Consider the following 57,671-nt stretch of genomic DNA (forward strand, 5'->3'; position numbering starts at 1 on the left):
CCAAAACGGTGTATAACCAGCCAGCCAATATGTTTGTCGCCGGGTTTATTGGTTCGCCATCGATGAACTTTATTCGCGGTACGCTGGATAACGGCTGTTTTGTCACGGAAACGCTGAAATTACCGATCCCACCACAAAGACTCTCGGCGGTGGCTAGCGAGAGGTATCAGCATAAACCGGTAATATTAGGTATTCGCCCGGAAGATATTCTCCCAGCCGTGGAGGAACAGGGAATTGAAGCTCTTATTAGCGTGGCTGAATTAACCGGCGCAGAGTTTATGCTTTATTCTACCGTTGGTGGCCATGAATTTACCATGAGAGCCAACGCCGATGCGGATTATCGGGCCGGGCAGAAGATCGGTATTCAGTTTGATATGCAGAAAAGTCATTTCTTTGATCACGACACTGAACTGGCAATAAATTAATTAAATTCATATCTATTAACATGCCGGGTTTTCTCGGCATGTTTTGCTTAGCCGTTACTTTTAACAAGGATTACCCTATGAAAAAAATACTGCAAGGTTCATGCTTAATTCTGGCTGCCGGAGCAATAGGCGCACAAGCTTCTGAGGATAGTAACTGGCACTATAATATTGGCGCCATGTATGAAATAGAAAACGTAGAAGGTCAGGCTGATGATAAGGATGGGCTTTATGAACCCTCTATTTACTTTAATGCATCCAAAGGCGATTGGACTATCGCTTTGGCGATGTATCAAGAAGGGGCTGCCGACTATAGCAACTTTACCCGTGGCACCTACTTTAACCGTCCTGAGTTGGAAATCCGCTATCAGGCTATCGGTAATGATGATGTCACGCTAGGTTTTACCGGTGGTGTGCGTAATTATGGTTTCCATTTTAAAAATGATAATGGATCTAATGCCGGCACCGCCGATACTCAACGTTATAAATTCCAGCCGGACTGGAAAATAAAAATTAATGAAGACTGGAGTTTTGGCGGCTGGCTGGCGTATTATCGCTTTATCAACGATCTGGACAAAACGGGTTATTCAGATAGCCGGGTAGAAACGGAAACGGGCGTGACCTGGAAGATTGATGACACCTTCTCGTTGAGAACCAACTATTATCTGGAGCGGGGCTTCAACAGCGACAGCGATAAAAATAACGGTGAATTCTCCACCCAGGAGATGCGGATCTATTTGCCGATTTCGCTGGGGAACACCACGCTGACGCCATACACCCGCCTGGGCCTGGATCGCTGGACCAACTGGGATTGGTCAGAAGATGTTGATCGCGAGGATCACAGCTATAACCGTCTTGGGATGCTGTATGCCTATGATTTCAATAACGGTCTGTCGATGACGTTGGAATACGCCTATGAGTGGCAAAACCATCATGATGCTGCTGACGATAAATTCCACTATGCTGGTATTGGCGTGAATTACAGTTTCTGAGTTTGACCTGGAAACCAGGAGAATGGCTGTCGGGGGAGGGATTTTATCCATCCCCCAGATAAGGTTTAGTTGATGGAGCCAGTGAGTGCCAGGGTGGTCGCGACGATAGTGCGTGAGGGCACCGGCTTCCCGGCGATTTTATCGAATAACAGTGCGCTACCTGCGGTGCCAAGCTCTTGCGTCGGGACTTCAATACCACCGGGAGGCGGCGAGAGTAAGAAACTAAGCATATCGTTGCTATAGCCCACGACTGAAAGCTGCTGTGGAATAGCGATGCCTTTTTCATGGGCAATGCGATACAGGCTCATTAATTTCAGGCTATCTGTGGCAAATATCGCGGTGGGCAATTTTTTACCGCTGAGTAATTTCTCTGCGGCTTTGAGTGCCGATTCATTGGTATATCCACCGTCAACGATCCACGCTTTGGGAATGGCAATGTCGTGGCCGTTCAGGCAGTCTTTAAAACCGGCCAAACGATCAACAGAGACATGATAATCCAACGGGGCATGTAAGCAGGCGATATGGCGATGGCCGTTATTGATCAGCGTGTTTGTCAGCGCGATGCTGTCTTGATAATTATCGGTGTCCACGGAAAAAACGTGCTGAAAATCACCTTCAACCTTGCCAATGACCACCACCGGGATGGCATAGCTATCCAACTCTTTGAAGAAGGACTCATCCGTGGGTGAGCTGAGCATGATAATGCCCTTGATCATCTTTTGTTTTATTTTATTAATACATTTTTGCAGATCTTCCTGGCTGTTTTTGGATGTCTGCAAAATAACGTCAAACCCTTCATGTTCCGCTCTGGCGGTGATGGCATGCAACACTTCAGAGAAAAAGGGGTTACCCGCGGTGGTTTTAGTTGAGCGGGTAGAGATCACCATAATCGCGTCAAAGCCGGAGGAGGTGAGGGCGCGAGCTAATTTATTCGGCTGGAAATTTAATTCTGCGATCGCTTTCAAAACCCGTTCGCGTGCTTCGGGAGAGATATTGGTCTGATTATTCAACACGCGTGAGACGGTAGATTTTGAAACATTAGCCACTCTGGCTATATCATAAATCGTGGGTGACATGGCAGAACCTGTCCTGGGCCAAAATTATGAGGTTATACTACTTGAATTGGCCTCGGGCTGTCTAGGTAATCACGCCTCCTCAGTGGGACTGTCGAATATACCAATAACGCTAAAAAACTATTTCAGACATTAGTCCAGATGTTAGTCCGACCTGTTGCTGAGCAGGTGCTGGGATAGGTGGCGGTCATCGGGGTCAGCTCAACTGAACCGGTGTTGTCACCTGGCGGCTAGATGCCCTGCACGTTGGTGACCTGGAGTTTATCGACCTCAATGCAACCTTTGGCGTTGGTCTATTTTGCCTGGTACGGCTCTGATGCGAATTAAAAAGTCAGCTTTTGGCTTTTGTCGACCATTGCCAGATAAAAGCGACGAGCAGCATGCTTGCGCAACCCGTCAGCAACAAACAGGAAAGAAATGCGGGCTGACCGGTTGAGTGCAGATAAATTTCATTAATGCCTGCCGAGATCATAAAAATAGCGTAAAGCAACCCAAGTATAAAAATCATCATCATCGTCACGCGCGGTGAATACCGTCAGTTTATGGCTGTTGTTTCATCCTCCCCGCAACGATTGATGAGGTTACGGGGAGGATGATTCTAGGTGGATCTTTTTCGTTCATTAGTCATCCCAGCGGGTGCTCAAGTAGGCTGCGACCAGCCCCATTGTGCTGATGAAAAACAAAAAGCCCATAAAAACCATCATATTTCCCATAATACTATCCTCGGTTAGCTGTAATCGATAATGACCTCGGTGATTAAAATACGTTGAAAACGTAGTCCATAGTGTTGACGCACCTCCGTGGTGACGGGTCTCTGCACCAGCAGAAACCCGCCAATTGCGTTATATACCCAGCACTGCCTGAGCAATTTTGAAATAAATAATCAACCCGGTTCCGTCAATAAAGGTGGCGATAAACGGAGCGGATACCACCGCCGGATCGATCCCAGCCTTTTTCAGTAACATTGGAATAATGGAAGAGACGATAGCGCTCCACACCGTGATCGCTACCAACGACAGGCTGACCACCATGGTGACATCCATGCCGACGCCCATTATCCAGGCCCGTACCCAGGCGGCGAGCCCAATGGTGACGGCAATTAACAGTGAAGTACTCACCTCTTTACGGATCACCGAACCCAGGTTACGCAGGCTGACCTCTCCCAACGCCATCGCCCTTACCAAGGTTGATGTGATCTGCGTACCGCTGTTACCCCCGGTACCTATCAGTAGCGGAATAAAGAAGGCCAAGGCAATGGCCGCTTCCAGTTGCTCCTCAAACGCTTTCAGCACGTTGCCGGTATAGGCTTCAGCAACAAACAGCAACAACAGCCAGACCACGCGTTTACGCCATAATGCCCAGGGGCTGGTTTCCAGATAAGGCTTGTCCAGCGGCAGGCTGGCACCTTGGCGTTGCGCATCCTCGGTATTTTCGTCTTCAATCAACCGAGCGATTTCTTTTTCGCCTAGTACGCCAACCAGCGTTTTGTTGACTACCACCGGCACCACATCCAGGCCACCCTTGCCCAATAAATGCGCCACATCATTTCTGTCGTCATCCGGAGAGACGTGGAAATAGGTATGGTTCATCATCGAACCGATAGCCCTGTCACCCTCTCGGCATTGCAGCAATTTTTTTACCGACAGCATGCCCCGGAGGTGGTAATCATCCGCGGTGATAAACAGTTGTGTTGGAATTTCATCGGTTTGCAACTGCGTGAGGAAGTAATCCTTGGCTTCATCGACCGTCATGGCGCCGGAGACGGTAATAAAGTCAGCGCTCATATAGTTGACAATGGATGACTCGTCATGCACCGCTGGTGCGGCAACGGCCATCGCCGATGAGTATGGAATTGATTTAATCATGTTAGTCCCTATTGCTGTTTAAACTTCAACAGTGAATCGCATAGGGGCGTTAACCAAAGAGGGAGTGCAGGAAGCCTATCTCCGCGTCCAGGTTTTAGCACTATACAACGTATCTGAAAAAATCTTCAGAAGTTACCTTGGGCTAAACCTTAATCCGATAAAGCCTGTCTTAACCTTGGGCATCTCTCGATGTCGTCAGATCAGTAACCTGTGTTTGTATAGGAGCCTCGCCAAACGAGATACTGCAAATTACTACGCGGCGATTATAGGCCTGCTGGAACCGATGATGCTCGGCAATCTGCTGCTCGTTGAGGTTATATTTAGGAAGTTTCTTGCTTGCTGCACCGTATTTAAATGGGTGGTTTATATTAATGGGTGATAATAAAATAGCATCTCTCAGATAATATCCGTCTGTAATGCTACCTGATATGCGGGGGGAAATATAAGCCGGTTACGTCAATCGATATATATAAAACATGGCCGGAGGATTAAATGATTTATCCAGTGACATAAGTGAGAAAACCGACCTTTTACAGTCGGTTTTCCAGAGTTACAACGGCGTAGGCATACACCCTTACCGCATGGTCACGAACTCTTCCGCTGCGGTCGGGTGGATCGCCACGGTGTTGTCGAAATCTTTCTTGGTTGCGCCCATTTTAATCGCCACGGCGAAGCCTTGCAGGATCTCATCCATACCAAAACCAATCCCGTGCAGGCCAACGATCTTCTCTTCTTTACCCACGCATACCAGCTTCATGCGGCACGGCTGGCGATGTTGAGTCACGGCGCTGTACATGGCGGTAAAGGACGATTTATAGACCTTAACCTGATCCTCACCAAACTGCTCTTTCGCCTGCGGCTCGGTCAGGCCAATGGTGCCGATCGGTGGATGGCTGAACACCACGGTGGCGATGTTGCTGTAGTCCAGATGCTCGTCCGGCTTGTTGTTGAACAGGCGCTCAGACAGGCGACGGCCAGCGGCCACGGCCACCGGGGTCAGTTCAACTGCACCGGTGTTGTCACCTACCGCGTAGATGCCTTGCACGTTGGTGTTCTGGAATTTGTCGACCTCAATGTAACCTTTGGCATTGGTTTTTACGCCGGTTGCCGCCAGGTTGAGGTTGTCGGTCGCAGGCTCGCGGCCGATAGCCCAGACCAGGCTGTCGACGGTGAACTCTTTGCCATTTTCCAAGGCCAGGGTCAGGCTGCCGTCGGCGTTTTTGACGATGGATTTTGGAATCGATTCGGTGTGCAGGGTTGGCCCTTCGGTGTTCATCACCTCAACCAGCGTTTCTACAATCATCGGATCGAAGGTACGCAGCGGGGCGTGTTTACGCACGAACAGATGCGTTTCTGCACCCAGCGCGTTCATCACACCGGCAATTTCTACCGCGATATAGCCTGCACCCACCACGGCCACGCGTTTTGGCATGGCATCCAGCTCAAAGAAGCCGTCGGAGTCGATGCCGTATTCGGCACCCGGGATAGACGGATGGCTAGGGCGGCCACCGGTGGCGATCAGAATATGATCGGCGGTGATTGTCTCACCGTTGACTTCCACAGTATGCGCATCGATAAAGCGGGCAAAGCCTTTGATCACGTCGACCTTGTTTTTGCCCAGCACGTTGTCGTAAGAGGCATGGATGCGATCGATGTAAGCGGTGCGGTTGGCGATCAGGCGCTTCCAGTCAAAGGCGTTGACGGTGGTATCGAAGCCGTAATCCGGGCCGTACTGGTGGATGGCCTCGGCGATCTGTGCCGCATGCCACATGACTTTTTTCGGAACACAACCCACGTTAACGCAGGTGCCGCCAAGTTCTTTGGCTTCAATCAGTGCGCATTTCTGGCCATACATGGCTGCCCGGTTGATCGATGCGATACCGCCGCTGCCGCCGCCAATTGCTAGATAATCGTAATGTTTCGTCATCTGGGTTTTCCATGAGTTGTGTGATTCGAGAAGGGTAAGAGTTTAACGCCTGATAGGGGGTTGTCGCAAAGATTGCGTCGATGGCTGTAATAGGCAGAGGCTTGATCCTCTGCCCGGTTGATTTTACACGATAATTAATTCGGGTTTGGCCCGATCGAGCGCCTGACGATCGGTACTGCTGATGCCCGTATCGGTAATGATGATGTCAATCTGGCTCATCGGCAGCACCAGGTTGAAACCACGGCGGCCGAACTTGGTGGAATCGACCACCGCGACCACGCGCTTGGCCGCCTGAGCCATTACGCCGCTAATCGAATAACCTTCATTAAAGGTGGTGATGCCGTTGGTGGCATCCAACCCATCGGCCCCGACGAACATCACGTCACCGGCAATGCCCTGTAGGGAGAGTTCCGCGATGGAGCCGTGCATGGAACGCGTCTTGTGGCGCAATGTGCCACCACACAGCACCAGCGTGATGTCTTTATTGTCGGAAAGCGCAAAGGCGGCAGGCAGGTTATTGGTGATCACCGTGATATTGCCCATCTTGACCAGCTCTTCGGCGATCAGCATGGTGGTGCTGCCGCTGTCGAGGATCACCGTATCGCCGGGGTTGACCATCGCCGCCGCTTTTAACGCAATGCGCTTTTTCGGATCTTTGGCCAGTTGGTAGCGCTCCTCCAGGATGACCTCTCCGGTGGTTTTTGGCGCATCGACCTCCTGTTCCAACTGGCTGCCCGGCCTCGCGGCACCGCCGTGAAAGCGGATCAGCAGGCCTTTTTCTTCCAGCAGGCGCAGGTCAGCGCGGATGGTAACCTCAGAAATTCCGAAGGAGTTCGAAAGATCGCTGACCAAGATGCTGCCGTTCTGCTGAACCAAGTCGACAATTTTGTTTCGTCTTTCAAAAGAATTCATCATCCTGACCTATCGAAATGTTTTGCTTTTATTTTATGCGAAAGGGATATGAAAGGGGAGCATAAAGATCAAGGAGAGGGGAATTGAGGCAAAATACTGGCTGCACGGGGCAGCCAGTGGCTAAATATCATTATTCGCCGAGCTTGAGCATGATTTTTCCCTGCATCGGCTTCCCGGCCAGCGCGGCAACGCTTTGTGCGTATTGTTGTGGCCGATCGATGCTGGCAATCAACGGTTCCAGGGCCAGCTCCGCGGATTGGAACAGCTTCATGGCCTGCTGCCACTCTTCACCCGGCCATGGAGCCGAATAGTTCATCCAACTGCCCAGCAGCGTCAGCTCCTTGCGCAGGATCTGGCTAAAGGTGCTGTAAGACAGATGCAGATCTTTATGCAGCGTCCCCACCAGTGCGATTTGTGCACGTGGCCCGGCGATATCCAGCGCCAGCCCGACCGTTTGCGGCGTACCGGCGGTTTCCAGAATCAGCTGATCGAAGCGCCGTTCCTGCAAGCGTTCGGCTATCTCTGAGGGGCTAAGTTCCGCGCTGTTAAACGCTTCTTCAGCGCCGATCTGGCGTGCCAGTTTAAGCCGGTCGTCATTGATATCGATTGCCGTGACGCTGCGCGCGCCCATCGCTCGGGCACACTGGATCGCCAGTTGGCCGATGGTTCCGGCCCCAATAATGATCACCTCTTTATCCTGACAGCCCCCGGCCAGCTGAATGGCATGCAGGCCGACGGTGATGGGCTCAATAAACGCCCCCTGCAATAAACTGACGTTGGCAGGCAATTTCACCAGGTTGGCGCGTTTGACCACGATAAATTCCGCATTGCCGCCGTGGCTGCGTGAGCCGACGAACTGGTAATGCTTGCACAGCGAATAGTAATGGCGCTGGCATTCCGGGCAGTCAAAGCACGGTAACAAAGGGACGCAGGCCACGGCATCATGCTCACGCAGATCGGTGACCCCGTCGCCGCAGGCCACGACTCGGCCACTGAATTCATGCCCCAGGGTAATCGGGTAAAAATGCGCACCCTTGGCGAAAATGCGGGGGATATCTGAACCGCATAGCCCGGAATAGGCTACCCGAACCAACACCTCGTCGGCGGCCTCAATGGCAGGGGCGGGGCGTTCTTCAACGCGCACTTCTCCCTCCGTGTGGATCACGACTGATTGCATAACTTGAACTCCGTAGAAATAAAGAGGGGGGAGGTAATCTCCCCCGAAGGATCAGGACATGGCGTTGAGGCTTTGGGCAGCCTGCTGTTGTTTGGCGCTGGCCTCAGCCAGGGCAAATTGACGGGCACGGCGCCAGGTGAGGAACACCCCGATGGCGTAAATGACGCCGATAACCACCAGACCCACCACGTTTTGCCAGGTGAGTAGCTGGATCAGCAGATAGGTGATCGGTGAGCCACCTTGGTCCATCGAAGCCACGACGCCGCCCGCTTTCAGGGCACCGGCATTGGCAGCCAGTTGGGTATGCAGCCCGATGGTTTGGGTGGCGATCCACAGCGTGATGCTCATGATGATGAAGCCCGAGATCAGCGTGCGGAACAGGTTGCCCTGATGCACTGCGACGGCGATCGCCACAAAGAAGCCGATGGTTGCCAGATCGCCAAACGGCAGCACCTGGTTACCCGGGACGATCACGGCGATCAGAATGGTCAGCGGGATAAAGATCAGGCTGGCGGAGACCACGGCGGTATGGCCCAGCAACAGTGCCGGATCGAGGCCGATAAGAAACTCCTGGCCACCAAAACGCGCTTGCAGGCGTTTACGGGCATGCTTGGCGATTGGCGTCAGGCCATCCATGATCGGTTTGATCACCCGTGGCATCAACAGCATCACCGCCGCGGTTTTTACTGCCAGTTGCAGAATGCCCTTCAGGTCATAACCGGCCAGCGCACCGATGATCAGCCCCATCACAAAGCCGACGGTCACCGGTTCGCCGAACGGGCCAAAGCGTTTCTGGACGTCGTCGGCGCTGAAGTGAATACGGTTCAGGCCAGGGATCTTCTCGATAATGGTGTCCACCAGCACGGCGATCGGCCCCATGTAGGCGGAGGTGCCGTGCGGAATGGCAATCCCTTCCAGCCCGAAGAAGTCGCGGGTGTCTTTGGCGAACCAGTCCCCCAGTTTGTAGACGAAGGCGGCATGTACCACCACGCCCAGCATACCCAGCCAGTATGAACCGGTGGCCAGATGCACCATGGCACCGGTAAAGGTCATGTGCCAGATGTTCCAGATATCCACGTTAACTACGCGGGTCATACGCGTCAGCAGCATCACAATGTTGACCGCAATCGCCACCGGGATGGCGATCAGGGCAATCTGTGAGGCCCAGGTCATCGGTGAGGAACCCGGCCAGCCGATATCCACCACGTGCAGGTTGATCTGGAACTGCTCGGCCATCGATTTTGCCGCTGGGCCGATCGAGTCCAGCATCAGACCGATGACCAGCCCGATACCGACGAAGCCGATGCCGATATGAATGCCGGATTTAAATGAATCTCCTAATTTCATCCCTAAAATCAGCGAGAAGATGATGATCACAATGGGCAGCATCACCGTAGGGCCGAGATCGAGGATGTAACGCATGATGTCGGTAAACATGGGCCGCTACTCCGTCAGAATGGTCAGTATTTTTTGTTTCAGCGCCTCGATACCCACGCCGGAAACAAACGGCATGCCGTGGACCAATGGAATATCGCCAAACTGCCGGTCGACGCGGGCGGTGGTGCAGATCAGATCGGCATCATCCATATAAGTTTCAATCTCGGTCACGCGGCACTGCACCAAATCCAGCTCGATGTTGTGCTCCGCGCACAGCTCTTTGATCTCTTCTGCGGCCATGGTGGAGGTGGCAACGGCACCGCCGCAGGCAACGATAATTTTACGTTTCACAGTGTGGCTCCTTCATATTGTGCTTTTTGTTGTGGTCGGGAGGGCGAAGTGAAAACCCGCTGGGCAAAAATATCGCCCAATTGGTCTTCCGGGGCGGTCAGCAGCGCATTGATAAACTCGGGGTGCTGCAACTGGCCAAACAGCGTGCGCAGTAAAACCAACTGTGCCGCCGGGTCGGTAACGATCAGCGCGATAATCAGAGCCACGTCGATCGTGCCGTCATCATCCGCCTGTGCGAAGGGCACGGCCTGGTCAGGGCGGATCAGGTAAATAGCCGGAGCGCGTGCATGCTCCGCTTCACAATGGGGGATGGCAACCGCGTGCTGCTCAAGGGCGATGCCGGTGGGGTAAGCGTTCTCACGTACCAGCAACGCCTGCGGATAGCTGCTGTGAACCACTCCGGCGTTGAGCATGGTGATGCCAATGTGCTCCAGCGCCTGCTGCGCATCGGCAAAGCTGATGCCGGTGCGAACGAACAGTTGGCTGCTATGCATGGGCGCTCTCCTTGGCGTTTTTGGTTTGCTCTGCGGGGGTACAGCCGAAGCGATAAGCGCGTAACACATCCTGAATTTTGTCGATCATCAGCGCGTGGGGCTGTTTCGCCAGCTTGCGTTCCATCACGCGCTGATATTGCAGCGGGAAGTATTGGCTCAGCAGTCCAGCAGGGATCTCTTGCTGATCGAGATTATTCAGTAGCGTAGTCATACTCTGCGCGATACGCGGGTGAGGCCAGTAGTAGCGGATACGGTCCGACAGGCTGAAATGCAGGTCGATCAGCGAGCGGCTGAACGTCGGGTGGTAATACTTTTTCCAGTAATCCGGCTCATCGAGCATCACTGCGTCAATGACCGCCAGGATCTGGCTGCGTTTTTCCGGGGCGATCAGGGCCTGCTCAATGCTGGCCAGCGCAAATACCGCTTCGCGCAGGGCGAACGTCAGGGCCGGCCCCACCTTGAGAATGGCGAAGTGATCGCGCACCAGTTGCTGATAGGCTTCCCGGGTTTGGTAATCGGTAGAGTGCGCCTCATAGACCAGCGGCGTGGTGGTAATGAACTGGGAAAGCTCGCGCGCCAGTTGCGGTTGATAAGCGATCACCTGTGAGTGGTCGAACTCAACCCCTGGCTGCACCACCACGGCGATGATCCTGGGGATGGCTGCTGCCAGGCCAGCCGTGCGGAACGCCTGATAATGAGTTTCCAGCGTGTCGGCGGCATTCGTCGCGTGAGTGATATGTACGCTGCCAATGGCGGAGGATTCCCCACCAGGAACCGGCACTTCGGTGCCGATCACATAGGTCAGCTGTTGTTTTTGCTCCGGGGTGGCGACCTGTTCGGCGATTTGGCACAGACGTGCGGCGCGTTCTGCCACGACGTGAGGATCCAGCGGGATCGGATCGTCAGCACAGGACATGGAAGCATCCAGGTGGATCTTGCTGAATCCGGCTTTGACGTAATCGGCGATCAGCACTTCGGCCTTTTTCATTGCGCTGGCAGCGGGCTCGTTTTGCCAACAGTTAGGGCCTAAATGGTCGCCCCCTAACAGCAGCCGGGAGAGCGGAAAGCCGACGGTTGCCGCGATATCGCAGACAAACTGCCGAAAATCCGCCGGTTTCATACCGGTGTAACCGCCAAACTGATTAACCTGGTTGGAAGTGGCCTCGATCAGCACCTGACGATCGCTGTGCAGATCCAGGCGTAATGCGGCTTCAATCACTAATGGGTGCGCCGAACAGACAGAGCAGATCCCGATCGGCTCCCCGGCTTTGTGTCTTGCGATAATATTTTTCATGCTACCCTCCGTTTTCTTACGAATATAATCGTAATGTTTCGAAAGGTTAGCAATCCACTTTTGTATTATTCGTGATCAAGATCGAAATCTTTAGCGCTATTTTTTCGTGGCGGCACTTTCAGTGTGATGGGGAGTGATTGCGAGGGAATAAAATTTATGTGTTTAAAATCATGTTATTAGGTTTATTCAATCAAATGCGCAGAGGGCATTCGCAATAAAGTGAAAGTGTAGTTTCCCCCTCACCCCAACCCTCTCCCACAAGGTTGGGGTGAGGGGATTGTCGCAAAGCCTAAAGCCTACCCTCACAACCACAAACCTGAATCACCTTTTGCACCACCTGCTGCATCGCCAGCTTGGCGGGCTGCATATAGTGACGCGGATCGTTGGCCTGCGGATGTTCCGCCAAGTGCTGTTTCAGCGCATCGGAAAAGGCGATTTTCAGCTCCGTTGCCACGTTCACTTTGCATACTCCCAATCGAATCGCCTGCTGAATATCAGCATCCGGCAACCCCGATGCACCGTGCAATACCAGAGGGATACTGACTCGGTCGCGGATCTGCCCAAGGCGGATAAAATCCAGCTCCGGCTTGCCCTGATAGAGCCCGTGAGCCGTACCAATTGCCACCGCCAGTGAATCGATGCCGGTGGCGCGAACAAACTCCTCGGCCTGCTGCGGCGAGGTATAGCGAGCATCCCTGGCATCAACGCTGATGCCATCCTCCACTCCGCCAAGTCTCCCTAGCTCTGCCTCAACGCTGACATCATAGCGATGGCAAAACTCGGTCACCTGCCGCACCAGGGCAATATTTTCCGCAAAGGGCAGATGCGAGCCATCGATCATGGCCGAGCGGATCCCTGAATTCACCTTGGTTGCAATATCCTGCAGCGTTTCATGGTGATCCAGATGCACAGCCAGCGGGATACGGTATTCGGCGGCCAGCTGTTTGACGATGGCGACAACATTGGCCGTTCCTGCATAGAGATAGGTGCCTGGCGTGCCGGCCAGGATCACCGGCGAACGCATTTGTGCGGCGGTTTCTGCCACCACCTGCATGGTTTCCAGGTTATGGATGTTAAAGGCCGGTACGGCATAGCCCTGTTGTTGTGCCTTTTGCAGCATATTGTGGGTCGAAATGATGAACACCGGCGTCTCCTGGTTTTAGTTACGTTATCTTTCGATATTCATCATCTAATCGAAAGTTAAAATAAGCAAACAGTTATTTTTCGCCTGTGATCCCGATCGGCAAAAGATCGAAGCAAAAGGAAGGGTGAAATTGGGAGAGAATTGAGAAGGGAACAGCGGTTGGTCGCCCAGGCGGGCGACCAACAAAGAACTTATTCTGGCACGACCCAGTTCACCAGGTGGTGGCCAATGCCGCTCGGCACCAGCACCTTGTGCAGCCATGGCAGCACGTTGTTCATCTGCTGCTCCAGTTTCCAAGGTGGGTTAATCACGATCATGCCTGAGGCGGTCATTCCGCGTTGATCGCTGTCGGGCTTCACCGCCAGTTCGATTTGCAGGATACGGCGGATGCCGGTCGCTTCCAGCTCTTTGAGCATGCGTTTGATCTGCTGGCGCATCACCACCGGATACCACAGGGCATAGGTGCCGGTGGCAAACCGCTTGTAGCCTTCCTGAATCCCTTTCACCACGTCTTGGTAATCGGTTTTCATCTCATAGGGTGGGTCCATCAGGATCAGGCCACGGCGTGATGCGGGCGGCAGCTGAGATTTTAACTGCTGATAACCGTCGGCGCGCAGCACCTTGGAGCGCTCGTCTTTCTGGAATTCATTACGCAGCAGCGGGAAGTCGCTTGGATGCAGCTCGGTCAGATGGAGCTTATCCTGTGGGCGCAGCAACTGGCGGGCGATCAGCGGTGAACCAGGGTAGTAACGCAGGGTGCCAGAACGGTTGAAGTTATGGACGACGCTCATGTAGGCAGCCAGTTCTTCCGGCAGATCGTCACGTTGCCACAGCAGGCCGATACCCTCCAGGTATTCCCCGGTGCGTTCGGCGTGCTCACCGCTCAGCTGATAGCGCCCGGCACCGGAGTGGGTATCCAGATACAGCAGCGGCTTATCTTTTTCTTTCAGCGCCTCAATGATCAGGCTCTGAACGGTGTGCTTGAGCACGTCGGCGTGGTTGCCGGCGTGAAAACTGTGGCGGTAACTTAACATTTATTTTTATCCGATTGATTTTAATGCACTATTATCGAAAGCATTATTCTGGCAGGTTGAGAGTTCTCGACGTGAAAAAGCCTGGATAAACCTGGCTTAAAACTATGCGACTTCCTGAGCCTGCATTGTGGCATATTTTTGGTTTACCTGGATATCGAAGTCGGTAAACAGTGCCACAGGTCTAACACTACGCCCGTCTTTTTCCAGCCTGACAAAGCCATGTGAATTAAGCGTTTTTAGGGTAACCGACAGATTACTGATTTTTCGCCCGGAGAGATCGGCCAACTCCGTGAGTGTTGCCGGTTTTTGCTTGTCCATCAGTCGCAGCAAAGCGATATTCTCATTGCTTAGCACTTGTGCCAGAGCAATCATGGAGGTAAACCAAACCTTTGGTTCCCCTGGCTCGGGCTTGTAATCACCTTTGGCTATCGCTAGCGTTCTCTTGCGAATGAGCTCTTCAGACATGACACCGATCAGTGCTTTCATTACGCCGACCCTCTCTTTTCTCTTGCTGCGATTGCATCATCCATCTTCTCAAAGAAGTCCTGGATCAACTGGGATGCGGAGATAAACTCGTAAGGATATCCCTTATCACTGGGGGTTCTATGGATATGATCATATACCAGCCGCCCAGAGTATTTGCCTTTCTTCGGTGGTTTTATGGCGTGGACATTATTAGCCGTAAGGATAATTCATCCTGGAGATGACAGATAGGGTGCGCTTGAACACTACTCAATCTAAAACGGGCTGAATACCACGCATCACCATTGATTTTCCCACCGAATGGCACCATGTTAGAGAGAAGTTTATTTTTGTCTGGCCTGATGTACACATCGGGCCAACCACCCTAATCAGGACTTCCTCTATGACCAACCCGTTGCTGACACCGTTTGCCTTACCGCCATTCTCTGCCATTCGCCCTGAAGATATCGTCCCTGCGGTGACATCCGCCCTGGCGGATTGCCGCGCTGCGGTCGAGCGGGTGGTTGCTCAACCGGGGCCATTTACCTGGGATAATCTGTGCAAACCACTGGCTGAGTGTGACGATCGTCTGTCGCGTATCTGGTCACCTATCAACCATCTGAACTCGGTTAAAAACAGCCCGGAATTGCGTGAAGCCTACGAGCAGGCGTTGCCGCTGCTTTCTGAGTACGGTACCTGGGTGGGCCAGCACGAGGGGCTGTATCAGGCCTATCGTAGTCTGAAAGAGGGAAGCGATTTCGCCAATCTGTCCACGCCTCAGCGCAAGTCGGTAGAAAATGCCCTGCGTGACTTTGAGCTGTCAGGCATTGGCCTGCCGGTAGAAAAACAAAAGCGCTACGGCGAGATTGTTGCGCGTCTGTCCGAGCTGGGTTCGACCTATAGCAACAACGTGCTCGACGCCACCATGGGCTGGAGCAAACTGATCACCGACGTTAGCGAACTGAGCGGTCTGCCAGAAAGCGCGCTGGCCCAAGCCCAGGCGATGGCGCAGGCCAAAGAGCAGCAAGGTTGGTTGCTGACGCTGGACATGCCGAGCTACTTGCCGGTAATGACCTATGCCGATAACCAGGCGCTGCGTGAAGAGATGTATCGTGCCTTTACCACCCGCGCCTCCGATCAGGGGCCAAATGCCGGTAAATGGGATAACAGCGAAGTGATGGCGGAAACGCTGGCGCTGCGCCATGAATTGGCACAACTGCTGGGCTTTGCCAGCTATGCAGAAAAATCGCTGGCGACCAAGATGGCGGAAAGCCCGGAGCAGGTGCTCGGTTTCCTGAGCGATCTCGCCAAGCGTGCTCGCCCGCAGGCAGAGCAGGAACTGGCACAGGTACGCGCTTTCGCCAAAGAGCATTATGGGGCGGAAGTGCTGGAAGCCTGGGACATGGCTTATTACAGCGAAAAGCAGAAGCAACACCTGTTCTCCATCAGCGATGAGCAACTGCGCCCCTATTTCCCGGAACAGCGCGTGCTGGAAGGCCTGTTTGAAGTGGTTAACCGTATTTACGGCATCACTGCCAAAGAACGCCAAGGTGTCGATACCTGGCATCCAGAAGTGCGTTTCTTTGATCTGTTCGATGCCAAGGGCGAACTGCGTGGGAGTTTCTACCTGGACTTGTATGCCCGTGAGAACAAGCGCGGTGGTGCGTGGATGGATGACTGCGTGGGTAGCCTGCGCAAAGCCAATGGCGAACTGCAAAAGCCGGTGGCTTATCTGACCTGTAACTTTAACCGCCCGCTGGGTGACCAGCCGGCGCTGTTTACCCATAACGAAGTCACCACGCTGTTCCATGAGTTTGGCCACGGTCTGCACCACATGCTGACGCAGATCGATACCGCCGGGGTCTCTGGTATCAACGGTGTGCCTTGGGATGCGGTAGAGCTGCCAAGCCAGTTTATGGAAAACTGGTGCTGGGAACCGGAGGCATTGGCGTTTATTTCGGGCCACTTCCAGACCGGTGAGCCATTGCCGAAAGACTTGCTGGACAAAATGCTGGAGGCGAAAAATTATCAGGCGGCGCTGTTTATCCTGCGTCAGTTGGAGTTTGGCCTGTTCGATTTCCGTATGCATGCCGAATATAGCCCGGAGAAAGGGGCACAGATCCTGCCAACCTTGTTTGAGGTGAAGAAAATGGTGGCAGTGATACCTTCGCCAAGCTGGGGCCGTTTCCCACATGCGTTCAGCCATATCTTTGCTGGTGGTTACGCGGCGGGTTACTACAGCTACCTGTGGGCGGAAGTGTTGTCGGCTGATGCCTACTCGCGCTTTGAAGATGAAGGGATTTTTAACGCCGAAACCGGTAAATCCTTCCTCGATAACATCTTGTCACGCGGGGGTTCCGAAGAGCCGATGGAATTGTTCAAACGCTTCCGTGGCCGTGAACCGAAGCTGGATGCTATGCTGCGCCATTACGGTATTAAAGGGTAACCCGCCAAGTGAGCGTGTTTTTATTGTGTGAAGAAGGCGCCGACCCCGGCGCCTTGTCTATTCTGGCCGAGCGTTGGCAGCTGGTCTCCGATCCGGACGCATTGATGGCGCTGGCGCTAACGCCAGAACGTTTGGAACTGCGTAAGCGGGACGAGCCAAAGCTTGGCGCTATCTATGTCGATTTTATTTGCGGCCCGATGGCCCATCGGCGGCGTTTCGGCGGCGGCCGTGGCGAAGCGGTAGCCAAAGCGGTCGGGATCAAGGGCCGCTATGTGCCTAGCGTGGTAGATGCGACGGCTGGATTGGGGCGTGATGCGTTTGTGTTGGCGTCACTGGGTTGCCATGTTCGTATGCTGGAGCGCAATCCAGTGGTTGCCGCTTTGCTGGATGACGGTCTGCAACGGGGCTATCAGGACGCCGAGATTGGTCCTTGGCTGCGTGAGCGTATGACGTTACTGCATGCCTCCAGCCTGACGGCGCTGAGCGATCTCGACCCGCGTCCGGAAGTGGTGTATCTCGACCCGATGTATCCCCATAAGCAGAAAAGCGCCTTGGTGAAAAAAGAGATGCGGGTATTTCAGTCGCTGGTGGGCAGTGATGACGATGCCGATGGTTTGCTGGAGCCGGCCCGCAGGCTCGCCACCAAACGGATTGTGGTGAAACGCCCGGATTATGCTCCGCCGCTGGCTGATGTTCCTGCTCATGCCGCGACGACGACCAAGAACCACCGTTTCGATATTTATATGCCGCTGTAAAGCCCCTCACCCTAACCCTCTCCCCAAGGAGAGGGAACCGAATGAGCCGCTATTTGGCTTATTTTTTCGGCCTTTGCCACTGAAATTGCCCAACTCAATCCTATCACTGCTGCAGCTCCCTCGCCCTTTGGGAGTGGGGAATTCATTGAACTGCCTCACATTTCCCGTGTTCATTCTGTAATCTCACTGGTAACGCTGAGATGTACGTCTCATAATCCTGTTTAATTACAATCAACTATAATGAAATTTCATGATGAAAAAGACGCTGCTTTCCCTGCTGCTTTGCTTGAGTACCTCTGCCATGGCCGCTGAACCGGTAAATATCACCATTCTGGGTACCTCCGATCTGCATGGTACCTTCGTGCCTTGGGATTACTCTACCGACACCGAAAACCTGGCGGGCAGCCTGAGCCAGATTGCCACTCAGGTGCACAAAGTGCGTGCCCAACAGCCGAACGTGATCCTGGTTGACGCCGGGGACACCATTCAGGGCAACTTTGTTGAAACCTTCAAGAATGACAAAACCAGCCCGATGATCCTCGGTTTTAACGCGCTGGATTATGACGTATGGGTGATGGGCAACCACGAGTTCGATTTTGGCCTGAAGGCGCTGGCTACCCCACTCAACCAGTTCAAAGGAACGGCGCTGGCGGGCAATATCTTTTGGGACAGCGGCAAGCCTTACCTACCGGCTTATAAGATCGTTGAGCGCCAAGGGGTGAAGATTGGCATTATCGGCATGGATACGCCGATGACTGCGGAATTTGCCAAGGGCACCGATCGCATCGATGGCCTGACGTTTACCGATCCGGTACAGGCGGTGAAAACGGTGATCCAGCAGATCCACGGCCAGGTGGACGCCATCGTGCTGGTGGCCCATATGGGGATCGATAATGAGAACCAGCGGCCAGGCACCGGCGTGGGCGATATCGCGCGGGCCAACCCGGAACTGGCAGCGATCGTTGCCGGGCATATGCACGTTAAGGTGGATAAAGAGGTGATCAATGGCGTGATCGTCACTGAGCCGGACAAATATGGCCGCGCGTTGTCGCGCATCGATCTGCAATTTGAGCAGCAAAACGGCAAATATGTCCTGATCAACAAAGACAGCTACACCTATCCGATCAAAGGCGTCACCTCCGATAAAAAGCTCGAAGAGATCTATCAGCCATTCCATACCATCCTGCGTGCCAACGCCAACCGGCCGATTGCCCAACTGACCGGCCAGGATCTGGTGCCGCCAGACGCGGTGAAAGGCATCTCGCAGGTGCATATTCAGGATACCGGTATCAGCGCGCTGTACCAGGAAGCGGCTCGCCACTATGCGCCCAAAGCGCAGGTGATCGCCTTGCAGATTGATAATGATAAGCCGAAGCTGAACGTGGGCACCATTACCGCCAAGGATATCGCGTTCAACTATCAATATGCCGGTGGTGAAATCACCGTCTACCAGTTGACCGGTAAAGAGCTGAAAAAGTACATGGAGTGGTCAGCGGACTACTTCAATCAGCAGCATGATGGCGATGTTACCTACAGCTTTAACCCGCAGCGCCGGGCGTCCAAGTATTCGACCAATGACTTCTTTGATGGCGTGACCTATACCATCGATCTGCGCCAACCGGTTGGGCAGCGTATCACCGAGTTGAAGCTGAACGACGGTACGCCAGTGACCGACAGCACGCCGATCCAGTTGGGGATGAACAGCTATCGCATGGGCCACCTGACGCAGAAGGGCGGCGTACTGGAAGGTATGCAGTTCCCGGTGCTGTCAGATACCAAGGCAGAATTTGGCGAGGAAGCTGGGACGATACGTAATCTTACCATCCGTTATCTGACCGAGGTGAAGAAAGGTGAGTATCAGGGCAAAACCATGCAGCGTTGGAAGTTGGTGGGGCTGGAAGGGTACGAGCGTGAGCGCAAGATTGTGGACCAGTTGCTCAATGACGGCAAAATCAGCGTGCCGACCACCGATGACGGCCGTTATAGCAACGTGGCCTCCATCAACGTCAAAGGACTGCTGTTTAAGGATCCGCAAGCGATGAAGCAGCAGATTGCGGCGCTGCAACAACAGGCGCAGGCGGTGACCGATCCCGTCGCCAAACAGCGCTTGAACGACCAGATAGTGATTATCGAAGCGATTAACTGAAGTCACCTTGGTTAACAAGGCAAAAAAATGCCGGCGATATGCCGGCATTTTTCATGGCGTGGGGAGGTTAGAGCACGCCCTGAGCCAGCATCGCATCGGCAATCTTGACGAACCCGGCAATGTTGGCACCGTGCACGTAATGCGTTTGCTTGCCTTCACCGCCGTATTCGACGCAGGACTGATGAATATCCGCCATGATATGACGTAAACGGATATCCACTTTCTCTGCCCGCCAGTTAAGGCGCGCGGCGTTTTGTGCCATCTCCAGCCCGGAAGTGGCAACACCACCGGCGTTGGCGGCTTTGCCCGGTGCGAACAGCACACCCGCTTCCAGGAAGGCATCGGTAGCCTGGATGGTGGTTGGCATATTGGCACCTTCGGCCACGGCTTTGACGCCGTTGCGGATCAGCACCTGTGCGGCTTCCAGATCCAGTTCGTTCTGAGTAGCGCAAGGCAGGGCAATATCTACCGGCACGTTCCACGGGCTTTCACCAGCCAGGAAGGTCAGGCCACGTTCGCGGGCGTAATCGGCAACCCGGCCATAGCGCTGGTTCTTGATTTCGGCCAGATGTGCCAGTTTTTCAGTGGTGAAGCCCGCTTCATCCACCACGGTACCGCCGGAATCGGAAACGGTGATCACTCGCGCATCCAGCTCCAACGCTTTCTCAATGGTATATTGCGCCACGTTACCCGAGCCGGAAACCGCGACACGCATCCCTTCAAAGCCCAGGCCATGGCGTTGCAGCATGGAGTCGGTGAAGTAAACCAGTCCGTAACCGGTGGCTTCCGGGCGGATCAGACTGCCGCCGAACGACAGGCCTTTACCGGTAAATACGCAGCTGGTGTTGTTGGACAGCTTTTTCATCATGCCGGCCATAAAGCCAACTTCGCGGCCACCCACGCCGATATCCCCGGCTGGCACGTCGGTATCCGGACCCAGGTGGCGGTATAGTTCGGTCATCAGCGATTGGCAGAAGCGCATGACTTCGCCCTGACTTTTACCTTTTGGATCAAAGTCTGAACCACCCTTGCCGCCGCCCATAGGCAGCGTGGTCAGGGCATTTTTGAAGGTCTGTTCAAAACCGAGGAACTTCAGGATGGAGGTATTCACCGAAGGGTGGAAACGCATCCCTCCTTTGTACGGCCCAATGGCGGAGTTGAACTGGATACGGTAGGCGCGGTTGACCTGAACTTTACCCTGATCGTCGATCCAACTGACGCGAAACTGAATGATACGCTCAGGCTCTACCAGGCGTTCTAACAGCGCGTGGTCACGATAATGCGGGTTACGTTCAATGAATGGCCACAGAGAAGTAAAGACTTCGCGCACTGCCTGCAGATATTCCGGTTGGTGCGAGTTATGACGTTGTAAGGATTTTAGAAAGGATTCTAGCGATACAGCCTGTTCCATGGATAGCTCCTGTTTAGCATATTGGTTCCCCTGTTTTTATGATGTGTCTCACAGTTGGGGAGGATGTTGTGTCTACCTCGACTATATCACTGTGGGGTGGCTGATTAACAAGCAATAAATAACGGGGAATCATGAAAAACGCCCGCGCAGGGCGGGCGTTGGTCAAACAGGTTAGCGAATACTTACTTTTCTTCGTCGCGCAGCGGCACGATCAGCATATCGATGTGTACCGTGTTGATTAACTGGCGCGCAGAGGACATCAATTTGCTCCAGAAATCCTGGTGGTGTCCGCACAGCACCAGGTCCATATCGTATTTCTTGATAGCATCAACCAGCACCTGCGCCAGATCGCCGCTGCCGCTCAGGGTTTCGGTGATTGGATAGCCCGCATTCTGCGACAGTTCGGTTAACGCATGGTGGGTTTCTTCGGAAATACGTTTTTGCATATCGCCGAGATTAACGTCGATCAGGCCGGTATACAGATCGGAATAATTTACATCAACGTGGATCAGAGAGACCTTGGCATTGTACGGCCGCGCCATTGAAACCGCTTTCTCGACCAGGATTTTGCTTTCCGGTGATAGGTCAACCGCAATCAGTATGTGTTTGTAAGCCATGAGAATACTCCTTCCATATAATGCCGATTAAAGGGGGCAGGCATTCAGTGTTCCAGCTTGGCGTTTTCGCCTTACCTGCATAGTACCATCCAGATAACACAGTGATATGTTGGGGCGATCACACTGCATCGCATCAATCACCCCGGTTTATACGTTTACCCACCCGTTTTACACCGCCAGGGCAAAAATTCCTATGGTTTATACGGCTATCTGCCGTTTGAGCGCTTGAATTATAAGCATTGTTGCTCAAAGTATAGCCCATGTCTGTTATTCGAGTGCAGGGTGGGTAGATGAACAATTTAGCCCTGACTGTAAATTTTATCCGGCACCGGGATCTGTTTGCGTTTCATTATTCTACACTAGTGAATGTGGGCCCCACTTATTTCCTCTGATCGTTGCCAAGCGGCCAGAGGTTGTGGGTATCTTCGGGTCCGTAAGGTGCTAGGGGGATGGGAGCCAAGGCTCCGGCAGCATAAGGTATGAAGTAGGGCCGTTGGCCCGGCGGGTAGCCGGGATAGCAACGCCTTGAGGGGGCAATCATGATTAGTACCATCGCGCTGTTTTGGGCATTGTGTGTGGTCTGTGTGATTAACATGGCCCGGTATTTTTCTTCTCTGCGTGCGCTGCTTTTTGTTTTGCGCGGCTGCGACCCGTTACTGTATCAATACGTCGATGGCGGGGGGTTCTTTACTTCGCACGGCCAGCCGAGCAAGCAGATACGTCTGGTACGCTATATCTTCACGCAACGTTATGTTGAGCATCACGATCCGGAGTTTATCCGCCGCTGTCAGCGTGTACGCAGCCAGTTTGTGCTGACGTCTTCGCTGTGTGGCCTGGTGGTTATCAGCCTGGTGGCGTTGGCAATCTGGTATTAAGCCCAGAGTTTCCGGGCAAAAAAATGGCGGCCATTTGGCCGCCATTGTCTTGATAGGCAATCGTCAGATCAGTTTCAGCGCCAGCCAATACAGGCCGCCGGAAAGCAGGATCGAGACTGGTAGGGTCAGAACCCAGGCCAGCAGGATGTTTTTGACGGTTTTGCTCTGTACGCCACCACCGTCCACGATCATCGTCCCGGCAACCGCCGAAGAGAGTACGTGGGTCGTGGAAACTGGCATACCGGTGTAGCTGGCCACGCCAATCGACAGTGCGGCCGTCATCTGTGCCGACACCCCTTGAGCGTAGGTCATGCCTTTCTTACCGATTTTCTCACCGATAGTCGTCGCAACACGACGCCAGCCCACCATGGTACCGAGAGACAGCGCCAAGGCTACCGCTACGATAATCCAGGTTGGTGCATACTCAACGGTTTCCAGCAGGTCTGAACGCAGATTCTTCAGGAAACGTTGATCGTCTACTGAGGTTTCCGGCAGCTTGGCCACTTTATCCGCAGTTTCCGTGACGCACATCAGCAGGCGGCGCAGATGGCTGCGCTGGTCTACCGTCAGTTGATCGTAGCTTTGCAGATTGTTCAGCAGGTCCAGGGAGCGCTCTACGGCGATCAGGGCACGTGAACTGTCGCAGTGGAACTCTACCGGCTGATTAGGTGCGGCAGGCGTACTTTCAGGTGCCGGAACCAATGACGTCTGTGTGGCAACATGTGCCAGCGAATCGCCATGTTGTTGGTAGAATTGCTGCAGGTGGCTCACGGCATCACGAGTACGGGTGATGTCATAACCTGTCGCGCTCATATTGAGCACGAAGCCTGCAGGAGCAACGCCGATCAGCACCAGCATAATCAGACCGATACCCTTCTGACCATCGTTGGCACCGTGTGAGAAGCTCACGCCGATAGCCGACAGGATCAGAGCGATACGCGTCCAGAACGGTGGCTTACGTTTGCCATCGACCTTCTCACGTTCCGCCGGAGTCATATGAATGCGCTGACGTTTTTTGGTATTGCTCCAATAACGGCGCAGCACAAACACCATCAGCCCGGCAACCATCATCCCGACCAGCGGGGAGAAGATGAGCGACAGGAAAATGGTGATCATTTTTGGCACGTTCAGCGCGTCAACTACGGAGGTGTTGGTCACCAACGCATTGGTCAAGCCGACACCGATAATGGCGCCAATCAGGGTGTGGGAGCTGGAGGCCGGCAGCCCGAAATACCAGGTACCGAGGTTCCAGATAATTGCCGCCAACAACATGGAGAAGACCATGGCTAACCCGTGTGCTGAACTGACGTTCAACAACAGATCGGTTGGTAGCAGGTGTACAATGGCGTAGGCAACACTCAAACCGCCGAGCATCACGCCAAGAAAGTTGAACAGGCCTGCCATGACGACCGCAATTTGCGAGCGCATAGCACGGGTATAAATTACAGTAGCGACCGCATTGGCCGTATCATGGAAGCCGTTAATGGCCTCATAGAACAGCACGAACAACAATGCGAGAATTAACATCAGGCCGGTATGGAAATCCAGGCCAGTGAACAAATGCAGCATAAGCGTTACGCCAGGTTTGTGGACATGAACGCCGCGCATTATCGGCGACAACGGGTGTCGGGGAAAAGGAAAATATGACGTTTTTTTAATTTGCCTGTTATCAAGCTGCGCTGAGTCACGGCTGAATCGATGCAATTTCAGCATGTTACCGCCATTTACGCCCATTAACATTTTCTTACGTTGGCGTGGCCCGCCGATGCATTTACAATCCCTCACCGTGGATTTAGCGGAATACCGGCAGCGAAATGGCGTAAAGTGCGCGCTTCTTGCCGCGATTGTTGTGGTTATTGCAAAGAGAGGTCTGGGTGGAACAGTTTGATGTCGTCGTCATTGGTGCGGGTGCCGCAGGGATGTTTTGTGCTGCGCAGGCAGGGCAACTCGGTTGCCGGGTGCTGTTACTCGACAACGGTAAAAAACCGGGCCGCAAGATCCTGATGTCTGGCGGTGGGCGCTGTAACTTCACCAATATGTCTGTCGAACCGGCGGCCTACCTCTCGAATAACCCCCATTTCTGCAAATCGGCCTTGGCGCGTTATACCCAATGGGATTTTATCGAGCTGATTAATCGCTACGGCATCGCCTATCACGAAAAAACCTTGGGGCAGCTGTTCTGCGATGATTCTGCGCAACAGGTCGTCGATCTGTTGGTGCAAGAGTGCGAATTGGGTCAGGTAGTCACCCGCCTGCGCAGCGAGGTGCTGAGCGTCGAAAAAACCGACGCTGGCTTTGAGTTGGCACTCAATGGCGAGAGTGTAAGTGCTCGCTCACTTGTGGTGGCGAGCGGCGGGCTTTCCATGCCGGGCCTGGGGGCAACGCCCTTTGGGTATAAGCTGGCAGAACAGTTCGGCCTGAAAGTATTACCCACTCGGGCCGGGTTGGTGCCTTTTACGCTGCATAAGCCATTATTGGAGCAGTCGCAGGCTCTGTCTGGCGTTTCGGTCCCTGCCGTGGTTACGGCAGAGGATGGCACCAGCTTTCGCGAGAGCATCCTGTTTACTCACCGAGGGCTTTCCGGCCCGGCTATCTTGCAGATATCCAGCTACTGGCAGCCTGGTGAGTTTGTGAGCATTAACTTACTTCCTGCGCTTGACCTGGCGGGCTTCCTGAACGAACAGCGTCAGGCACATCCCAATCAGAGCCTGAAAAATACCTTGGCTTTACACCTGCCCAAGCGTCTGGTGGAATTGTTGCAGGAGTTGGGGCAGCTACCAGAGGCCACGCTCAAGCAGCTCAATCCAGCGCAGCAGGCGGCGTTGGTAGAGAGTTTGCAGGACTGGCGCGTACAGCCCAATGGCACCGAGGGCTACCGTACAGCGGAGGTGACTTTAGGCGGTGTGGATACCAAGGCGCTTTCTTCCAAAACCATGGAGGCGAACAAGGTGCCGGGCCTGTACTTTATCGGTGAAGTGGTAGACGTGACGGGCTGGCTGGGTGGCTATAACTTCCAGTGGGCCTGGAGCTCTGCTTGGGCCTGTGCCCAAGCCTTGGCTAAACCATAAAAAATTACCCAGCCATGCAATGCAGTGCCCATTTGGATAATCAATCGTTCACTTTAGGAGCATTGGCGATAGGAACAGTGCGGGCAATTAACTAATAATGGGGCCGGCTCGTGCGTTCAGACAAGCGCACTCTATTATTCAAATAATGACATGGAAAGTTCTGCTCATGAAAATCAAATGCAGTTTAGCCTTGTTGGCTTCGCTGGTGCTGGTTGCCGGCTGTAGCCAATCTCCTTCCTCCTCGCGTACGGTGGCTGAATCGGCCTCTGCACCGGCACCGGTTGCCCAGGAACACAAACTGGGAACCGCTTGGGGCGAGGACGTTACCTCCAAAGTGACAACGGTAGACGCAACGCGTCTGCGCCAGTCACCCGATAGCGTCGCCAAGGTGTTTTACAGCGCGGCCCCTGCCAGTAATGGGCAATACACCAATGAAATCGTGTTGTCCTCCGTCAGAATGCGGGTGCAGACCGAGCACAACCGTGATTTCGCGCTCAATCGTTATAAAAATGGCGAGTTTTCATTCTCAGCCAATGATGGCGAGCGCTACCAGCTGTTCTTTTATAACACCAGCCCTAACAAAACCTATGAGGTGGTCACCGCCGTTGACGGCCTCGACGTGATTTCTGGCCGTAGTGGCTCACTGCGCAATTCTGGCTATCTGGTGTCACCAAAAGGAACGCTGGTAATTGAGGGGTTCCGTAAAAGTGATTCGTCAGTGGCCGCGTTCCGTTTCGCAAAACCGGATGACTCCTACGCCGCCAGTTCACTGGCGGGTGAAATAGAAAATACCGGCGTGATTGGTGTAGCGGTTTATGAAATGGCAAAGCCAGGCTTGCCGGATTGCCAACCACAGGCGTTCCCTGGCGACTCACAATACGCCCCGGCCCCTTGTAAGAAAAAGTAATGACAGCAATGCCCGGTAGTAACCTGCCTACCGGGCTACAGACCAGACGATTTATCCCCCCTGTTTTAAGTTGGTGACACCGGATCTCCCGCGTAACGACGACTGCCATCAGTTACCAGACACGACAGCGTGATGCTGAGCCAACGCGCTGTTTTGATGCAGGGCAGATCAAGGAAGGTGGGCTAACGCTTGACAGGTTTCCAACATAATAAATGGCATACAGGAACCTTCTGGATGGGAATAATTTTATTTTTACAATTCTTGGTATTTTGCAGAATATTCCTCTCCAGCTGGCGGTGGCGTTTTCCTATTGGTTTTAAGGGGTAACCTGCGGCAAAATCTGGTTTTTTTACCCAATTTAGGTTAGGGGACGGTTAAAATGGCAGTAGGAATTTTATCTTTTTTTCAGTAAAAAAAGTGGCAACAACGCAATTCTGCGAATTGTCTTAACCATGACGGCAATATAAAATATTGGCGATCTTTATGCAATGTGACCTATATCAATAAACCATGGCTGGAAAAACCTATCTTGTATAGAGCCAGCTTGGTTAGGGGCGTTTATGTTTTGTTGTGTGTCGTTAATGTATGTTAACGTGCTGCTTATTATTCATATCTTGGCAAGGCAATGAGTCTTAGAGGAAAGTGGTTATGCCATGGAGTCATGAAATTCAACAGGCAATTACCTTGTTACAGGCATGCCAACATCGTCATCTGGACAGTCTGCCCTGTCCGGCCAGGGGGGATGAACCTGGTGCCGTAGGGACTTGTGCAGAAAAAATCATGCCGTCGATTATCCTGCTTAATGCGTTTGCCGATGTGCTACCGCAGCATCAGGAATTACATCGCCTCGGTATGGTACTGGAGGCCCAGGGCCTGATTAAAAAACTAGCCCCAGGGGAGAGTTACAGCCAAAGCGCACTAGAGTACCTGCGTGCTCAGATCGAACCCTGACAGTCCATTAGTGCCCCTTCTATTTTAGCAAGGGGTTGCTTTTTGGTTAGTATGGTACACCGCGTCATTAGCGAGCTATTTATTTTATCGTATTCTGAAGTTATGCAGTAATTCTTGTCTAGGGCTGAGGGGAAATATAGGGTGAATGGCCCGGTTATTTCATTGAAATAATTCAGCGGGTCCTGATAATTGCCGCCTGGTATAATATTAATTGGTCTCTGCACGCATACCTATTACCACGTTGTTAGGCGTTAATACTAGCCGTATATACGCAGTAATGAACTACTGGTATTGGAGGGCGTCCATTATCAAATCGACGAGCAGGTTATCCCGCATGCCGTTTCTTTCACCTTGAAACCGGGCGAATTCAAACTGATCACCGGGCCTTCGGGGTGTAGTAAAAGTACCTTGCTAAAGATCGTTTCCTCCCTGCTTCCAAACGCCGGCCCTGTTTGGTGATGCCGTCTACGATAACCTGGCGTTACCCTATCAAATTCGCCAGCTGAAACCCGATGAGAAGAACTGCGCTGATCCGTGACAGTATTCGTGCATCGCTGATCCCGACGCTAGATTCCGCTAAGACGGTTGGGCTGGTCAACCTGCCAGGAATGATGTGCGGCTTGATCTTTGCCGGCATCGATCCGGTCAAAGCCATCAAGTATCAGATTATGGTGACATTTATGCTGTTTTCTACCGCCAGCCTGTCAACCATCACCGCCTGCTATCTGGCTTTTCGGAGGTTTTACCACCAGCGTGAACAGTTGGTGGTTCGCCCACTCAAATAGGGCTACGCAGTATGTGTAAAGCGAGACTCCCTCGCGCCTACGGGGGAGCCGCGCGTTTATTCTTGCAACAATGTGATGCTCTGGCGGATCTCTCGTTCGATATCGCCCTCCGTCCAGGTGTTCAGCTGTGAAGAGAACGGCTCGAAGGCATAGATCCCCCGATAGCCCAGGCGTTCCAGGTTCTTAACCTGGGCTACGCTTGCCAACCGATCTTTCGCGCTCAGCATAATGCGTTGTTCATCGCTCAATGCCCCTTTGATCAGTGGATCCTCAACGCCAGAGAGATGCACCAAACCAATCTGTTCAACCTGAATATGGGCGTCAAACTCAGGTTGTGTCACGTCGCTCAGATAGTGGTGGAAAGTATCCAGCACTATTTTGTAGGGCGCGCCAGAGTCGCGAATGATTGCCTGAGCCAGCAGGGAAGAGCGCAGCGAACTGATACCAAAGCCTAGCGGCTCGACATAGCCTTCGACGCCATATTGCTTGAATAGCGGGGCCAGCAGTTGCAGGGCGGCCAGTGTATCTTCCCTCTTTTGTGCCTCGCTGCGCCGATCGCTGGCGCTGCAATTTGGGCACATTACCAAAGCCTTACTGTGGATCGCTTTCGCCTGAACCAGCAGCGCCTCGGCGTTTTTCAGGAGCGCAGCCTGGTCTGCTACCAGGTTGAACATCCCCAAAGCGTTAATGGTGACGATCTCGATGCCGAACTCCGCAGCTAATGCGTTCAACTGCTCGTTGCTCAGGTCATCGGTTACTTTGCCGCCTGGCATATCGTTACGTAGTTCGACCTTGCTCAGCCCACAGTTTTTCACCAACTGGAAAAAGTTCTCCAGCTTGAGGTTAGGGGCGATCTTACGGTTGATACAAAAACGTTCTAATGCAATGGCCATAGTGCATCACTCCTGGGGATATTGGGGGTAGGTTCAGGCTTTACCATCTTCTACCGGTACGATTTCAGGTAGCGGTTGGCGATAGCGTTTCGCCATCACCACGTCTTCCATTTTTTCCAGCGATACGCCTTTGGTTTCCGGGATAAAGCGGGCAATAAACCAATAGCTGAACAGGCAGCAGGCGGCAAAAACCCACATTGGGAACGCCCCATGGAAGGTTGAGAACAGATAAGGCTGGTCATTGATCATCGGGAAGCTCTGGGCGACCACGAAGTTAGCCAGCCACATACAGCCGACGGCAATGCTCATCCCTTGTGAACGCATACGGTTGGGGAAGATTTCGGAAACCAGCACCCAGGCACCCACGCCCCACGACATGGCGTAGAACACCATAAAGAACAGCATGCCAAACAGTGCGAAGTAGCCAGTGGCTTGGGTATACAGGGCATAAGAGGTGATCAGCAGGCCAACGATGGTGCCCAGTGTGCCCCAGCGCATCAATGGGATACGACCCAAGCGATCCATCAACATCGCGCCGATCACCGAACCGACCAACTGCAATACGCCGATCCAGATCGTCTGGAACAGGGCTTCCTGCGCATTCTCGGTCACGGTTTTCAGCACTACCGGGGCGTAGTACATCATCACGTTAACCCCGGTCACCTGTTGCAGCATGGCAATCATGCAGCCGACAAACAGAATGAAGCGTACGCGTACATCGCCGTAATTCAGTTTTTGTTTACGGTGCTGTTCGTCCTGGCGAACCGAGTCTTTGATTTCCTGCAGCACGCTTTGTGCGTGCTCCGCATTTGAAACGCGGGTCAGCATGGCCAACGCCTGGTCGTCGCGGCCTACCATTACGCTCCAGCGCGGTGATTCGGGAATGATAAAGACTAAAACGGTGAACAGCAGGCAGGGGATAACCTCTGAGCCAATCATCCAGCGCCAGCCCATTTCAACCAGCCAGGCTTCGCTGGCGTAGCTGGCAATCTTGAAGTTGACGTAAAAAATCACGATCTGGCCGAACACAATAGCGAACTGCTGCATGCTGAGTGCCCGGCCCCGCATATCTTTCGGCGAGACTTCCGACATGTACATGGGGGATACCGTAGCGGCGAGCCCGACGGCCAGACCCCCGATGATGCGATAGATAACAAACCAGGTGAAGGTGGTGGCCAAGGCAGCGCCGACCGCAGAAATGGTAAACAGCAAGGCGGCGATAACCAGGGCTTTTTTACGCCCATAGCGGCCAGCTAGCGGCCCGGCACCAAAGGCGCCGACCACACAACCAATCACCACGTTGGAAACGGCCCAACCGGTTTCTGCCGGGCTAAGGTCAAAGTAAGTTTTGAGGGCTTCGATAGCGCCGGAAATCACGGCGGTATCGTAACCAAACAGAATGCCACCGAGTGCTGCAATCCCGCAGATGCGCAGAATATACCCAGTATTGTGTTTACGCTGATGTGACATATGTTGCTCCGATTTTTATCCTGGCTTCTGCCTACTTGAGTGACTTGTAGGGGTCGAGGGAGGCAGAAGGGTGAACCGTGCCTGTCATCAAGGCGGTGTTTATCAGGGGGTCCTTCACCAGACAAGAACATTTATTTCATAATTAGTGAATAATGAAATATTAATTTTTAGATCCAGTTCAAAAATTTGAACGTAAATAGCGCAAATGGCTCTGCTGATCTGCATGGATCACTGGAAAACTGACCGGTCTTGGCGGAAAAACGTATCTGTATAAAAACTAGGGATTAGTGGTTAAAGCCATGCCGTTACTGGATCGCAGATAGATTTATTCGCGACCCCGCATTCGGCTGGCTGACATGGCAAATTTGCGATCGGTGGCACTAAAAACAAATTTTCTAAAATATTTTATTTGAAACTTTTTTTTCAATGAAATAGAGTTTGATTCATCTGGTCAGGATTTAATCTGCCTGTGGGCCGTACTCTTGCAGGCGGCACGATGAGCGTCACAACATGCGGCAAAGCTGCGAGCCGTGGCGATAGCGGACTTAACAGAGGGTGAAACATGAAAACCGTGGGTAACTTTATTGGTGGGCAGGTTTGCCTGAGCAGCAGTAATCAGACCGTCGACGTGCATAATCCGGCGACCGGCCAGGTTGAACGCCGTGTGACACAAAGCACCGCCGCTGAGGTGAAGCAGGCTATTGATGTCGCCCATCACGCATTTACCGGCTGGGCGCGCACTACGCCGCTACGCCGGGCGCGTATCATGTTCAATTTCAAGGCATTGCTGGAGCAGCACCGTGAAGAGCTGGCGCAACTGATCGTCAGCGAACATGGCAAAGTCTATTCCGATGCGCTGGGTGAATTGACCCGTGGCATGGAAGTGGTGGAGTTTGCCTGCGGCATTCCGCACCTGATTAAAGGGGAGTTCTCACCGGATGTGGGTACGGGTGTGGACAGTTTCTCGCTGATGCAACCGCTGGGTGTCGTCGCTGGGATCACCCCGTTTAACTTCCCGGCCATGGTGCCGATGTGGATGTTCCCAATTGCACTGGCCTGCGGCAATACCTTCGTGTTGAAGCCCCCGGCGCTGGTTCCTTCCGCTTCTGTACGATTGGCAGAACTGCTGAAAGAGGCGGGTCTGCCGGATGGGGTGTTCAACGTGGTGCATTGCGGCAATGCAGAGGCGTCACAGCTGTGTACCGATCCACGTATTCAGGCGGTAAGCTTCGTAGGCTCTTCCACCGTGGCTGAGCATATCTACACTACTGCCAGTGCCCACGGCAAGCGTGTACAAGCCTTTGGGGCCGCTAAAAATCAGGCTATCGTCATGCCGGATGCGGATCTGGATGCTACGGTCAATGCGCTGATGGGGGGGGCATTTGGCTCGGCCGGTGAGCGTTGTATGGCGCTGCCGGTGGCCGTTGTCGTTGGCGAGGGCACCGCAGATAAGCTGATTGCCAAACTCAAACCGCTGATCGCCCAGTTGCGGGTTGGACCCGGTATGCAGCAAGGCGGCGAAGAAAACGAAATGGGGCCGCTGGTTTCATCTATCCATCAGAAAAAAGTGCTGGGATATATTGATATTGGCGTTGAAGAGGGTGCAACGCTGGTGGTCGATGGCCGCAATTATCAGGTCTCCGGTCATCCAGAAGGCTACTACGTGGGTGGAACCCTTTTTGATAACGTCACACCGGATATGCGCATCTACCGCGAAGAGATCTTCGGGCCGGTGCTGGGCATTGTACGTGTGGCAGATTACCAAACGGCTATCGACACGGTGAACAGCCACGAATTTGGTAATGGTAGCGCCATTTTCACCAATAACGGCCACTATGCTCGTCAGTTTGTGCATGAAGTTCAGGCGGGGATGGTAGGAGTTAACGTGCCGGTACCGGTGCCGATGGCTTTCCACAGTTTTGGTGGCTGGAAACGCTCGGTATTCGGTGCGCTTAACGTACATGGCACGGACGGTGTGCGATTCTATACCCGCATGAAGACGGCTACCGCCCGTTGGCCAACCGGCCAGCAAACGGTCTCCGAATACAGTATGCCAACGCTTGGCTAAGCCGCAGCCAGATAAACCGAGGCCGTTATTCCACCGGGATAGCGGCCGCAGTTGCTGGTACCAATAATTGCAGCCACACATGCACGAGATTTAAGGAGAGGGTCATGTCATCACTATTATCGAAATGTCAGCAGCCGGATGCTCAGGGGTGTATTCAGTCCGTCACTCCGGAAAATGCCCATTGGCGTTTTGTCGGGTTCGAGGTCTATCGGCTAGCTGCTGGGCAGTCGTTGCAGTTGGATAGTGGCGATAAGGAGCTTTGCCTGGTGCTGGTGGCGGGTATTGCCTCTGTGGCAACCCAACGTGCGGAATATCCGCACATTGGTAAGCGGATGAGCCCGTTTGAGCGCACGCCACCTTATTCCGTATATGTTCCGCATCACGACCATGTTGAAGTGCGGGCAGAGACGGAACTGGAACTGGCGGTATGCAGTGCGCCGGGTAAAGGGCACTTACCTTCACGTTTGATCACCCCGGCCGATGTTGGTGTAGAACGGCGGGGTAAAGGCCGTAACCAACGGCTGGTGCACAATATTCTGCCAGACAGCCAACCGGCCGACAGCCTGCTGGTGGTGGAGGTCTATACCGACGAAGGCAATACCAGCTCCTACCCAAGCCATAAGCACGATCGGGAAGACTCGCCGGACGAAACCTACCTGGAAGAGACCTATTATCACCGTCTTAACCCTGAGCAGGGGTTCTGCCTGCAACGCGTCTATACCGACGATCGCTCGCTGGATGAGTGTATGCCGGTGTATAACCGCGACGTGGTGAAAGTGCCGCGCGGTTACCATCCGGTAGCCACCCTGGCCGGGTATGACAGTTACTATCTCAACGTGATGGCCGGGCCGGTTCGCATGTGGAAGTTCACCTGGGAAAAAGATCACGCCTGGATCAACAGCGAAAGCTATTGATCGCGTGGGGTAAGACGGCTGATGCAATTTAAACGGGCGCATGCCGCGCCCGCTCTGCAATTACAGTTCTTTGGCGTTATTGAGCGCCAAGGATACCGCTAATGTCTGCGCCAGGCACATAGAGGCGACCTGCGAGCGGAACCCATCTACCTGCGCTTCGCGCACCACAAAACAGACATCGCTAAAGGCAGCCAGCGGGCTGACCTGACTGTCGGTAATGGCGATCAACTGTGCGCCCTGCTTGGCTCCCAACTCGACCAGCTCTACCGCCTCTTTGGCATAAGGTGAGTAGCTGATGGCGACCACCACGTCTTTGGGTTTCACCATGCTGAGCTGTTCGGTAAACATCCCGCCTAATCCATCGATCAGGAAGGCTCGCCTTTCTAAATGGCGCAGGGCATAGGTGAGATAAGAAGCCACGCTAAATGAGCGGCGCAGGCCGATCACGTAGATATTTTCCGCGCTATTCAGCAGTTCGACTGCCCGATCCAATTGATCGGCGCTGGTTTGCATCGCCAACTGTTGCAGCGCCTGCGAGTTGACCATTGTGAACACGTTGAGAATTTCCGCCGGCTTTTCCGGGGCAACGCTGTCGTCGGTAGAGGTTTGGCGGAACAGGCGTGCGCGCTCGGTATAGTTCACCGTTTCTTCCATCAAATGCTGGCGGAAGACCTGTTTCATTTCGTTGAAGCCGCTGAAACCAAAGGCGTTGGCAAAACGGATCAGGGTAGAAGGCGGCACGCTGGCCTGTGCGGCGATGGAGGCAACGGTATCGAAAGCAATGCTGTTACTGTTATCCAGGATGTAACGTGCTACCTGTTTCAAGCGCTTACTCAGCGTTTCATAACGGCGGCGGATCTCGTCCTGTAACAGCGAAAGTTGAGTTGGGTTAGTCATCCATTCGGCTCGCAGTATTGGCTGAAGCGTATCGGTTTATACGCTGAAAATATTGTCTGGTTATTCTAACAGATGGAGTGGACATTTCATTTCTACAAAAAGCGATTTATTTCGTCGCCAGTTGCGTTGCTTCACAGAAAATAGGCAAAAAAATCCCCTTAAAGCAGCGAAAATCACTTTAAGGGGAAGATCCGTTAACAGCATCAGCTTAGCGCTGGCTGGTTTTACCCGCAGGTTGCGGGCGATATTGTCGCCAGAAACCGATCAGCGTCAGGTATTTCTGTTTCACCTGTTCGATCAGCTCGGCGTCATCAATGTCACCTTGCAGCCAAAGACGTGAGGGAGCGCCAAAAATAGTGCGCCCAACCGCGAAGCCTTTTACCCATGGCGCATCTGCGGCTGCGGCGAACCCGGCTTTCAGCGTTTCCTGTGGCGAGTCCAGCCCGAGGATCAGTACTCCGCGGCAGAACGGATCGTGAGTCTCAATCAATTCACCCACTTTTTGCCAGTTGGCGGTACTGAGTGGCGGCAGCTTCCACCAGTCTGGCTGAACGCCCAACTGGTAGAAATGCTCCATCACCTGCAAATAGTTGCGCTCGTCTTTGTCGGTATTGCTCTCAGGCAAAATGACTTCCAGCAACAGCTCATGACCGGATTTGCAGCAGCCACGATACACGTCAACGATCAGCTCGTCCTGCTCACGGCGCAGCGCCTCGGCATCCTGTGGATGATAAAATACCAGGCATTTGACCACGTGCTCTTGCGGCCAGTCGATCAGCTGCGAGCCAATATTGCCGTGCTCCAACCGCAAAGGGCGCGAGCTTGGCAATTCTACCGGGCGGCCAATCCACCAACCCTGACCGGTAATGGCGTTCAACGCCGCCTGGCCGTAAGTGGTGTCGGCAAGAATGCCGCTATTGCCGTGCAACCCTGCCTCGGAGGCCGCAGCCTGTGCGGCAGCCAATAGCAGCGTTTTTAACTGTGGGATCCGTTCCGTGCTCACGCCTGCATCATGCGCCATCTCTGCCAATTGCTTGCGGTGATCGAAGGCGAATACGCACAGCTCAGGCCACTGCTGCTTACGTGTGGTAACGCGGTGCAGATGGTTCAGGCGGGCATCCAGATCCGGACGTTTCACCTCGTGTTCACGTTGCAGGTAATCGTCCAGCTCCAGCTTGGTGGGCATTGCAGGGGCGCAGCCGTGGCGAGAAACTACCAGCGCACCGCAGGCATTGGCGTAGCGGCAGGCCTGATCCCAACCTTCATCATTAAGATAGCCGCGCAGCAGACCAGACATAAAAGCATCACCCGCGCCGAGTACGTTCAAAACCTCAACGCGGACGCCGGAATGCAATTTGACCTGCTGCCAATTGGCCGGGATGTCCCCTTCAAATACCGAGCAGCCTTGCGCCCCACGTTTGCACACCAAAGTAGCCTGGGTAACCTTACGGACGTTTTGCAGTGCGGCCAGCGTATCGGTGCTGCCCCCCGCGATATGGAACTCTTCCTCGGTTCCCACGATGAGATTGAAATGGTGCAGAACCTCCTGTAGTTCGCGGGTCACTTTCTCCGATTCGATAAAGCGAGTCTCGCCATCGCCCAATGAGGTTAACCCCCATAGCACCGGCCGATAATCGATATCCAGCGCGGTACGCAGCCCGTGGCGCTGGGCGTATTCCAACGCTTGTAGCACCGCCGCGCGCGTTTTTGGATGGGAGAGGTGGGTGCCGGTGATCGCCAAGGCCCGTGATGAGGCAATGTAGTTTTCATCAATATCATCGGGTGTCAGCGCCATATCGGCACAGTTCTCGCGGTAGAAAATCAGCGGGAAGGTTTCCTGATCCTTGATGCCCAGGATCACCAGGCCGGTCAGGCGCTGCTTATCGGTGATCAGGCTCCGCGTGTCGGCACCGACGCGCTGAAGCTCTTCACGCAGGAAACGGCCCATGTGTTCATCCCCCACACGAGCCAGCATGCCGGACTTTAACCCTTGGATCGCGGTGCCATAGGCCACGTTGCCGGAAGAACCGCCAAGATATTTGGAGAATGAACTGGCATCTTCCAGGCGTGCACCGATTTGTTGAGCATAAAAATCGACAGCGATGCGCCCGAGGCAAATGACATCAAGCTGTTTGTGTTGTGTGGCCATACCCGTTTCCTTCTGTCATTAAGCAAAACCGATTGCGACCCGGTAGAGGAGGTAAGCAGGAAGCATGGATCGAATTATGAGGAATAAAAATTTCAATTTCAATATCAAATGAAATTTACACCCCGAAAATGTGATGCATTTAAAAGCGGCTTGCAGCAGGTCGATAACCGTACGGGCATATTATTATCGATAGAACAATCCCTTGCTGAGATGAACCGCAAAAACGGGCGCTATCTTGATGTTTGCTGGTTCGAACGAAGAGCCGGCGCGTCGATCGAACGCGAGCTATGCTGATTTTTTATCTAATCACTTGAATTATAAATACAACCTTAACCTGAGCGGTTTGGCATTATGCGATCCTTATCGCAAAATGAAATGTTTTTTCTGTATTGATATTTTATGAAAAAAATATTTGTTTATAATCAAACCACGTTTCAAACTGCTTGTTGAATGAGCAGTGCGTTACAACCCAGACACGAAAAGCACTGTCTTTGTATAACAAAAGACAGTGTTACTGCCACCGGATATGCCTGCCTGTTTGCAAGCCACCGCTTGGAGCCGGAAGGGGATAACACCAAAAGAAAGGGTGAGTAAAATGGGTAAGATCAAGTTGACCATGGCACAGGCACTGGTCAGATTTCTCGACAACCAGTACCTGCTGGTAGACGGGGTAGAAACCAAATTCGTAAAGGGGATATTTGCCATTTTCGGCCACGGTAACGTACTCGGCCTGGGGCAGGCTCTGGAGCAAGACTGTGGCGATCTGGTCGTGCATCAAGGGCGTAACGAGCAGGGGATGGCGCATGCCGCTACCGGCTTTGCCAAACAGAAGCTGCGCCAACAGATTTACGCCTGTACTTCCTCCATCGGCCCCGGCGCGGCCAATATGATCACCGCTGCGGCGACTGCCACGGCGAACCGCATTCCTTTACTGCTGCTGCCAGGCGATGTGTATGCTTCCCGCCAGCCCGATCCGGTATTACAGCAAATTGAACAATCCTTTGATCTGAGCATCAGCACCAACGACGCTTTCCGCGCCGTCAGTAAATATTGGGATCGCATCGTGCGTCCAGAGCAACTGATGAGTGCCTGCATCAACGCCATGCGCGTGCTGACCGACCCGGCAGAAACCGGTGCCGTAACGCTATGTCTGCCACAGGACGTCCAGGGCGAAGCCTACGATTATCCAGACTATTTCTTCCAGAAACGGCTACATCGCCTTGAGCGTCGCCCGGCCAGCGAAACTGCGCTGGCAGATGCCCTGGCATTGCTGGTGAGCAAACGCCAACCGTTGATAATCTGCGGTGGCGGGGTGAAATACTCGCAGGCGGGGCAGGCGTTACAGCAGTTTGCCGAGCGGTTCCATATCCCGTTTGCGGAAACTCAGGCTGGCAAAGGCACAGTGCTCTCCTCACACCCATACAACGTAGGCGGCATCGGCGAAACGGGCTGTCTGGCGGCCAACACCTTGGCGAAACAGGCCGATCTGGTGATTGGTATCGGCACCCGATATAGCGACTTCACTACTTCTTCAAAATGGCTGTTCCAGAACCCGGATGTGGCTTTCCTTAATATCAACGTCAGTGCGTTTGACGCCGGCAAACTGGACGGCGTGCAACTGTTGGCAGATGCCCGTGCGGCACTGTCCTCCCTCAGCCCGCTGTTGGCGCAGGCAGATTACCGTTCAGATTGGCGGGAAAGCATCGGTGAAGCGCTTGGCGCACAGCAGAAAGAAACTGCGCGGGTCTATCAGGTGACCTATACCGGCGAAGGCTTTGTGCCGGAAATTGACGATAGCCTCGAGCGCGAGCGGGTATTTGCCGAGTTTATTGAAAAAACCGGTTCCGTATTAACCCAAAGCCGGGTGCTGGGCGTACTCAATGAGCATTTACCACAGGACGGCGTGATCGTTGCCGCAGCTGGCAGTCTGCCGGGCGATTTGCAGCGTGTCTGGCAGAATCGTGGTGAGCACGGTTATCACGTGGAATACGGTTATTCCTGTATGGGTTACGAGGTTAATGCTGCGTTAGGCGTCAAGCTCGCAGAACCGCAGCGCGAGGTTTATGCCATGGTGGGGGATGGGGCATTCATGATGCTGCATTCTGAACTGGTCACCTCGATTCAGGAAGGCTGCAAAATCAACGTGGTGCTGTTCGACAACATGACCAACGGCTGTATCAACAACCTGCAGATCGGACACGGTATGGGGAGCTATACCACCGAATTCCGCTTCCGCAATCCGCAAGGGGGCAAGCTGGATGGCAATCTGGTTCCGGTTAACTTTGCCATGTTGGCAGCTGCCTATGGTTGTAAAACCTACAGCATTACCACCGAACAACAGCTGATCGATGCGCTAGCGGATGCCCGCAAGCAGCAAGTTTCTACCCTGCTGGATATCAAAGTGCTGCCAAAAACCATGGTGCACGGCTATCTCAGTTGGTGGCGCGTGGGCGGTGCCCAGGTGGCCGAAAGTGAAAAAATTATCGCCGTCGCACGCAAGCTACAAGAGAACATCGATAAAGCCCGCGACTACTGATCACGAATTATCTTGGTAATCGTCGGTGCGGGGAATACGCCGCACCCTCATACGTTTACAGTCCACGAGGATAACGAAAATGACATTGAACATTGGGGTTATTGGTACCGGCGCCATCGGCAGGGATCATATTCGCCGTTGCAGCCAGGTGTTGCAGGGCAGCCGCGTCGTTGCGGTGAATGACATCAATCGAGACAGTGCGGCCAAGGTAGTCCGTGAGCTGAAACTGGACGCCAAGGTGTATGACAATGCCCACGATCTGATCAACTCCTCAGATGTGCAGGCGGTGCTGGTCACGTCATGGGGGCCAAGTCATGAAGAGTTTGTGCTTGCCGCTATTGCTGCGGGCAAACCGGTATTTTGCGAAAAACCGCTGGCGGTCACGGCACAGGGCTGCAAGAACATCGTAGATGCCGAGGCCAAGCACGGTAAGCGCCTGGTGCAGGTGGGCTTTATGCGCCCTTACGATCAGGGCTACCGGGCACTGAAACAGGTATTGACCAGCGGCCAAATCGGCGAGCCGCTGATGCTGCATTGCGCCCACCGCAACCCAAGGGTCGGTGAAAACTACACCACGGATATGGCGATTACCGATACGCTCATTCACGAGTTAGACGTGCTGCGTTGGCTGCTGGACGATGATTACGTCTCGGTGCAGGTGGTGTTCCCACGCAAGAGCAGCAAAGCCCTGCCACATTTGCGGGATCCGCAGATTGTGTTGATGGAAACCGCCAAGGGTACCCGTATTGACGTCGAAATCTTTGTTAACTGCCAGTACGGCTACGATATTCAGTGCGAAGTGGTGGGGGAAACCGGCATCGCCAAGCTGCCAGAACCTTCCGCGGTACAAATGCGCAGCGGTGCCAAACTGTCCACCGAGATCCTGGTGGACTGGAAAGACCGCTTTATCGGTGCCTACGATGTTGAACTGCAAGCCTTTATCAACGATGTCCTGGCCGGCAAATTAACCGGGCCTTCGGCTTGGGATGGTTTTGCAGCAGCGGTGGCGGCGGATGCCTGTATCGCCGCGCAGACCAGCGGTGAAGTGATGCCGGTGACCTTACCTACTCGCCCTGGCTTCTATGGCCAATAAGCCTGTAGTTACCGTATTCCCGTTCTAGAGGGACGACCATGAAAATCGCTTTTGATGTCGATGTGATTAAGGATTTGGGTATTACCAAGATGGTCGAGCAGGTGGCTGACTGGGGCTACAAGTACATTGAGCAGTCGCCGCATCCGCAGATCAACCCTTTCTATAAGCATCCAAAAGCCGGTCGTGACGTTCTGGCGGAATATCAGCGGGCGCTAAAGGCCACCGGGGTGGAGATATCTTCGTTTATCGTAGTATATCGCTGGTCTGGCCCGGGAGAAGACCGCCGTCGTGCGGCGGTCAAGAACTGGCGGCGGATGATCGAAATCGCGGTGGAGATGGGAGTTCAGGTGATCAACACCGAGCTGGCTGGCAATCCGAACGAACCGGAGATTTGCGAAGAGCTGTGGTACCAATCGATGGAGGAACTGCTGCCGATTATCGAACGTGAAGGTATTCGCATGGAAATCCAGTCCCATCCGTGGGACTTTTGCGAGCTAAGCAACGAAACCGCCGACATGGTGAAATCGTTGCGCAGCGACAACGTGACCTATCTCTACAGCGTTCCCCACACCTTCTATTACGACCAAGGGCGCGGCGATATCGCCAATATGCTGCGCTATGCCGGCAGCGATCTTTCCCACGTATTGATTGCCGATACCATGAACCACACCCGCCCCTGTCGGTATATCGTTAATCCGCCGGGTGTCGATGCGGTAGTACATCAGCATATGGCTATCGGCGAAGGGGAGGTGGACTTCGCGACCCTGTTCCAGACTCTGCGCGACATGGAGTTTGCTAACCGTACTTTTAAGGTTGGTGGGGAGTCGATCATCTGCACCTCGCTGTTCGGCTACCCGGAGAGAATGCCTGCCCAGGCGGTGGCGACCAGAGAGCGCATCGAAAAAGAGCTATTGGGTTAATAACTTTCTTGGCCACACCGGCGGGAAAGGTAGCCGGTAAGTGCCTACATGACTGAGGCTGAAAATGAACAAAGACAATGTAAAGCTGGCAATCGCCCCGATTGGCTGGACGAATGACGATATGCCTGAATTAGGCAACGAGAATACGTTCCAGCAGTGCGTCAGCGAAATGGCACTGGCCGGATTCACCGGTAGTGAAGTGGGCAGCAAGTACCCGCGCGACCCCAAGGTGTTGAAACCGATGCTGGATATCCGGGGTATCCAGATCTGTAATGCCTGGTTCAGCACGTTCTTTGCCGATGGGCTGAAGGAAAAGACCATCGACGAGTTCGTTAACCATATGAATTTCCTGCATGCCATGGGAGCCAAGGTGATTGGTTGCTCCGAGCAGAGCAAAAGTATCCAGGGCACCACCAAGGCGGTATTCGAAGAGAAGCCTTACTTCAGTGATGAAGAGTGGCAGCGAGTGGCTCAGGGGTATAACGAACTGGCAAAAATTGCTGCCGGTAAAGGGATGCAGGTCTGCCTGCACCATCATATGGGTACGGGCATCCAGACTACGGAAGAAATAGACCGCTATATGAGCATGGTCAACGACGATGTTTATCTGCTGTTCGATACCGGGCACGCCTATTATTCCGAGGGCAGCCAGAAAGCGATGCTGGCCATTTTGGAAAAATACCTGCCGCGTATCAACCATGTACACCTGAAAGACGTGCGTGACGAGGTGGTGGCCGAAGTTAAAGCCAAGCGCCTGAGCTTCCTGGATGGGGTGAAAAAAGGCACCTTCACCGTACCTGGGGATGGCGTGATCGATTTCCGGCCGGTGTTTAAACTGTTGGATGAGCGGGGCTATAAGGGCTGGATGGTGGTTGAAGCCGAACAGGATCCGGCGCTGGCCAATCCTTTCGAATACGCAGTGAAAGCACGCCGCTATATTCGCGAAACGGCCGGGCTTTAAATTTTTGCGGTGTCTAACCGACGGGGCGTTCATATGAGCGCCCCGTTGGCTTATGCACTTTTGAAGCGAGCCATATGATGGGCATCGACCATTTCACCGTCGCGGAAGGCGAAGCGGCGGCTGGTACCTTCGATCTCAAAGCCAAACTTGCGATACAGCGCGATGGCACCCTGATTATCGGTGAACACCGTTAGCTCGATACGCTCGATGGCGGCCCAGTTGTCACAGATATCGATCATGGCCTGCATCAGCGCACTACCCACGCCTTGGCCGTGGTAACCCGCATCTACGCTGATGCCAATGGTCGCCACATGGCGGCGGCGTACCCGCTGGTTGAGCTCCACGAACAATTGTCCCACTACGCGATCGTCAATGCAGGCCACCAGGCTATAGGTGCCGGGCTGTACATCATTGATACGTTGCTGCCACATGGCTTTTGACGGTAGCGGTAGTTGTAGCGTGTCACGGTAAACGGCTGGGTGTGAGAATAGCTGGTGGAGGGCTTCAGCATCGTTACTTTCCACGTGACGGACTACAATCTCGCTCATTTTTTCCTCTCTTTGGCGTTTACCGTTTGAATAACCTCCCAAATTATCCGTTTACTGTCACGAGTCAATATTATTTCCCATTGGTCAAAAAAACGCTTTACAGGTGCGAATGATAATGATTACTATTGTCATGCGTTCAGAGAGAGTATCAACCTTTGATACTGTTTGCTGAAGGCACGACATTGCTCACATTGCTTCCAGTGTTTACTTAGCCAGCTCGGGTGCTGGCTTTTTTTTTGCCCAAATTCAGTGGCTAACCGATCCCACCAACCTTCTGTTACTCCCTGCCAAACTCCACCTAATTTTTTGAACAGAGGGGTGAGATTTTTGCGCTTTCATATTCCTCCGTCAGGTCTAGACTGTAGAAAACGTTGAGGAGAGTTGAATATGATTTATCTACGTAAGGCACAAGATCGCGGTCATGCTAATCATGGTTGGCTGGACAGCTGGCACACCTTCTCATTTGCTGACTATTACGATCCCGATTTTATGGGGTTCTCGGCACTGCGGGTGATTAACGAAGACGTGATCGATGCGGGCCAGGGGTTCGGTACTCACCCCCATAAAGACATGGAAATCCTGACCTACGTGCTGAGCGGCACGGTGGAACATCAGGACAGCATGGGTAACAAAGAACAGATTAATGCTGGTGAGTTCCAGATAATGAGTGCGGGCACTGGTGTGCGTCACTCTGAGTACAATGCCAATAGCGATCGGCCATTACATCTGTATCAGATCTGGATTATTCCTGATCAGGTTGGTCTGGAGCCACGTTATGAGCAGCGTATGTTCGATGCGCCACAGGGCCGCCAACTGGTGCTGTCACCAGACGCTCGTGAAGGCTCGCTGAAAGTGTTCCAGGATATGACCTTGTCACGCTGGGCGCTGAAGAAAGATGAGCAGTCGGTCTATCCAATCCAGGCAGAACGCCGCATCTGGATCCAGGTAGTGCGCGGCAATGTATCGATCAATGGCAACCAAGCCGGGATTAGCGATGCGTTCGCGGTCTGGGATGAGACTGCACTGTCGATCCATGCCGATGAAGACAGCGAAATTTTACTGTTCGATCTGCCACCGGTGTGATGACAGAGTGATGATAAGGGCTCAGTTCAGTGCTGGGCCCTTTTTTTGTCTCCGCTGGTCGCAGAACCAACAATATCGGAAAGCCGTTTTATTTGCTAAAATAGCGGCCCATCCATGGTTGGCCAGCTCATTGATAATGAAGAAAAAACGCCCGGTACTTCAAGATGTCGCAGATCAGGTTGGCGTCACCAAAATGACGGTGAGCCGCTATTTGCGCAACCCCGGTCAGGTTTCCGCCGCTTTACAGCAAAAAATTGCGGTAGCGTTGGACGAGCTTGGCTACATCCCCAACCGTGCGCCGGATATCCTGTCCAATGCCACCAGCCGGGCGATTGGCGTGCTGTTACCGTCGCTGACCAACCAGGTATTTGCCGAAGTGTTGCGGGGCATTGAGAGCGTTACCGATGCGCATAACTACCAGACCATGCTGGCGCACTACGGCTATCTGCCGGAGCGTGAAGAACAGCGCCTGACGTCACTGTTTTCTTATAATATCGATGGGCTGATCCTGTCCGAACGCCACCATACCGCACGTACTCTGAAGATGATTGAAGTTGCAGGCATTCCGGTGGTGGAGTTAATGGACTGTGTTTCTCCCTGTATCGATCTGGCGGTCGGGTTCAACAACTTTGAAGCGGCCCGTCAAATGACCCAGCAAATCATCGCTCACGGCCATCGTCATGTGGTGTACTTTGGCGCGCGTCAGGATGAACGAACCATTATCAAACAGCAGGGCTACGAACAGGCGATGCGTGAATCGGGTCTTGAAACCTATAGCATCATGACCACACGCTCTTCGTCCTATTCGGCTGGGGGCGAGATGTTGCGCGAGGCGCAGCGTGATTATCCGCAGGTCGACAGTATTTTTTGTACCAACGATGACTTGGCAATCGGCGCAGCGTTTGAATGCCAGCGTCAGGGGGTGTCGATCCCGCAGGACATGGCGATTGCCGGTTTCCATGGCCACGATATCGGCCAGGTGATGGTACCAAAACTGGCCAGCGTGCTGACGCCGCGTGAGCATATGGGGCAGATCGCCGCAGAACGCCTGTTGGCGCGCCTGCGCGGGGAAGAGGTTTTCCCCCGTATGGTTGATGTCGGTTTCACCGTGGCACCCGGTGGCAGTATCTGAACCTGGGCGCAATAGTTTGCGCCCATTATGGCTAACCTACGATTTCAGCGCTGCAACACAACGGCCCACTACGCCTTCAACGTCGGTATCAATATCTACGCAAACCACATCTTTTTCGTCAGCCCCAGGCTCTTCCAAAGCATCAAACTGGCTCTTGAGCAGCTCGGTGGGCATAAAGTGTCCGGAGCGGGCTTGCAGGCGGGCCAGGATCACCTCGAAGCTGCCTTTCAGATAGATAAACACCATATTGTCATTGTCTTTGCGCAGCAGATCGCGGTAGCGGCGTTTCAGCGCCGAGCAGACAATGATGCCACTTTCGTTCTTGTGATTAAGGCTGTAGGCCGCATCGTTGAGGCGTTGCAGCCAGGGGGCGCGGTCATCGTCATTCAACGGTTGGCCGCTGGCCATCTTCTGGATATTGGCGCGCGGATGCAGATCGTCGCCATCAATAAATTTTGCCTTGATTTCCCGTGCTACCGCCGCGCCAATCGTGGATTTGCCGCTGCCGGAGACGCCCATCAGGATGATGCTTTTTCCCGCCATAAGTTTGATCTCTATCTCAGAATGCGAATTTTGCTGGGTTACCTGGTTCCGAATCTTAGCATGTTACCGGTATCATGATACGGGTAACAAATGGAGATGTGATTGTCATCACACAGCATAGAACAGGGAAATACCCGTCGTTTTCAAGCCACCATAGGGTGGGCTGTAATCTGGAACGCTGTACTCAACCGCCTACTCAGTGCACCAGGAAAGGGCCGTACAAAAAACAAGCACCTTCTTTCGCCGTTGTGGCGCAAAGAGGCCAAGTGATAAAAAGGGTTGGAGAAAAATTATGCCACTAGTGATTGTTGCCATCGGCGTAGCCATGCTACTGCTGCTGATGATCCGCTTTAAGCTCAACGGCTTTATCTCGCTGATTCTGGTCGCGCTGGCGGTCGGTATCATGCAGGGTATGCCGGTAGATAAAGTGATTGGTTCTATCAAGGCCGGCGTGGGTGGAACGCTGGGCGGTCTGGCGCTGATCATGGGCTTTGGTGCCATGCTTGGTAAGCTGCTGGCGGACTGTGGCGGTGCGCAGCGGATTGCCACCACGCTGATCGACAAGTTCGGTAAACAGCATATCCAGTGGGCTATCGTGCTGACCGGTTTTACCGTCGGCTTTGCTCTGTTCTATGAAGTGGGTTTCGTACTGTTGCTGCCTTTGGTGTTTACCATTGCCGCCTCTGCGCGTATCCCGCTGCTGTATGTCGGTGTGCCGATGGCTGCGGCGTTGTCCGTTACCCACGGTTTCCTGCCACCGCACCCAGGCCCAACGGCTATCGCCACCATTTTCCATGCGGACATGGGTAAAACCCTGCTGTATGGCACCTTGCTGGCGATCCCTACCGTGATCCTGGCAGGCCCGGTCTATGCCCGTTTCCTGAAAGGCATCGATAAGCCAGTGCCGGTGGGTTTATACAACCCGAAAACCTTTACCGAAGAAGAAATGCCTGGTTTTGGCGTCAGCGTCGCGACCGCACTGGTGCCGGTGATCCTGATGGCATTCCGTGCCGTAGCGGAAATGGCGTTGCCAAAAGGCCACGCGTTCCTGTCTTACGCCGAGTTCTTCGGTGATCCGGTAATGGCAACGCTGATTGCCGTGCTGATCGCCATCTTTACCTTCGGCCTGAACCGTGGCCGCACCATGGACGAAGTGATGGGCACCATCAGTGAATCCATCAAAATCATCGCCATGATGCTGCTGATTATCGGCGGTGGTGGGGCGTTCAAACAGGTGCTGGTGGACAGCGGCATTGAGCAATACATTGCTGGCATTATGCACGGTAGCAACGTTTCACCTATCCTGATGGCCTGGTCGATTGCCGCAGTGCTGCGTATTGCCTTGGGTTCTGCGACCGTAGCGGCAATCACCGCCGGCGGCATTGTAGCTCCGCTGATTGCCACTACCGGGGCTAGCCCGGAACTGATGGTCATTGCCGTTGGTTCAGGTAGCGTGATTTTCTCCCACGTTAACGATCCTGGCTTCTGGCTGTTCAAGGAGTATTTCAACCTGACCATCATGGAAACCATCAAATCCTGGTCGGCGTTGGAAACCATCATTTCAGTCTGTGGCCTGATTGGCTGCCTGCTGTTGGCGATGGTGGTTTAAGTCGTAAAGACGGGGCGCAGCGCTGCTGCGCCCTGGCTGCTAAAGATTCAGATAGGCACGTACCCCGTCCAGGAACATCTGGGTGGACAGCATCACCAGGATCAACCCCATCAGCCGTTCCAGCGCGCTCACCCCTTTGCTCCCCAGTAAACGCAGAAACAGATTCGACATCAGCAGGATCGCCGCAGACAAGCCCCAGGCAATCAGCAGGGCCACTACCAGATGCGAAATCTGGTTGGGGTATTGGTGTGAAAGCAGCATCAAGGTTGCCAGAATTGATGGCCCGGCTACCAAAGGAATGGCGAGCGGTACCAGGAACGGTTCCTCACCGGCGGAAAGATCGCTGCCGCTGCCTTCCTGCGAAGGGAATATCATCTTGATGGCGATCAGGAACAGGATAATCCCGCCGGAGATCGACACGGTTTCGGTACGCAGGTTGAGGAACGCCAAAATATGTTCGCCAGCGAACAGAAAAATCAGCATCAGCACCAAGGCTATCAGCAGTTCGCGGATCACCACCGCCCGGCGACGGCGAGGTTCCAGGTGTTTCAGTACCGACATGAAAATCGGCAGGTTACCCAGCGGATCCATTATTAAAAACAGCAGCACCGTTGCCGCAATCATTTCTGTCATTTATTGCCTCAAAATCAGAAAAAACGACGGGTATAAGCCGCATTGCTGAGAATTGCCCGTGTATCGAATAAATTCACTTTGCGCTCGCGCCGACATTTTGTAAGGTGGGTAGATATTGCACACAACATATAACTTAACTCTATCTCATATCCTTCCTGAAAGGGTATAGAGCATAGCCATCCTCCAAGGCAGGACAGTAAATATGAAAAACGTTGGTTTCATTGGTTGGCGTGGTATGGTCGGCTCGGTACTCATGCAGCGCATGACGCAAGAGCGCGATTTTGACGCCATTCGCCCGGTATTCTTCTCCACTTCGCAGCTCGGTGCTGCCGCCCCGGCTTTCGGCGGCCAGCAGCAAGGTACGCTGCAAGATGCGTATGATGTCGAAGCATTAAGCGCCCTCGATATTATTATTACCTGCCAGGGCGGCGATTACACCAATGAAATCTATCCAAAGCTGCGTGCCACCGGCTGGCAGGGCTATTGGATCGATGCGGCCTCTTCTCTACGTATGGAAGACGATGCGATCATCATCCTCGATCCGGTCAACCATGCGGTGATCCAGGAAGGGCTGAACAAAGGCATCAAAACCTTTGTGGGCGGTAACTGCACCGTCAGCCTGATGCTGATGTCGCTGGGCGGCCTGTTTGCCAACGATTTGGTGGAGTGGGCGTCGGTTGCCACTTATCAGGCGGCTTCTGGCGGCGGCGCGCGTCATATGCGTGAACTGTTGACCCAGATGGGTATGCTGCATGCCGATGTGGCGAAAGAGTTGCAAGATCCGGCCTCGGCCATTCTGGATATCGAACGTAAAGTCACGGAGGCAACCCGTTCTGGTAAGTTGCCTACCGATAACTTTGGCGTGCCTTTGGCGGGTAGCCTGATCCCTTGGATCGACAAGCAGCTGGATAACGGCCAAAGCCGCGAAGAGTGGAAAGGCCAGGCGGAAACCAACAAGATCCTCAGCACTTCAAGCATCATCCCGGTTGATGGTTTATGCGTGCGCGTCGGCGCTTTGCGCTGTCACAGCCAGGCATTTACCCTGAAGCTGAAGAAAGATATCCCACTGCCGGAAATCGAGCAGTTGCTGGCCACGCACAACGACTGGGTACGGGTGATCCCGAACGACCGCGAACTGACCATGCGTGAGCTGACGCCTGCTGCCGTAACCGGTACGTTGAACACGCCGGTTGGCCGTCTGCGCAAGCTGAATATGGGGCCGGAATATCTCTCCGCATTCACCGTTGGCGATCAGCTGTTGTGGGGCGCGGCCGAGCCGCTGCGCCGCATGTTGCGTATCCTGCTGTAACCCTGAACTGAACTTCCTGAGGGCTGATCTCTTTCAGCCCTCCAATGCCCTGTTTTCCCCGCTTCTGGTGTCGATTAGCGTAGCCGTAAAGACGATGTAGGGAAGGTGGCGTCATGCCTGTCGTATCTCAGACCCAGCCACTGCCGATTGCCCGCTCGGCCGGTTTTCCGGGCAAAAATTTTCCTTGGTAATGCCCCAATGTTTTGAGCAGAGATGACTATGCTTATTAGGTGGATGAAGAGTTCTCCATTAATGGTGAAAATTCGCCTGAAAAATAAGCATAAAGAGCGAAACTGCGAGCATGAAGGCGATCGATTAATCAATAACCGACTGAAATCACGCTTTAGGTAGCAAATGAATTGCATGATAGGTGCAACGGCTGCTTTTTGTTCAGTGTAGCCTTTTAAAAGTCATGCTCTTAATCAAAGGAAGAATGCTATGCCTGTACTTCCCGAACGTGACGTGATCAACCAGCTAATTTCCGGTCATTACGCTGACCCTTTTTCTCTGCTCGGCATGCATGTTACCGAGCATGGGTTACAGATTTGTGCCCTGCTGCCGGATGCAGGTACCGTCTGGTTGATAGAGAGCAAAACCGGTAACCGCCTGGTGCAGCTCAATTGCGATGACGCTCGTGGTTTTTTCAGCGCTCTCGTCCCGCGCCGTAAAACTCCTTTCCGCTACCAGCTTGAAGTCAGCTGGCGCGACCATCAACAACTTCTCGAAGACCCTTATCGTTTTGGCACTCTGTTGCAGGATATTGATAGCTGGCTGCTGGCCGAGGGGACGCATCTGCGGCCATATGAGCGGCTGGGTGCGCATCCTGGCATGCTGGATGAGGTGGAGGGCGTCAGCTTTGCCGTTTGGGCACCCAACGCTCAGCGCGTATCGGTAGTCGGTGAGTTCAACTTCTGGGATGGCCGACGCCACCCGATGCGCAAGCGCCGGGAGAATGGCATTTGGGAGCTGTTTTTACCGGGCGTGAAGGCCGGGCAGCTGTATAAATACGAGATTATCGATTGTTACGGCAATGTGCAGCTCAAGGCCGATCCTTATGCCTTCGAAGCGCAGATGCGGCCAGAGACGGCTTCGCTGATCACGCCGCTGCCAGCGGTGGTGGAAAACACGCCGGAAAGGCAGCGGGCCAATGATTTTGACCGCCCGATCTCGATCTACGAAGTGCACCTGGGCTCCTGGCGCCGCCATACGGACAATAATTTCTGGCTCAGTTACCAGGAACTGGCCGAACAGCTGATCCCTTACGTTAAGGATATGGGGTTCACCCATATTGAACTGCTGCCGATCAACGAACATCCGTTTGACGGTAGTTGGGGCTATCAGCCGTTGGGAATGTATGCACCAACCCGCCGCTTTGGTACGCCAGCGGAGTTCAAGGCTTTTGTGGCCGCGGCGCATGAAGCCGGGATCAACGTGATCCTGGACTGGGTGCCGGGGCATTTCCCCAGCGATGCCCACGGCCTGGCCAACTTCGACGGTACCGCGCTGTATGAATATGCCGATCCCCGTGAAGGCTTCCATCAGGATTGGAACACGCTGATCTACAACTATGGCCGCCACGAGGTACGTAACTATTTGGCGGGTAATGCGTTTTACTGGCTGGAGCGCTTTGGTATCGACGGTCTGCGCGTCGATGCGGTGGCGTCGATGATTTACCGTGACTATAGCCGTGCCGACGGCGAGTGGGTGCCAAACTACTACGGTGGCAATGAGAACCTGGAAGCGATCTCCTTCCTGCGTTACACCAACCAGACGCTAGGCAAAGAGCGGCCAGGAGCGGTGACGCTGGCGGAAGAATCGACCGATTATCCGGGCGTTACGCTACCGCCGGATGCCAATGGCTTAGGTTTCCACTACAAGTGGGATCTCGGCTGGATGCACGACACGTTGGACTACATGAAGTGCGATCCGGTGCACCGTAAATACCATCACAACCTGATGACCTTCGGCATGATGTATGCCTATTCCGAGAACTTCGTGCTGCCGATTTCGCACGACGAAGTGGTGCATGGCAAACGCTCCGTTCTGGACCGGATGCCGGGGGATGCCTGGCAGAAGTTTGCCAACCTGCGGGCCTATTACGGCTTTATGTGGGCGCATCCGGGCAAGAAGCTGCTGTTTATGGGCAGCGAGTTTGCCCAAGGGCGTGAGTGGAACTTCGATACCAGCCTGGATTGGCATCTGCTGGAAGGGTTGGACGGTTGGCACCACGGCGTGCAGCGGCTGGTACGCGATCTTAACCATTGCTACCAGCAGAACGCACCGCTGTACGAGCGGGATTATCGCCCGGACGGTTTTGAATGGCTGGTGGTCGACGATCACGACAACTCGGTATTTGCCTTCGCACGCTATGATTCTCAGGGCAATGAGCTGATTGCCATCAGCAACTTTACCCCGGTGCCACGCCCTCATTACCGCATTGGCATTTCACGCGCTGGCGAGTATCAGGAAATCCTCAATACCGATTCACACCATTATCACGGTAGCAACGCTGGTAATCAGGGGCGAGTGATCTCGCAGCCGATCGGCAGCCATGGCCGTGAACATTCGATCAGCGTGATGGTGCCACCACTGGCCACGGTTTATCTGCGGCGGGAGGCTTGATGGCAGAGCTGACGCCGGGTCTTGCCGCGCCTTTAGGGGCTTACTACGACGGTAATGGCATCAACTTTACCCTGTTCTCTGCACATGCCACGCAGGTCGAACTGTGTCTGTTCGATGCGCAATATCGTGAAACACGCCTGCCGTTGCCTGCCCGCAGCGGTGATATCTGGCACGGATATCTGCCGGGGGGCGAGCCGGGGCAGCGTTATGGTTTTCGGGTGCACGGCCCGTTTGAGCCGCATCTTGGGTTGCGCTTTAACGCCAACAAGTTGCTGCTCGATCCGGCGGCACGGGCGGTAGAAGGCCCGGTGGCCGACCATGTGCATTTGCACGGGGGATACGATCAACCGGATCCGCAAGACAGCGCCCCTTTGATGCCCAAATGCGTGGTGATCGATGAAAGTTACGATTGGCAGGACGATCGTCCGCCTGCCACTCCTTGGGGCAAAACGGTGATCTACGAAGCGCATGTCCGGGGGTTGACGTTAACGCACCCGGAGATCCCGGCCGTATTGCGTGGCAGTTTTGCCGCGTTGGGCCACCCGGCGATGATTGCCTACTTCAAGCGGTTGGGGATCACCGCGCTTGAGCTACTGCCGGTGCAACAGCACACCACGGAACCGCGTCTGCAACGTCTGGGATTGATCAATTACTGGGGCTACAACGTGCTGGCCCCTTTTGCGCCAGACAATCGCTATAGCAGTTTGAGCACCGGCACTACGCCGCTGCGTGAATTCCGTGATGCGGTGAAAGCGCTGCACCGGGCGGGGATCGAAGTGATCCTGGACGTGGTATTCAACCACAGTGCCGAGCTGGATATGGATGGGCCAACGCTGTCGCTGCGCGGTATCGACAACGTCAGCTACTACTGGCTAACCCCTGACGGTGACTACGATAACCTCACCGGCTGTGGCAATACGCTGCGCCTGGATCAGCCAGCGGGCGTGGCGTGGGTGATGGATTGCCTGCGCTTTTGGGTACGGGAGTGCCATGTCGATGGTTTCCGCTTCGATCTTGGCACCGTGTTAGGCCGCACACCGGCATTTGACCGCGATGCTCCGCTGTTTCAGGCGATGCTGGCGGACGATACGCTGGGGCGCTGCAAACTGATCGCCGAACCTTGGGATATTGGCCCAGGCGGATATCAGGTTGGCGAGTTCCCTGGCCGGTTTGCCGAGTGGAATGACCATTTTCGTGATGATATCCGCCGTTTCTGGCTGCGAGACGATCTGTCACTGGGCCAGTTTGCCCAGCGTTTTGCCGCATCCAGCGAGGTATTCAACCAGCGTGGGCGCGCGCCCTATGTCAGCATCAACATGCTGACCGCCCACGACGGCTTTACCTTGCAGGACGTAGTGAGTTTCAAGGAGAAGCATAACCAGCCTAACGGAGAGGGAAACCGTGACGGCAGTGACCAGAACTTTAGCTGTAACCACGGGGTTGAAGGCCTGATTGCCGACGAAACCGTCTTGCAACGCCGCCGGGCCAGCCAGCGAGCACTGCTTGCCACGCTGCTTCTGGCACAGGGTACACCGATGCTGCTGGCCGGTGATGAGCACGGAAATAGCCAGCAGGGTAACAACAATGCGTACTGTCAGGATAACGAAACCACCTGGCTCGACTGGGCCAATGCGGATGATTCACTGACCGCATACACCGCCGCGCTGATCCGCTTGCGCCAGCAAATTCCTGCCTTGCAGGCAGACCGCTGGTGGCAGGAGGGAGATGGCAGCGTGCAGTGGTTGAACGCGCAGGGGCAGCCGCTCAGTGCGCAACAGTGGGAACAGAGCGATCGCTGCATGCAGATCCGCCTGTCACAACGCTGGCTGATGGTGATCAATGCCACGCAGCAGGTCGTTGAGATGACGTTGCCCGAGGGTGATTGGCAGGTTGTCGCCCCCTTTACTCAGGAAAATTCACGGGTGGCTTTACCCGCCTGGTGCCAGGCTGCGCATTCGCTTTGCGTGCTGGTAGAGAACAATTAAAAGGAGTCAGTTATGGTTAAGCACGAAAATAAAGACCCTCTGATGTTGGCGCGCCAACTGCCGAATAAATCCGTTGCCCTGATCCTGGCGGGGGGCCGTGGTTCGCGTTTGAAAGATTTAACCTCTACCCGCGCCAAGCCTGCCGTTCACTTTGGGGGTAAGTACCGCATTATCGATTTTGCCATGTCCAACTGCCTGAACTCAGGGATCCGCCGCATGGGGGTGATCACCCAGTATCATTCCCATACGCTGGTGCAGCATATTCAGCGGGGTTGGTCGTTCCTGAACGAAGAGATGAATGAGTTTGTCGATCTGCTGCCTGCCCAGCAGCGCCTCAGCACCGAACATTGGTACAAAGGCACCGCGGATGCGGTCTATCAGAACCTCGATATCATCCGCCGCTATGAAGCGGAATACGTGGTGATCCTGGCGGGCGACCATATTTATAAAATGGACTATTCGCGCATGCTGATCGACCACGTCGAAAAAGGGGCGCAGTGTACGGTGGCCTGTATTCCGGTACCGCGCAAGGAGGCCAGCGAGTTTGGCGTGATGAAAGTGGATGATAATGACCTGATCCTCGAATTCCTGGAAAAACCTGCCAATCCACCGGCCATGCCGGGTAATCCCGAGATGTCGCTGGCCAGCATGGGCATCTATATCTTCAACGCCAGCTACCTCTACCAACTGTTGGAAGAGGATATGTCGACTCCTGGCTCTACCCATGACTTCGGCAAGGATCTGATCCCTAAAATCACCGCACAAGGGGCTGCCTGGGCGCACCCGTTTACCCTTTCCTGCGTAGGATGTGGTCCGGATCTGCCGCCGTATTGGCGTGATGTCGGTACCTTGGAAGCCTACTGGCGCGCCAACCTCGACCTGGCTTCGGTCACGCCTGAACTGGATATGTACGACCGTGGTTGGCCGATCCGCACCTATATGGAACCGTTGCCGCCAGCCAAATTTGTGCAGGACCGTTCCGGTAGCCATGGCATGACCATGAACTCGCTGGTAGCCGGTGGCTGCATTGTTTCCGGTTCGGTGGTGGTGCATTCGGTGCTGTTCTCGAAGGTGCGGGTGAACTCCTTCTGCACTATCGACTCTTCTGTATTATTGCCTGATGTGAACGTGGGCCGCTCTTGCCGCCTGCGCCGCTGCATTATCGATCGCGCCTGCCATATTCCGGAAGGCATGGTGATTGGCGAAAACGCCGAGGAAGACAGCAAGCGTTTTTACCGCTCGGAAGAGGGCATCGTGCTGGTGACGCGCGAAATGTTGGCAAAACTGTAGTCATTGTGACCAGAACCTTGGGCGTGGCTGGCCGCGCCCCTAATCTCCGTAAAGACGTTTTTACCGAATTTCAGGAGTGATAATGCAGGTTTTACACGTATGTTCCGAGATGTTCCCACTGCTTAAAACCGGCGGGCTTGCAGACGTGGTTGGCGCATTACCGACGGCGCAGATTGCCGCAGGAGCTGATGTTCGGGTGCTATTGCCGGCTTTTCCTGACGTGCGCAACGGGATCCCGGATACGGTACTGGTTGCCGAGATCGACTCCTTTGCCGGGCGCGTAGGCCTGCGTTATGGCACCTATCATGGCGTGGGCATTTACCTGGTCGATGCCCCCTGGTTGTACGACCGGCCGGGCAGTCCCTATCACGATCAGTCGATGAATGCCTATCCGGACAACCATCGCCGTTTTGCCTTATTAGGCTGGATGGCCTGTGAACTGGCGAAAGGGCTGGATCATTACTGGCGGCCAAAACTGGTGCATGCTCACGACTGGCACGCGGGATTGGCCTGCGCCTATCTGGCGGCCAACGGCCACCCGGCTCGCTCGATCTTCACCGTCCACAATCTGGCCTATCAGGGGCTGTTCTCCGCCCATCATATGTCGGAACTGTGGTTGCCATCGTCATTTATGAATATCTATGGCCTGGAGTTTTACGGCCAGATGTCTTTCCTCAAGGCAGGTCTGTACTACGCCGACCATATCACCGCCGTCAGCCCGACTTATGCACGTGAAATTACCCAACCGGAGTTCGGTTACGGTATGGAAGGGTTGCTACAGGAGCGGCAGCGGCAGGGGAGATTGAGCGGTATTCTCAACGGCGTTGATGACAAGATTTGGGATCCATCGCACGATGCGCGGCTGGCGGCCCGCTACGATGCCGACAGCCTGAAAAACAAGGCCAAGAATAAGGTTCATCTGCAAAAAGCCATGGGGCTGCAGGTCGATGAATCGTTGCCGCTGTTTGCGGTGGTCAGCCGTTTGACCAACCAGAAAGGGTTGGATCTGGTGCTGGAAGCCCTGCCAGCCTTGCTGGAACAGGGCGGCCAACTGGTAGTGCTGGGGGCGGGTGATGCGGTATTGCAGCAGGCTTTCCTGGCCGCTGCGGCCGATTACCCAGAGCAGGTTGGCGTGCAGATTGGCTACCATGAGGCGTTCTCTCACCGGATTATCGGCGGTGCGGATGTGATCCTGGTGCCCAGCCGTTTTGAGCCTTGCGGGCTAACGCAACTCTATGGCCTGAAATACGGCACGCTGCCACTGGTGCGCCGCACCGGGGGGCTGGCGGATACGGTGGTGGACTGCGCGTTGGAGTTCCTGGCAGACGGTTCCGCCAGTGGGTTTGTGTTTGATAATTGTGATGCGGGCGCTCTGAGCAATGCCATCCGGCGTGCTCTGGTGCTGTGGAGCCGGCCGAAGCATTGGCATCATGTGCAACGCCATGCCATGAGTCTGGATTTTGGCTGGCAAGTCGCGGCAAAGGAATACTTGTCGCTCTATCAACGCTTGTTGTAATCACGTACTTGGGATTGAACTACTATGACTTCACCGTTTAGTTACACCTCACCCACGGTCAGTGTTGAAGCGCTGAAACATTCCATCGCCTATAAACTGATGTTTATTGTCGGTAAGGATCCGGCAATCGCCACCCAACACGACTGGCTCAACGCCGTGTTATTTGCGGTGCGCGACAGGATGGTGGAACGTTGGTTGCGATCCAATCGCGCCCAGCTTTCGCAAGATGTCCGGCAGGTCTATTACCTGTCGATGGAATTTCTGCTTGGCCGTACGCTGTCGAATGCGCTGTTATCCATGGGGATTTACCAGGATATCGAAGACGCACTCGATGAGATGGGCCTGAACCTGAGCGAACTGCTTGAGGAAGAGAACGATCCTGGCCTGGGCAATGGCGGCCTGGGGCGGTTGGCTGCCTGCTTCCTGGATTCGTTGGCCACGTTGGCACTGCCTGGCCGGGGTTACGGCATCCGCTACGAATACGGCATGTTCAAGCAGAATATCGTCAATGGCCAGCAGATGGAGTCGCCTGATTACTGGCTGGAATACGGCAACCCGTGGGAATTCCCGCGCCACAATACCCGCTATAAAGTGCGTTTTGGCGGCCGCGTTCAGCAGGAAGGGGCGAAGGCCCGCTGGGTGGAAACCGAAGAGATTATCGCTATCGCCTACGATCAGGTGATCCCGGGCTTTGATACCGATGCGACCAACACGCTGCGTTTGTGGAGCGCGCAGGCCAGTAATGAAATCAATCTGGGCAAGTTCAACCAGGGGGATTATTTTGCCGCGGTGGAAGATAAAAACCACTCCGAGAACGTATCGCGCGTGCTCTATCCTGATGACTCCACCTATTCCGGGCGTGAACTGCGCCTGCGGCAGGAGTATTTCCTGGTTTCAGCGACCACCCAGGACATCCTCAACCGCCATTGGACGATGCACAAAACCTTCGACAATCTGGCCGACAAGATTGCCATCCACCTCAACGATACTCACCCGGTATTGTCGATCCCTGAAC

The 57,671-nt window shown here is 54.1% G+C and carries 47 protein-coding genes, 2 pseudogenes and 1 riboswitch (2 of these 50 cut by a window edge); of the genes and pseudogenes, 26 read left to right on the top strand and 23 right to left on the bottom strand.

Annotation, left to right across the window (positions count from 1 at the left end; genetic code table 11):
* Positions 1–425: the end of an ABC transporter ATP-binding protein gene (locus ACRDCA_RS03915; RefSeq protein WP_438688378.1), read on the top strand. Its footprint begins 655 nt before the window's first position; the window shows 425 of its 1,080 coding nt (coding positions 656–1,080); its start codon lies beyond the left edge, outside the window; it ends in the stop codon at positions 423–425.
* A gap of 77 nt (positions 426–502) precedes the next feature.
* On the top strand, positions 503–1,414 hold the full coding sequence (locus ACRDCA_RS03920) for an OmpG family monomeric porin (protein WP_438688379.1): 912 nt from the start codon (positions 503–505) through the stop codon (positions 1,412–1,414).
* Positions 1,415–1,479: 65 nt separating this feature from the next.
* Here the strand turns inward: ACRDCA_RS03920 and ACRDCA_RS03925 are convergent, their stop codons facing one another.
* From ACRDCA_RS03925 to ACRDCA_RS03985, 13 genes are all read right to left on the bottom strand, one after another.
* Positions 1,480–2,490: a LacI family DNA-binding transcriptional regulator gene (locus ACRDCA_RS03925; protein WP_438688380.1), complete on the bottom strand. Its 1,011-nt coding sequence runs from the start codon at positions 2,488–2,490 to the stop codon at positions 1,480–1,482.
* 617 nt (positions 2,491–3,107) lie between these two features.
* Entirely contained in the window at positions 3,108–3,200 is a 93-nt protein-coding gene (gene mgtS, locus ACRDCA_RS03930) for a protein MgtS (RefSeq protein ID WP_438688381.1), read from the bottom strand.
* Between the two features lie 129 nt (positions 3,201–3,329).
* Positions 3,330–4,352 carry a magnesium transporter gene (locus ACRDCA_RS03935; RefSeq protein WP_438688382.1) on the bottom strand — a complete coding sequence of 341 codons (1,023 nt, stop codon included), beginning with the start codon at positions 4,350–4,352 and terminating at the stop codon, positions 3,330–3,332.
* A gap of 72 nt (positions 4,353–4,424) precedes the next feature.
* Positions 4,425–4,598: riboswitch (M-box (ykoK) riboswitch) on the bottom strand.
* A gap of 328 nt (positions 4,599–4,926) precedes the next feature.
* Positions 4,927–6,279, bottom strand: a complete 1,353-nt coding sequence (gene gorA, locus ACRDCA_RS03940) for a glutathione-disulfide reductase (RefSeq protein WP_438688383.1) — start codon at positions 6,277–6,279, stop codon at positions 4,927–4,929.
* Positions 6,280–6,402: 123 nt separating this feature from the next.
* On the bottom strand, positions 6,403–7,191 hold the full coding sequence (locus tag ACRDCA_RS03945) for a DeoR/GlpR family DNA-binding transcription regulator (protein WP_438688495.1): 789 nt from the start codon (positions 7,189–7,191) through the stop codon (positions 6,403–6,405).
* A 130-nt stretch (positions 7,192–7,321) separates the two neighbouring features.
* Entirely contained in the window at positions 7,322–8,368 is a 1,047-nt protein-coding gene (gatD, locus tag ACRDCA_RS03950) for a galactitol-1-phosphate 5-dehydrogenase (protein WP_438688384.1), read from the bottom strand.
* A 51-nt stretch (positions 8,369–8,419) separates the two neighbouring features.
* Complete coding sequence (locus tag ACRDCA_RS03955) at positions 8,420–9,805, bottom strand: galactitol-specific PTS transporter subunit IIC (protein WP_438688385.1); 1,386 nt, start codon at positions 9,803–9,805, stop codon at positions 8,420–8,422.
* 6 nt (positions 9,806–9,811) lie between these two features.
* Positions 9,812–10,096, bottom strand: a complete 285-nt coding sequence (gene gatB / locus ACRDCA_RS03960) for a PTS galactitol transporter subunit IIB (RefSeq protein WP_438688386.1) — start codon at positions 10,094–10,096, stop codon at positions 9,812–9,814.
* Positions 10,093–10,590 (bottom strand): PTS galactitol transporter subunit IIA, encoded by a 498-nt coding sequence (gene gatA, locus ACRDCA_RS03965; protein WP_438688387.1) that lies wholly within the window; start codon positions 10,588–10,590, stop codon positions 10,093–10,095. The genes gatB and gatA overlap by 4 nt, the downstream gene beginning before the upstream one ends.
* The gene (gene gatZ, locus ACRDCA_RS03970) at positions 10,583–11,884 is read right to left on the bottom strand and encodes a tagatose-bisphosphate aldolase subunit GatZ (protein ID WP_438688388.1); all 1,302 of its coding nucleotides are present in this window, start codon (positions 11,882–11,884) and stop codon (positions 10,583–10,585) included. Before gatZ ends, gatA begins: the two co-directional genes overlap by 8 nt.
* Positions 11,885–12,173: 289 nt before the next feature.
* Positions 12,174–13,028 (bottom strand): tagatose bisphosphate family class II aldolase, encoded by an 855-nt coding sequence (locus ACRDCA_RS03975; RefSeq protein ID WP_438688389.1) that lies wholly within the window; start codon positions 13,026–13,028, stop codon positions 12,174–12,176.
* A 191-nt stretch (positions 13,029–13,219) separates the two neighbouring features.
* Entirely contained in the window at positions 13,220–14,062 is an 843-nt protein-coding gene (locus tag ACRDCA_RS03980) for a 23S rRNA (adenine(2030)-N(6))-methyltransferase RlmJ (RefSeq protein ID WP_438688390.1), read from the bottom strand.
* A 102-nt stretch (positions 14,063–14,164) separates the two neighbouring features.
* Positions 14,165–14,548, bottom strand: a complete 384-nt coding sequence (locus ACRDCA_RS03985) for an HVO_A0114 family putative DNA-binding protein (RefSeq protein ID WP_438688391.1) — start codon at positions 14,546–14,548, stop codon at positions 14,165–14,167.
* 379 nt (positions 14,549–14,927) lie between these two features.
* Here ACRDCA_RS03985 and prlC point away from each other — a divergent pair, with 379 nt between their 5' ends.
* The 3 genes from prlC to ACRDCA_RS04000 all read left to right on the top strand — a co-directional run bounded on the left by prlC (position 14,928) and on the right by ACRDCA_RS04000 (position 19,871).
* Positions 14,928–16,970, top strand: coding sequence for an oligopeptidase A (gene prlC / locus ACRDCA_RS03990; protein WP_438688392.1), 2,043 nt, complete (start codon positions 14,928–14,930; stop codon positions 16,968–16,970).
* A gap of 8 nt (positions 16,971–16,978) precedes the next feature.
* Positions 16,979–17,725: a 16S rRNA (guanine(1516)-N(2))-methyltransferase RsmJ gene (rsmJ, locus tag ACRDCA_RS03995; RefSeq protein WP_438688393.1), complete on the top strand. Its 747-nt coding sequence runs from the start codon at positions 16,979–16,981 to the stop codon at positions 17,723–17,725.
* A 253-nt stretch (positions 17,726–17,978) separates the two neighbouring features.
* A complete protein-coding gene (locus tag ACRDCA_RS04000; protein WP_438688496.1) occupies positions 17,979–19,871 on the top strand; it encodes a bifunctional metallophosphatase/5'-nucleotidase in 1,893 nt (630 codons plus the stop codon).
* A 67-nt stretch (positions 19,872–19,938) separates the two neighbouring features.
* Here ACRDCA_RS04000 and gdhA read toward each other — a convergent pair whose 3' ends face one another.
* Both gdhA and uspA read right to left on the bottom strand, forming a co-directional pair.
* A complete protein-coding gene (gdhA, locus tag ACRDCA_RS04005) occupies positions 19,939–21,282 on the bottom strand; it encodes an NADP-specific glutamate dehydrogenase (protein ID WP_025119296.1) in 1,344 nt (447 codons plus the stop codon).
* A 182-nt stretch (positions 21,283–21,464) separates the two neighbouring features.
* Positions 21,465–21,899: a universal stress protein UspA gene (gene uspA / locus ACRDCA_RS04010; protein ID WP_021181773.1), complete on the bottom strand. Its 435-nt coding sequence runs from the start codon at positions 21,897–21,899 to the stop codon at positions 21,465–21,467.
* A gap of 539 nt (positions 21,900–22,438) precedes the next feature.
* Between uspA and uspB the strand changes: the two genes are divergently transcribed.
* Positions 22,439–22,774 (top strand): universal stress protein UspB, encoded by a 336-nt coding sequence (gene uspB / locus ACRDCA_RS04015; RefSeq protein WP_025119295.1) that lies wholly within the window; start codon positions 22,439–22,441, stop codon positions 22,772–22,774.
* Between the two features lie 63 nt (positions 22,775–22,837).
* Here uspB and pitA read toward each other — a convergent pair whose 3' ends face one another.
* Positions 22,838–24,343, bottom strand: a complete 1,506-nt coding sequence (gene pitA / locus ACRDCA_RS04020; protein WP_438688394.1) for an inorganic phosphate transporter PitA — start codon at positions 24,341–24,343, stop codon at positions 22,838–22,840.
* 305 nt (positions 24,344–24,648) lie between these two features.
* Here pitA and ACRDCA_RS04025 point away from each other — a divergent pair, with 305 nt between their 5' ends.
* The 5 genes and pseudogenes from ACRDCA_RS04025 to ACRDCA_RS04045 all read left to right on the top strand — a co-directional run.
* A complete protein-coding gene (locus ACRDCA_RS04025) occupies positions 24,649–25,842 on the top strand; it encodes an NAD(P)/FAD-dependent oxidoreductase (RefSeq protein ID WP_438688395.1) in 1,194 nt (397 codons plus the stop codon).
* A 166-nt stretch (positions 25,843–26,008) separates the two neighbouring features.
* The gene (locus tag ACRDCA_RS04030; protein ID WP_438688396.1) at positions 26,009–26,749 is read left to right on the top strand and encodes a hypothetical protein; all 741 of its coding nucleotides are present in this window, start codon (positions 26,009–26,011) and stop codon (positions 26,747–26,749) included.
* Positions 26,750–27,397: 648 nt separating this feature from the next.
* The gene (locus tag ACRDCA_RS04035; protein WP_438688397.1) at positions 27,398–27,700 is read left to right on the top strand and encodes a hypothetical protein; all 303 of its coding nucleotides are present in this window, start codon (positions 27,398–27,400) and stop codon (positions 27,698–27,700) included.
* Positions 27,701–27,967: 267 nt separating this feature from the next.
* Positions 27,968–28,214: pseudogene (locus ACRDCA_RS04040) on the top strand (ATP-binding cassette domain-containing protein); the annotation flags it as partial.
* Positions 28,213–28,485 (top strand): annotated as a pseudogene (locus ACRDCA_RS04045) (ABC transporter permease); the annotation flags it as partial. The pseudogenes ACRDCA_RS04040 and ACRDCA_RS04045, both read left to right, overlap by 2 nt.
* A 56-nt stretch (positions 28,486–28,541) precedes the next feature.
* Here the strand turns inward: ACRDCA_RS04045 and ACRDCA_RS04050 are convergent.
* A complete protein-coding gene (locus tag ACRDCA_RS04050; protein WP_438688398.1) occupies positions 28,542–29,378 on the bottom strand; it encodes a TIM barrel protein in 837 nt (278 codons plus the stop codon).
* A 33-nt stretch (positions 29,379–29,411) separates the two neighbouring features.
* The gene (locus ACRDCA_RS04055; protein ID WP_438688399.1) at positions 29,412–30,848 is read right to left on the bottom strand and encodes a sugar porter family MFS transporter; all 1,437 of its coding nucleotides are present in this window, start codon (positions 30,846–30,848) and stop codon (positions 29,412–29,414) included.
* Positions 30,849–31,410: 562 nt separating this feature from the next.
* Here ACRDCA_RS04055 and ACRDCA_RS04060 point away from each other — a divergent pair.
* Both ACRDCA_RS04060 and iolB read left to right on the top strand, forming a co-directional pair.
* Positions 31,411–32,916 (top strand): CoA-acylating methylmalonate-semialdehyde dehydrogenase, encoded by a 1,506-nt coding sequence (locus tag ACRDCA_RS04060; protein WP_438688400.1) that lies wholly within the window; start codon positions 31,411–31,413, stop codon positions 32,914–32,916.
* 104 nt (positions 32,917–33,020) lie between these two features.
* Complete coding sequence (iolB, locus tag ACRDCA_RS04065) at positions 33,021–33,830, top strand: 5-deoxy-glucuronate isomerase (RefSeq protein WP_438688401.1); 810 nt, start codon at positions 33,021–33,023, stop codon at positions 33,828–33,830.
* A 60-nt stretch (positions 33,831–33,890) separates the two neighbouring features.
* Here iolB and ACRDCA_RS04070 read toward each other — a convergent pair whose 3' ends face one another.
* Together ACRDCA_RS04070 and ACRDCA_RS04075 are read right to left on the bottom strand one after the other, a co-directional pair.
* Entirely contained in the window at positions 33,891–34,727 is an 837-nt protein-coding gene (locus tag ACRDCA_RS04070; protein ID WP_438688402.1) for a MurR/RpiR family transcriptional regulator, read from the bottom strand.
* Between the two features lie 208 nt (positions 34,728–34,935).
* A complete protein-coding gene (locus ACRDCA_RS04075) occupies positions 34,936–36,876 on the bottom strand; it encodes a bifunctional 5-dehydro-2-deoxygluconokinase/5-dehydro-2-deoxyphosphogluconate aldolase (protein ID WP_438688403.1) in 1,941 nt (646 codons plus the stop codon).
* Positions 36,877–37,471: 595 nt separating this feature from the next.
* Here ACRDCA_RS04075 and iolD point away from each other — a divergent pair.
* From iolD to iolE, 4 genes are all read left to right on the top strand, one after another.
* Entirely contained in the window at positions 37,472–39,412 is a 1,941-nt protein-coding gene (iolD, locus tag ACRDCA_RS04080; protein ID WP_438688404.1) for a 3D-(3,5/4)-trihydroxycyclohexane-1,2-dione acylhydrolase (decyclizing), read from the top strand.
* Between the two features lie 79 nt (positions 39,413–39,491).
* Positions 39,492–40,505 carry a Gfo/Idh/MocA family protein gene (locus tag ACRDCA_RS04085; protein ID WP_438688405.1) on the top strand — a complete coding sequence of 338 codons (1,014 nt, stop codon included), beginning with the start codon at positions 39,492–39,494 and terminating at the stop codon, positions 40,503–40,505.
* A gap of 38 nt (positions 40,506–40,543) precedes the next feature.
* Positions 40,544–41,425, top strand: coding sequence for a sugar phosphate isomerase/epimerase family protein (locus tag ACRDCA_RS04090; RefSeq protein ID WP_438688406.1), 882 nt, complete (start codon positions 40,544–40,546; stop codon positions 41,423–41,425).
* Between the two features lie 64 nt (positions 41,426–41,489).
* On the top strand, positions 41,490–42,386 hold the full coding sequence (iolE, locus tag ACRDCA_RS04095) for a myo-inosose-2 dehydratase (protein ID WP_438688407.1): 897 nt from the start codon (positions 41,490–41,492) through the stop codon (positions 42,384–42,386).
* Between the two features lie 50 nt (positions 42,387–42,436).
* On the opposite strand, the gene ACRDCA_RS04100 is transcribed toward iolE, so the two are convergent.
* Positions 42,437–42,934: a GNAT family N-acetyltransferase gene (locus ACRDCA_RS04100; RefSeq protein ID WP_438688408.1), complete on the bottom strand. Its 498-nt coding sequence runs from the start codon at positions 42,932–42,934 to the stop codon at positions 42,437–42,439.
* Between the two features lie 387 nt (positions 42,935–43,321).
* Here ACRDCA_RS04100 and ACRDCA_RS04105 point away from each other — a divergent pair, with 387 nt between their 5' ends.
* Together ACRDCA_RS04105 and gntR are read left to right on the top strand one after the other, a co-directional pair.
* Positions 43,322–44,017 carry a pirin family protein gene (locus tag ACRDCA_RS04105; RefSeq protein ID WP_438688409.1) on the top strand — a complete coding sequence of 232 codons (696 nt, stop codon included), beginning with the start codon at positions 43,322–43,324 and terminating at the stop codon, positions 44,015–44,017.
* Positions 44,018–44,153: 136 nt separating this feature from the next.
* The gene (gene gntR, locus ACRDCA_RS04110) at positions 44,154–45,149 is read left to right on the top strand and encodes a gluconate operon transcriptional repressor GntR (RefSeq protein ID WP_438688410.1); all 996 of its coding nucleotides are present in this window, start codon (positions 44,154–44,156) and stop codon (positions 45,147–45,149) included.
* Positions 45,150–45,185: 36 nt separating this feature from the next.
* On the opposite strand, the gene ACRDCA_RS04115 is transcribed toward gntR, so the two are convergent.
* Positions 45,186–45,692 (bottom strand): gluconokinase, encoded by a 507-nt coding sequence (locus tag ACRDCA_RS04115; RefSeq protein WP_438688411.1) that lies wholly within the window; start codon positions 45,690–45,692, stop codon positions 45,186–45,188.
* A gap of 292 nt (positions 45,693–45,984) precedes the next feature.
* Here ACRDCA_RS04115 and gntT point away from each other — a divergent pair, with 292 nt between their 5' ends.
* Positions 45,985–47,301, top strand: a complete 1,317-nt coding sequence (gene gntT, locus ACRDCA_RS04120) for a gluconate transporter (RefSeq protein ID WP_438688412.1) — start codon at positions 45,985–45,987, stop codon at positions 47,299–47,301.
* 39 nt (positions 47,302–47,340) lie between these two features.
* Here the strand turns inward: gntT and ACRDCA_RS04125 are convergent, their stop codons facing one another.
* The gene (locus ACRDCA_RS04125; RefSeq protein WP_025119274.1) at positions 47,341–47,934 is read right to left on the bottom strand and encodes a YhgN family NAAT transporter; all 594 of its coding nucleotides are present in this window, start codon (positions 47,932–47,934) and stop codon (positions 47,341–47,343) included.
* A 202-nt stretch (positions 47,935–48,136) separates the two neighbouring features.
* On the opposite strand from ACRDCA_RS04125, the gene asd reads away from it, so the two are divergent.
* From asd to glgP, 6 genes are all read left to right on the top strand, one after another.
* Entirely contained in the window at positions 48,137–49,243 is a 1,107-nt protein-coding gene (gene asd, locus ACRDCA_RS04130; RefSeq protein ID WP_025119273.1) for an aspartate-semialdehyde dehydrogenase, read from the top strand.
* 438 nt (positions 49,244–49,681) lie between these two features.
* A complete protein-coding gene (glgB, locus tag ACRDCA_RS04135) occupies positions 49,682–51,865 on the top strand; it encodes a 1,4-alpha-glucan branching protein GlgB (protein ID WP_438688413.1) in 2,184 nt (727 codons plus the stop codon).
* Entirely contained in the window at positions 51,865–53,850 is a 1,986-nt protein-coding gene (gene glgX, locus ACRDCA_RS04140; RefSeq protein WP_438688414.1) for a glycogen debranching protein GlgX, read from the top strand. The genes glgB and glgX overlap by 1 nt, the downstream gene beginning before the upstream one ends.
* Before the next feature lie 12 nt (positions 53,851–53,862).
* Positions 53,863–55,140 (top strand): glucose-1-phosphate adenylyltransferase, encoded by a 1,278-nt coding sequence (gene glgC, locus ACRDCA_RS04145; RefSeq protein WP_438688415.1) that lies wholly within the window; start codon positions 53,863–53,865, stop codon positions 55,138–55,140.
* 82 nt (positions 55,141–55,222) lie between these two features.
* Positions 55,223–56,656: a glycogen synthase GlgA gene (gene glgA, locus ACRDCA_RS04150; protein WP_438688416.1), complete on the top strand. Its 1,434-nt coding sequence runs from the start codon at positions 55,223–55,225 to the stop codon at positions 56,654–56,656.
* A 24-nt stretch (positions 56,657–56,680) separates the two neighbouring features.
* Positions 56,681–57,671: the start of a glycogen phosphorylase gene (gene glgP / locus ACRDCA_RS04155; RefSeq protein WP_438688417.1), read on the top strand. The gene runs 1,457 nt beyond the window's last position; the window shows 991 of its 2,448 coding nt (coding positions 1–991); its start codon is at positions 56,681–56,683; its stop codon lies beyond the right edge, outside the window.

The organism is Serratia sp. (in: enterobacteria), assembly GCF_051654945.1.
Lineage (GTDB): Bacteria > Pseudomonadota > Gammaproteobacteria > Enterobacterales > Enterobacteriaceae > Chania.

Coding starts and splice junctions, on each gene's coding strand:
- ACRDCA_RS03920 (WP_438688379.1), top strand. CDS start 503: ATGAAAAAAATACTGCAAGGTTCATGCTTAATTCTGGCTGCCGGAGCA.
- ACRDCA_RS03925 (WP_438688380.1), bottom strand. CDS start 2,490: ATGTCACCCACGATTTATGATATAGCCAGAGTGGCTAATGTTTCAAAA.
- mgtS (WP_438688381.1), bottom strand. CDS start 3,200: ATGGGAAATATGATGGTTTTTATGGGCTTTTTGTTTTTCATCAGCACA.
- ACRDCA_RS03935 (WP_438688382.1), bottom strand. CDS start 4,352: ATGATTAAATCAATTCCATACTCATCGGCGATGGCCGTTGCCGCACCA.
- gorA (WP_438688383.1), bottom strand. CDS start 6,279: ATGACGAAACATTACGATTATCTAGCAATTGGCGGCGGCAGCGGCGGT.
- ACRDCA_RS03945 (WP_438688495.1), bottom strand. CDS start 7,191: ATGAATTCTTTTGAAAGACGAAACAAAATTGTCGACTTGGTTCAGCAG.
- gatD (WP_438688384.1), bottom strand. CDS start 8,368: ATGCAATCAGTCGTGATCCACACGGAGGGAGAAGTGCGCGTTGAAGAA.
- ACRDCA_RS03955 (WP_438688385.1), bottom strand. CDS start 9,805: ATGTTTACCGACATCATGCGTTACATCCTCGATCTCGGCCCTACGGTG.
- gatA (WP_438688387.1), bottom strand. CDS start 10,590: ATGCATAGCAGCCAACTGTTCGTTCGCACCGGCATCAGCTTTGCCGAT.
- gatZ (WP_438688388.1), bottom strand. CDS start 11,884: ATGAAAAATATTATCGCAAGACACAAAGCCGGGGAGCCGATCGGGATC.
- ACRDCA_RS03980 (WP_438688390.1), bottom strand. CDS start 14,062: ATGTTAAGTTACCGCCACAGTTTTCACGCCGGCAACCACGCCGACGTG.
- ACRDCA_RS03985 (WP_438688391.1), bottom strand. CDS start 14,548: ATGAAAGCACTGATCGGTGTCATGTCTGAAGAGCTCATTCGCAAGAGA.
- prlC (WP_438688392.1), top strand. CDS start 14,928: ATGACCAACCCGTTGCTGACACCGTTTGCCTTACCGCCATTCTCTGCC.
- ACRDCA_RS04000 (WP_438688496.1), top strand. CDS start 17,979: ATGAAAAAGACGCTGCTTTCCCTGCTGCTTTGCTTGAGTACCTCTGCC.
- gdhA (WP_025119296.1), bottom strand. CDS start 21,282: ATGGAACAGGCTGTATCGCTAGAATCCTTTCTAAAATCCTTACAACGT.
- uspA (WP_021181773.1), bottom strand. CDS start 21,899: ATGGCTTACAAACACATACTGATTGCGGTTGACCTATCACCGGAAAGC.
- uspB (WP_025119295.1), top strand. CDS start 22,439: ATGATTAGTACCATCGCGCTGTTTTGGGCATTGTGTGTGGTCTGTGTG.
- pitA (WP_438688394.1), bottom strand. CDS start 24,343: ATGCTGCATTTGTTCACTGGCCTGGATTTCCATACCGGCCTGATGTTA.
- ACRDCA_RS04030 (WP_438688396.1), top strand. CDS start 26,009: ATGAAAATCAAATGCAGTTTAGCCTTGTTGGCTTCGCTGGTGCTGGTT.
- ACRDCA_RS04035 (WP_438688397.1), top strand. CDS start 27,398: ATGCCATGGAGTCATGAAATTCAACAGGCAATTACCTTGTTACAGGCA.
- ACRDCA_RS04050 (WP_438688398.1), bottom strand. CDS start 29,378: ATGGCCATTGCATTAGAACGTTTTTGTATCAACCGTAAGATCGCCCCT.
- ACRDCA_RS04055 (WP_438688399.1), bottom strand. CDS start 30,848: ATGTCACATCAGCGTAAACACAATACTGGGTATATTCTGCGCATCTGC.
- ACRDCA_RS04060 (WP_438688400.1), top strand. CDS start 31,411: ATGAAAACCGTGGGTAACTTTATTGGTGGGCAGGTTTGCCTGAGCAGC.
- iolB (WP_438688401.1), top strand. CDS start 33,021: ATGTCATCACTATTATCGAAATGTCAGCAGCCGGATGCTCAGGGGTGT.
- ACRDCA_RS04070 (WP_438688402.1), bottom strand. CDS start 34,727: ATGACTAACCCAACTCAACTTTCGCTGTTACAGGACGAGATCCGCCGC.
- ACRDCA_RS04075 (WP_438688403.1), bottom strand. CDS start 36,876: ATGGCCACACAACACAAACAGCTTGATGTCATTTGCCTCGGGCGCATC.
- iolD (WP_438688404.1), top strand. CDS start 37,472: ATGGGTAAGATCAAGTTGACCATGGCACAGGCACTGGTCAGATTTCTC.
- ACRDCA_RS04085 (WP_438688405.1), top strand. CDS start 39,492: ATGACATTGAACATTGGGGTTATTGGTACCGGCGCCATCGGCAGGGAT.
- ACRDCA_RS04090 (WP_438688406.1), top strand. CDS start 40,544: ATGAAAATCGCTTTTGATGTCGATGTGATTAAGGATTTGGGTATTACC.
- iolE (WP_438688407.1), top strand. CDS start 41,490: ATGAACAAAGACAATGTAAAGCTGGCAATCGCCCCGATTGGCTGGACG.
- ACRDCA_RS04100 (WP_438688408.1), bottom strand. CDS start 42,934: ATGAGCGAGATTGTAGTCCGTCACGTGGAAAGTAACGATGCTGAAGCC.
- ACRDCA_RS04105 (WP_438688409.1), top strand. CDS start 43,322: ATGATTTATCTACGTAAGGCACAAGATCGCGGTCATGCTAATCATGGT.
- gntR (WP_438688410.1), top strand. CDS start 44,154: ATGAAGAAAAAACGCCCGGTACTTCAAGATGTCGCAGATCAGGTTGGC.
- ACRDCA_RS04115 (WP_438688411.1), bottom strand. CDS start 45,692: ATGGCGGGAAAAAGCATCATCCTGATGGGCGTCTCCGGCAGCGGCAAA.
- gntT (WP_438688412.1), top strand. CDS start 45,985: ATGCCACTAGTGATTGTTGCCATCGGCGTAGCCATGCTACTGCTGCTG.
- ACRDCA_RS04125 (WP_025119274.1), bottom strand. CDS start 47,934: ATGACAGAAATGATTGCGGCAACGGTGCTGCTGTTTTTAATAATGGAT.
- asd (WP_025119273.1), top strand. CDS start 48,137: ATGAAAAACGTTGGTTTCATTGGTTGGCGTGGTATGGTCGGCTCGGTA.
- glgB (WP_438688413.1), top strand. CDS start 49,682: ATGCCTGTACTTCCCGAACGTGACGTGATCAACCAGCTAATTTCCGGT.
- glgX (WP_438688414.1), top strand. CDS start 51,865: ATGGCAGAGCTGACGCCGGGTCTTGCCGCGCCTTTAGGGGCTTACTAC.
- glgC (WP_438688415.1), top strand. CDS start 53,863: ATGGTTAAGCACGAAAATAAAGACCCTCTGATGTTGGCGCGCCAACTG.
- glgA (WP_438688416.1), top strand. CDS start 55,223: ATGCAGGTTTTACACGTATGTTCCGAGATGTTCCCACTGCTTAAAACC.